The organism is Bacteroidota bacterium (assembly GCA_036522515.1).
GTDB lineage: Bacteria > Bacteroidota > Ignavibacteria > UBA10030 > SZUA-254 > VBOC01.
Genome location: DATDFQ010000041.1, coordinates 57,672 through 115,342, shown reverse-complemented (window position 1 = coordinate 115,342; position 57,671 = coordinate 57,672). Strand labels below are relative to the sequence as shown.

The following is a 57,671-nucleotide window of genomic DNA, read 5'->3' as shown; positions in this document are numbered from 1 at the left end:
ATTGTCGACAAGCGGAACAACAAGGAACTCCTCGCAGGTTTCGGGGGCGAGGTTCAGTTGCTGGAGGACAAACCGCGCGCATGGGACGCCTGGAACATCGGGCTCACCGGCGTGAAATATCCGACAAAACTTCGATCGATCGAGGTTGCCGAGTCGGGCCCGGTCCGCGCGTCCATCAGGATCGTAAGGGATTATCTCAAGCCGGGGGTCCGAAAGGACCCGCCGACGCCCGAGTATCCCTCTTCGTTTTTCTCGCAGGAAATCATGCTCTACCGGGGCGTGGACCGCATCGATTTCAAGACCGACGCGGATTGGTGGGAAGAGAAGACGATGATCAAGGTGGCCTTCCCGGTGACGGTGAAAGACACGGCGGCCACGTACGAGATTCCGTACGGGACCATTCGCCGCTCGACGCAATTCCGCAACAGTTGGGACAGCGCGAAAGTCGAGGTTGCGGCGCAACGGTGGGCCGACTTGTCCGACGGGCAGTACGGCATCAGCCTGCTGAACAAGTCCAAGTATGGCTATGATATCAAGGGAAGCGTCATGCGGCTTTCGCTCCTCCGCTCGCCGGTCTGGCCGGATCCCACCGCAGACCGCGGCAAGCACACGATCGAGTACTCCCTCTATCCGCATAAGGGCGGCTGGAGAGAGGCGCAAACGGTGCAGCGGGGATACGAGTACAATAATCCGCTTATCGCGACGATCGGCGAAGCGCATAAGGGAACGCTCCCTGGGTCCAATTCCTTCGTGACTCTCAGCCCGTCCAACCTGGTTCTGACCGAGATCAAGAAGGCGGAAGACTCGGAGGCATGGATCGTTCAGTGGTACGATGCCGGCGGAGAGGGTGGACAGGCCCAACTGACCCTGCCCCGGAATCCGAAGAAGGTCGTCGTTTCGAATTTCCTTGAGGAAGACGGTACGGTGATCGCTCCCGTGAAAAACACCGTCTCGGTGCCGACGAAGAAGAATTCCATCGTGACATTGAAAATCTCGTTCTGACACTTTCATCAGGTGAGCATGAAGAAACCGATAATCCTCCTCTATCTGTTGTGCAGCATTGCTTCTCAGGCGCCCGCGCAGATTACGAGGCCGGTCCAGACCGATAACGGACTCCTGAAGATTCTCCTCGACCCGAATTCGAAGACATGGAGCCTGTTCGAGCGCCAGGGGGACGCATGGAGGGTCGCGATCGCCGGAGCGACGGTCAGCCTCGCGTTTCGCGACCGCGATTCATTGATCCTGAGCGGGGAACAGGCGCCGGTGACGACAAAGACGGACGAGTTTTCGGACGAGATCGGGAAAGGGAGGAGGATCGTCATGCGTGCCGAGGGTCCAGAGGCCGGTTGGGCGATAACGTTAGACCTCTACGACAACAAGAAGATTCTCGGCCTTTCCGCCACCGCCGCAAACAAGACTTCCTCAGAGTGGCGCCCGTCCAGGTTTCACATCCTCGATGTCGGGGGCGCAGGATACCTCGGGTTCGATACGAACAGGGTCCTGATGCACGTCAACGGCTACCAGTCGTGGAGTAACTGCGATGTCGTCAGACTCGACTCGGCGAATCGGAACACGAGCTACTGGTCGACTCTTTTCGACGAGCCGGAGGTGTATTCCTCCCTTTTGATCGGATTCGTCACCAACTCCCTGGCGACGAATTCCATCACGACTACACCGATGGCGATGGAAACAGGTCAGATTCAGATCTCCTCCACGTCCGAATTGAGCCCCCTGGCGATTCCCCCGGGGAGCGAGGCGCGTTCCGACCGGATGATTATCGCCTTCGACGCGTCGCCTCTCGACAACCTGCAGAGGTACGGCGAGTATCTCCAGATGTTCGCTCCGTCTGTGAACAAACCGTTCACTCCCGCGGGCAAATCTACGGGCAGCGGGGCCGCAACCCCGCGTGTTCCCGCGGGCTGGTGTTCCTGGTACTACTATTATCAGCATATCTCCGAGGACAGCATTCTTGAAAACCTGAATCTCGCGGCGAAGGATCTGAAGCAGGCCGGACTCCGGACGATTCAGATCGATGACGGGTACCAGATCGCGGCGGGGGATTGGAATACGAACGACCGGTTTCCCCACGGTCACGAATGGCTCGTCAACCAGATTCACCAGAAGGGTTTTCTGGCCGGCCTCTGGGTGGCTCCGTTTGCGGTCGCCGAGAGCAGCTCGGTCTTCAAGGAGCATCGCGACTGGCTGCTGCGGGACGCGGGAGACACCCTGAAGCAATTCTTCGCCAACGACTGGTGGGGCGGAAGGATTTACAGCCTCGATCCCACGAAAAAGGAGGTGCAGCTCTGGCTCGAGAATCTGTTTTACAGAATTACGAACGCGTGGGGATACGATTACGTGAAGATCGACTTCCTCTATTTTCCCGGGGAGGCGGGCCGGTACTCGCGGCAGGTGAGCGCGACGCAGGCGTACCAGATGGGCCTCCAGGCGATCCGCCGGGGGTGCGGCTCTGACAAATTCATTCTCGGGTGCGGAGCGCCGATCGGTCCGTCGATCGGAATCGTCGACGGTATGCGCATCGGAGGCGACGTCTATGCGGGCTGGGGAGGGATCACTCCCTGCGTCAAAGCCGCCGCTACCCGATGGTTCTATCATCGCGCGGTCTGGGACGATGACCCCGACTGTCTGGTTGTACGCGATCCGCTGACCGTCGATCAGGCGCGCGCCTGGGCGGCCGTCGTCTCGCTTTCAGGACAGATGAATCTTCTGAGCGATAGACTCGCATCCTTACCCGCCGACCGGGTGGACCTTCTCAGGATGACGCTTCCCGTCTATGACCGGGGGGCCAGGCCCGTCGATCTGCTCAGCGAACCGAAGGAGAGCGGATTGACGCTCCGTCCGGCGGAGGGGGACGGCTCGATTCCTCTTCCGGATCAATGGATGTTCTCGCCCGGCGATTCGATGGCCCGGAAAGACCCGGGCTTCGACGACGCGCAATGGAAGGAAATCAGTATACCCTCCCGTTGGGAAGATGCAGGATACACAGGCCTGGACGGGTTCGCCTGGTACCGCGTCAAGTTTTCGGTCCCGGCGGGTTGGAAACACGGGCCGATGAAGCTTTACCTCGGGAGGATCGACGACTGCGACGAGACCTACCTGAACGGGACGCTGGTCGGCAAGAGCGGCACACTCCCGCCCGGGTATGTCACGGACTGGACTTCGTTCCGCATCTACACGATTCCGGAGGCCCTCATGAACTGGGAGGGCGAGAACACAATCGCGGTTCGCGCCTATGACGGGGGCGGACCCGGAGGATTTTACAGCATCCGGCAACTCACGCTTCCTTCGATCTGGAACCTCGGAGTGGAGAAGGAGTTCGAGAAATGGAATGTCGTGGGGTTATTCAACTGGTCGAACGATGAATCGGATGTCGCGATCGAGACGGCTCAGCTCGGGCTTTCGCCCGCCAAGACCTATGTGGCGTACGAACTCTGGGGCGACCGGTATGCGGGAGAATTCCGCAACAAAAGCAGTTACAGGTTAAAACCGACCTCCTCGCAAATCTTTTCGATCCATGAGAAGCTGAAACGGCCGTTCATTCTTTCTACGTCGAGGCACATCACGCAGGGGGCGGTCGATCTCGCATACGAAGAGTGGAACCCCTCGACGCATATTCTTTCCGTCACGTCGGGAAATCTGGTCGCCGGCGCGTATTCCGCGATCGTGTTTGTTCCTCAGGGATTCGAGTTCAAGGGGGTCGTGTCGCCGGTCAGGTGCGACACGACGAGCGTCTCGGGCGAGGTGGTGAAATTGAACTTTACGATCGGGAAGAAGAATTCGATCTCGTGGAAGGTGAGGTTTGCACAGGCTGGAGGGGGGGAATAAGCGTTTTGCCGGGTCCCGGATGAGTCGCGGCGCAGAGCGCCGCAATATGCGTTCCCACGCGGAGCGTGGGAACGAGAGAAAAGACCGCAGGCTAAAGCCTGCGGCTACCAAGCCCGAAGAATCGGTAGGCGCGACCTTCAGGTCGCGTGACGAGTGAGGGGTCTCGGCGGTGATGCGGCGCAGAGCGCCGCAATATGCGTTCCCACGCAGAGCGTGGGAACGAGATCCTTCGGTCGCTTCGCTCCCTCAGGATGACAATAGGTTGTTACCGGATGAACTTCAGCCTGTTCATCAGGTGGTAGGTCGAGACGATCACGAGTTCGACAAGCTTTTCGGTCGTCTGGTCGGGGTGGAGGTAGAGGCTGTTGAGCCCGCAGATGGTCTGGATCTCGCGCAGGTACTTCCGGATATCCCTTCGATCCGCTTTCGCAATCCAGGTCACGAGTTCCTCTTCAAGGTAATCGCTGTAGTTCTGGATGAAGAGGTCCGCCCGTATGAGGCGGCGCGAGCGGGGCTTCGCGCGCGAAAAGATTTCCTTGAGGTCGATTGTGTATTCGCGCACTCTCGGATCGACCTTCTTCTCGATTTGAAAATACTCGGCGACCGTCTCGGGGATGGTCTTGTGGCTTTTTGTATCGTCGTAGCGGACTTTCAACGGCCGGCGCCGCGCCAGTTGTTCCCTCCGGAACATCCGGTCGACAAAACGAAGCTTTTCCAGGGCCCCCGGCCACGACCGGTAATTCCATTTCCACTTCGAAGAAGGGTCGAGCCAGACCGCGAACGTCTCCGCGAAGTCCTCATCGGGATGCCGCTGCGCATAATGCGGGTTCCCGATGTGGTGGAGATAGCGGACGAAGTCCTTGCTGTTCGAGTTGAAGTTATAGAAGCGCGGGTACGGCTTCTTGAATTTCCCGAACAACCGCTTCCACGTGCTTCCGATCCAGAGCTTGTAGGCGTAATTGATCGCATGCCCGGTCTCGTGCCGCAGGATCATCATGATCTCCCTTTTCGAGTAGGAGACATGATGGCGTTCCGCGACCCGCCGAAGCTCGTTATTCGCGAGGTAGAAGGGGATCTCGACGGATCCAGTCCGGTCGATGCAGCCCCACGGCTCCTGCCCGAAGTAGAACCGGGGATAGAACGCGATGCGGTTTTTCATCAGTTCGCGCCGGAGCACGATCAGGCAGTCGCGGAGCGTGTCGTCGGGACGGAGTTCGAGCTCGCCGACCCTCGTGTTGAGCAGCTGCTGGAATGAGATCTCCCGGGCACGGGAGTATCTGGTGGAAAGTACCATGAGATGTTCCGAGAAGAATTACACCCGCCTCGTTCTGGGCTCGAACGAGGGGGAACAGCCAACCGCGGTGTCGCTCAAGAAACGCTGGCGCTCTGCTGGGCCTCCGGCTTCACGTTACCTTTCTTGAGCTTCTTGCCTCCCTCTTTGAAACGCAACGACTCGGTTTTCTTGTTGAATTTGACGCTCACGATGCTGCCCTGGCCGAATTTGGAGCGTAAAATTTCCTCGGCGATGGGATCCTCGATATACTTCTGGAGCGCCCGCTTCAACGGCCGCGCGCCGAACGCGGGATCGAATCCCTTGTCGACCAAAAATTCCTTCGCCTGCTTCGTCAGATGGATCTTGATTTCAAGCGAAGCCATCCGCTTGACCAGTTCCTCCATCTGAATGTCGATGATCTTGTCGATGTGCGCCCGCTCAAGGTTGTGGAACACGATCGTATCGTCGATCCGGTTGAGAAACTCGGGATTGAAGACCCGGCGGACCGCATCCTCGATGGTGGTCTTCATCGACTTGTAATTGTCTTTCACGGTATCGAGACCGAACCCGAACCCGCCGGACGTCTTGATGTCGCGGGCGCCGATGTTCGACGTCATGATGAGAATCGTATTCTTAAAATCGACGCGCCGGCCGAGGCTGTCGGTCAAAATGCCGTCGTCGAGAACCTGAAGCAGGATATTGAACACATCGGGGTGCGCCTTTTCGATTTCGTCGAGCAGGACGACGGAGTAGGGCTTCCGCCGGACTTTCTCGGTCAACTGGCCGCCTTCCTCATAGCCGACATATCCCGGAGGGGCGCCGACGAGCCTCGAAACTGTAAACTTCTCCATGTACTCACTCATGTCGATCCGGATCAGCGCTTCTTCCGAATCGAAGAGGTAGCGGGCGAGGGCCTTCGCCATTTCGGTTTTTCCGACGCCGGTCGGGCCGAGGAAAATAAACGATCCGATCGGCCGCCTGGGATCCTTGAGCCCCGCACGGGTGCGTCGGATCGCCTTGGAGAGTTTGAGGATGGCTTCTTCCTGTCCGACGATCATCTTCGTCAGCGCGTCCTCCATCTTCAGGAGCTTGTCGGATTCCGACTGCGCAATCTTGTTGACCGGGATGCCGGTCATCATCGAAACGACGTCCGCCATCGTCTCCTGGTTCACCTCGTAGACGGTCTCCTGCGCCTTTAATTCCCATTCCCGCTTCGCGATTTCAAGATCGCTCAGGTGCTTTTTCTCGAGGTCGCGCAGACGCGCGGCTTCTTCGAAGTTCTGGTTCTTGACGACCTGGTTCTTCGACTGCCGGATCTTCTCTACTTCGCCCTCGAGGTCGAGGATCTCCTTGGGGACGTGGATGTTCGAAAGGTGCACGCGCGATCCCGCCTCGTCCATCACGTCGATCGCCTTGTCGGGCAGGTACCTGTCGGTGATGTAGCGGTCGCTCAGCCGCACCGCGGTCTCGAGCGCGGTGTCGGAATAACGGATATTGTGGTGCTCTTCGTACTTGTGCTTGATGTTCTTCAGAATCTGTATCGTCTCGTCGACGCTGGTCGGGTCGACCATGATCTTCTGGAACCGGCGGTCGAGCGCGCCGTCCTTTTCGATATACTGGCGGTATTCGTCAAGCGTCGTGGCGCCGATGCACTGGAGGTCGCCTCTCGCGAGGGCCGGCTTGAACATGTTCGAGGCGTCCAGGGACCCGGATGCGCCGCCCGCTCCGACGATGGTGTGGAGCTCGTCGATAAACAGGATGACATCCTTCGCCTTTTCGAGCTCGTTCATCACGGCTTTCATCCGTTCCTCGAACTGGCCGCGGTATTTGGTGCCCGCAACGAGCGCGGCAAGGTCGAGCGTGACGACGCGCTTGTCGTGGAGCACCCTTGAGACCTTTTTCTGCACGATCCGGAGCGCCAATCCTTCCGCGATGGCCGTCTTGCCGACTCCGGGCTCGCCGATCAGGACCGGATTGTTTTTCTTTCGCCTGCTCAGGACCTGTGCGACCCGCTCTATTTCCTTTTCCCGGCCGACGATGGGGTCCAGCTTGTCTTCCATCGCGAGCTTTGTAAGATCGCGGCCGAAATTGTCGAGGACGGGAGTCTTTGATTTGTCCGCGCGGCGTTCGGCGCCCTGCGCTGCCGGAGGATTCGAGGGCTTGCCGCTGATGATGTTGTCGAGTTCGTTGCGAACGACGTCGTAATGGACGTTGAACTGGTGAAGAATCTGGGCTGCGATGTTGTCGTCGTCCCGCAGGAGCGAGAGAAGGAGATGTTCCGTTCCGATGACGTCGGATTTATAAAGCTTGGCTTCGAGATAGGTGATCTTGAGGACCTTCTCGGCCTGCTTGGTGAGAGGGATGTTGCCGATCGTCAGCGTTCCGCCGGAGGTGCGCACCGTGTCCTCGATCGCTTTCTTCAATTTATAGAGATCGACTCCGAGGTTCCGGAGGATCTTTACGGCGATTCCCTCCCCCTCGCGGATGACGCCGAGCAGCAGATGTTCAGTGCCGATGTAATCATGCCCGAGCCGCAACGCCTCTTCCCGGCTCAGCCGGATCACATCCTGGACCCTGTTAGAAAAATTTCCTTCCATCTCGATTTACCTCGGATAAACTGTCGTCAAGGGTTCGATGCCCGTCTCCTGGTTCGTTAACTGTGTTTACTTCAACCGTTACTCTGAATCAATATAGGTAAAAGGGTAAGCTTAGTCAAGAAACGCCTGATTGACTTTCGGCGCCGATTTTTTTATATTTGAACGCTGACCCTGGGAAAAAGTCTTAACTCTAGCAAAAACTCCGTATTACACTCCTCCTTCAGGCACAGCACATTCCACAGTAGCTCAATGGTAGAGCATCCGGCTGTTAACCGGAGGGTTGCAGGTTCGAGTCCTGCCTGTGGAGCCATCCCCACGCTTCATTCCCAACGACAAAGTTCCGCAGGTTCGTTCCCGGTTCCACGGCCGGAGAAAAGAATTCATTCTGCGGCGATGCAGTACCGCATGTTGAGTCAGGGAGGGTGGGGCTTCAGCCATCAAAGTGCACATTCTTGTTTGGACGGTACCGATGGTCTTCGGTACGAGTATGACTGGCGTGTGAGAGGTCGCCTGATCGTGGTTCATTACAGGATACATCATCATAATTACAAGAACCGTGATGGGTATCACAGGTAAACCAGAATGCAAGGAGGCGGTACTAATAGAAAAGCAGCGTCACACCAACAAAGGGAGAATCATTTTGAAAAAGAGATTTTACACATTGAACGGCCGCATCGGAGCCGGAAGCCGCCTGATACCGGCGGCGTGTGCGCTCGCCGCTCTCCTTGCGGGATGTTCGTCGGGCGAATTGTCAAAGATGTGGCGCGACCCTCTTTTCAAAGGTACCGTGAAAAATGCGCTCGTCATCGCGGTCCGGAAGGATCCGGTGAGAAGGCGCATGTGGGAAGACGGGTTCGTCGCCGAGTTGAGCAAGCACCGGGTGACCGCGACGCCTTCCTACCGGCTGTTTCCCGACGCGCTCCCCGACACGGCGAGCGTCATAGCCGCCATCCGTTCGAACGGGTACGACGGTGTCATCGTCACGCGAAGGATCGCAGTCGATACCGTCAGCACCTACGTCCCGGGCAACACCAGGCAGGAGTTCGTGACAAGGTATGATCCTCTGAGGAACGCCTATTTTACCTACTACCATGATGTGACGGATTCCGGATACACGGAAACGGAACGGATCGCGCGGCATGAGGTCAGTATCTGGTCGACCGGGACGGACGGGCGCATGATCTGGTCGGCGACGGGTGACGCTGAAGAGCAGGGGTCGGGAGAATCGGTCGATCGCGAGATTGTCAAATTGATCGTGCCCGAGCTTGTGAGTCAGGGAATCATCCCTGGACAATAGGTTGACTCTAGCCGATTAAGTTGGTAAATTCCAATGGCGAGTAGATGTCATCACACCGCTCCAGGTTATTCCCGCCAATACGAATAAGCTCTAAAGGAGTCGGCTCGCTATGAACGGAGTTACACCCAACTGGATCTCGGATTTACTTCTCGCCGCGTTGATGGTTGGGGCAATCGCAGGTCTTCTGCTCCGGCACCATAAAACCAAGAAACACAGGATGTCCTGATCGGGAGATCAGACCGGGGACGGATTTCTGACCGGCATGCAGCTTGGTCCGGTCGGAGCGGAGAGATGCATCGTTACGTATGGAAGGGTGGACGCTTGAAGCATTGGAAACGCAAATTCTCGGAGGCATTCGTGTTCTTCGGCCTTCTCGCCTGCGCGGTCACGATCGCGTTGGCGTGGGGATCCACGGGCCATCACATTATCAACCTGAAAGCGCCGATGCACCTGCCCGACAGCATGGGCGTGTTGAAAGCGGACAGCCTTTACTACTATCAGCACGCATCGGACGCAGACGGCAAAAAGGTGCCCGGCGATACGAATTTCTTCGCCGAGGCGCCCCGGCACTTCATCGATATCGACTGGTATCCGAACTACCATTCACTTCCTCATAGCAGGGATTCGGTCGTCGCGCTGTACGGGTGGAACACCGTCAAGTCGCAGGGAGTAAATCCGTGGGCGACCGTGATGGAGCTCGACTCCCTCACCGCACAACTGAGGCGCGGAGCCACCGCAAAGGCGGAATCGACGATGGCCGACATCGGTCACTATGTCGGCGACGCACACCAGCCGCTGCATTGCGCGAACAACTTCGACGGACAGTTCACGGGCAATAACGGCGTCCACAGCCGCTACGAAACCTCGATGATCAACACCTATCAATCCCAGATCGTCATCCACCACGATTCGATCCACTATATCGCCAAGCCGCTCGACTTCATTTTCGCCTATATCCTGCACGCCAATATGTATGTGGACTCGATCATGGCGGCAGACAATTATGCCAAGGGTCTCACCGGGGGAGTTTACAATACAACCTATTATTCGGCACTCTGGCAAAAAACCGGCCCCTTCACCATCGATCAATTCCAGCGCGCCACCGTGGACCTGGCCTCCCTCTGGTACACCGCGTGGGTCAACTCGCTCTCTCCGGTCGTGGTCTATGATACCGTGGTCACATCGGTAAACGGGCACGGTTCGATCTCACCTTCGGGAACCGTCCTGGTACCGGATAGCCAGACCATCCGGTTCGTCATCACCCCGCAGACGGGATACCATGTCGACAGCGTGCAGGTCGACGGGATCCGCGTCGATTCGCTTTCGGGCTACACGTTCGCGGCGATCCACCAGAGACATACCCTGAGCAGTTGGTTCAGCATCAACACCTATACGCTCACCGCATCCTCGGGCGCGAACGGATCGGTTGCACCGACCGGCTCGATGAGTGTCACCTACGGCAATTCACAATCGTATCTCTTTACTCCGGCGACCGGATACCAGGTGGATAGCGTGATCGTGGACGGGCTCAACCTGCCCGCGGCATCGAGTTATTCGTTCCTCAGCGTGAACGCAGACCATACACTCCGGGTGACATTCAGAGTCGCCACCTTTACCATCAACGCGGTCGCGGGACCGCACGGGTCGATCTCTCCGCCCGGGATGGTCACGGTCGCCTATGGCGACAGCGAACTCTATCACATCCAGCCCGATTCCGGCTATTTTGTCGACACCCTCATCGTGGATGGAGAGTACCTGGACAGGGACACGGCCTACACGTTTCATTCCGTCATGGAAAACCACGCGATCTCCGTGAAGTTCTCCGACGGGTCGATTGCGATGCACTGCGATGTCGCGAACAACTGGAACATCATCTCGGTGCCCCTCGGCGTGCCGGATTACCGGTTCTCGGAGCTTTATCCAACAGCGGCATCGCCGGCGTTCTCCTATGCGACGGCGTATACGCGCGAGGACACGCTCAGGAAGGGTGCCGGTTACTGGGTGAAGTTTGTCGGGGCCCAGACGGTCACGGTGACGGGGAAGGTTTTCGGGCCCGACACGATCGATGTCGCAGATGGATGGAACATGATCGGATGCACCAGCGCTCCCGTCCCGGTCTCGGGCATTGCTTCCATTCCCCCCGGCATTACGACGTCGAATTTCTTCGGATACACGGGGGCGTACAAAACAACCACGGTGTTGCAACCGGGTTTCGGCTATTGGGTGAAGGTCCAGCAGGCCGGGCAATTGGTTCTCGCCTCCGCGGGCACTCCCCCCGCCGTCAACCGGATCAGGATTTCTCCGCACGGCGAGGCGCCCCCATCGGCGCCGGGAGCAGATGCCGCGACGCCCGGTTCGCAGGTCGAAATCCCGGCCGAATACCGTCTTGCCGCCGCGTTCCCGAATCCCTTCAATCCCACCACCACCATCCATTTCGAGATACCGGAGAAGTCGCAGGTATCGATCAAGCTCTATTCTCTGCTCGGGCAGGAAGTCCGGACAATCCTCGAGGGCGAGCGGAGCCCTGGGAAGTACGACGTCCGGCTCGACGCTTCTCTCCTTCCCAGCGGCGTCTATCTCTGCAGGATCATCGCGAACGATTTTATCCGGTCGGAGAAGATCGTCCTGCTCAGATAGTTCCGATCCCCACCCTGGCGGTTCTTCCGGGCGAGCTCTCCCTCGGGTTGCGCGCGGAGAGCGCATCGAACGACAACCTCCCCGGCCCCGCCGCGATCAGGAACAGAACGGTCATAATCTGGGCATAGTCTGAACGCACCTCATGAAGCACGGCCCAGAATCCTATCTGGGGCGGCGCGGGAGGAAGGGGGAGGGGAGACGTGCCGAGGTAGAGCGAGATCTTTGTCGACAGGATCGCGACGATCATCTCGAACACGAACAGGATCCCAACCGGGCGTGTCAGAAACCCGGCGATCAGGAGCAAGCCCCCGATGATTTCAAGTCCGGCCACAAAGTGAGCCGTGGTCTCCGGAAAAGGGATGCCGAGTTTCGTAAAGCGTCCGACACCCTGATTGGTATAGACGAATTTGAGTATCCCCTCCCAGAAGAAGACTCCTCCGGCCATCAGGCGAAGCAGGATCGTTGATGCCGGCGCATCCGCGGGGGGATGAAGCAGCCAGCCGTACATCTGTTTGATTCTCATCGTATTATTCCTTTCTTTTGAACCGATATGGCCCGACCGAACTTCCTGTAACCGGGAAGATGTGCTTCATCTCCGGTTTGCGGGCCTCCAACGAGTAAGACGCCTGCCGGGGGGAAAATATTCCCGATAACACGCATGATCACGCTCCGGGAATAAAATCGCCGGTGGATAAGTCTTTACCACAAGGGGCATGACCCCGGAAAGAACAGTCTCTGCAAGAAGAGGGTAAACTCTCCAGGTTTGAGCAGACGGTGCTTCCGCATATGAATGCGGCGTATAATCTGGCGCGGTGGTTGACGCACAATCACCACGACGCTGAAGATCTTGTGCAGGAATCGTTCATGCGCGCCTTCAAGTATTTTTCCGGGTTCCGCGGCGGCGACAGCCGCGCCTGGGTGCTGACGATTGTGCGAAACACGACCTACACGTGGCTCCGTCAGAACAGGATGAAAGAGCCGGAGACGGCCTTCGACGAGGAAGTCCATGGACCGGCCGGAGACGAGACGAATCCGGAAACGATAGTATTGAAGAGTCTGGATGCGGAGCTCCTCCGGAGCGCGCTCGAGGAATTGCCCGTCGAGTTCCGCGAGGCGCTGGTCCTGCGCGAACTGGAAGGATTCTCCTATAAGGAGATAGCTCAGATCGCGGACATCCCGATGGGAACCGTCATGTCGCGCCTGGCCAGAGCCAGAAAACAACTCGAACAGAAACTAGCGGCACAGCCCGGGAAGGGGAAGTGAATTGACTTGCGCTGAAACTGAAAAACTGTTGAACGCCTACATCGACGGCGAGCTTGATCTGGCCCGTTCCCTTGAGGTCGAAGAGCATCTGCGGACATGCGCCTCGTGCGCACGGGCGAGGGAAAACCACCGTGTTCTGCGAACGGCTCTTTACGAGGGCTCGCTCTATTATGAAGCACCGCCGGGGCTCGAAACACGCGTCCGGGCGGCGCTCCACGCAGGGGAAAAATCCGGAGCCTCCCCCCGGATCGTTCCCTGGGGTTGGCGGCGGCTTGGAATCGGACTGGCAGTAGCCCTCGTCGCCGTCTGGAGCCTTGTTTCGATTCTGAAGAATTCCTCGGCCGAAAGCGCGCTGGAACAGGAGCTGGTCTCGGGCCATGTGCGGTCGCTCATGGCCGACCACCTGACAGACGTCGTCTCTTCCGATCAGCATACCGTCAAACCATGGTTCAACGGCAAACTCGATTTCTCCCCGCTGGTATCAGACCTGAGCCGGCAGGGGTTTGCGCTGGTCGGCGGCCGCCTGGAATACATGGGGAACCGGCCGGTCGCCGCGTTGGTTTATCAACGCAGAAAGCATGTCATCAATCTCTACGTCTGGCCGGTCCAGGCGGGAGCCGATGCGGGAGTGAAAGCGACCATGCGGCAGGGGTACAATCTCCTCCGGTGGACCGCTCACGGAATGACGTTCTGGGCCGTATCCGACATCGCGCCCGCGGATCTTCAGGAACTTGAGAGCATACTGACCAAGGAGCAATCATGAAGCGGCATACGGTCTTCATCCTGGTGTGGATTCTTCTCCTTCTCCCCGCGACTGCCTTCCCGAGGAGTTGCGGAGCCGCCAGCTGTCCTCTGAATACGTTCCGGACTCTCAACGGAGGATGGTTTTGCGTCGGCCTTTCGCATGAATACATCTTTCAGAACCAGATTTATGTCGGGTCTTCCAGATCGTTTGTCGGAGCGATCCCCGGCCACCACGATGAGGTGGAGACTCTCAACGAGAAGAACACGCTCCAGTTTCAACTGGGAGTCACCGACCGGCTGAGCATGGATTTGAACGTGCCGTTCGTTCACCGCGAACACAGCCACATCCAGCACGAAGGGATCAATGCCGCGTGGGAGTCGTGGGATTTCAGCGGGCTGGGAGATATGGTGCTCAACGGTCATTACCTGGTCATCGCCTCCGACTCGTCCGAGTTCTCTCCGAGCGTCAGCATCCTCGGAGGGATCAAATTTGCGACCGGGATCACGGGGATCCGGAACGCGGAGGGGGAGGAGGCGGAGGTGACCATCCAACCGGGGGACGGAGCGGTGGACGGCATAGCGGGAATTCAATTCGATCAGAACATCGCGACCGTTCCGACGCTCTCGGGAAAATATGCGACCCTCCCCCTGCAGTTGGGGCTCTCCTACCAATTTACGGGGAAGGGAACGGACGACTACAGATACGGGAATACGTTTCTCGCGAATGTCGGTACCGCCTACCAGATCCTTGACCGTGCAAACCTGTTGCTGCAGCTCAACGCGAGAGTACAGGATTACGCGGACCCGGGGCTGACCGACGAGCCTCGCGAGAATACCGGCGGCACCTGGATCTTTCTGAGCCCCGGCCTGGGATTGCAGTTCAGCGACGCGCTCCACGGCTATGCGTTCGTCCAGATTCCGGTTCACGAGGATGTGCACGGCATCCAGCAGACCGCGGGGTTCAATCTTCTCTTCAACGTCACCTACAGCCTGGATTTGGTCGGGGGAGAGTGATCGGAACAGTCAGGATCTGTTCGTTCGACAGGACCGGGGTCTCTTCTCCCGGTGAGCCCGGGGGGAGGATGAGCCGGCTTGATTGACCAAACGACGATCGCCCGCCGGGACTGGAAACGGTTCTTCGGCCTTCCGCTCCTTGGAGTTCCGGCGCTCCTCGGTGCTCTCTGGCTCCTTGCCACGACCTCCTCAGGGATCGGAATCTACCCGGATTCGGTCATGTACATCATGATGGCCCGGAGCTTGTTGCAGGGGCGCGGATGGACTCTCGAGGGGGTGCCGGTCGAGATATTTCCGCCTCTCTACCCTTCGCTCCTTGCGCTTGCCGGTTTTGGGGGCGATCCGGTGGAAGGAGCGCGGTGGCTTCAGGCCGCCATCTGGGGGGTCAACATCTTCTGGGTCGGTCTCATCACCTACAGGTTTTCCGGAAAGTCCGTTTCGGTCGCCCTCTTCGCATCTCTCCTCGCGCTCGGCGCGGTCGATTTATTCGCCTACCACACGGTCGCGCTCTCGGACGGAGCGTTCCTCATGTTTCTCCTCCCGTCGCTTCTTGCACTGGACCGGTATCTCGAGGGCCGGGGTGTGCGGTATCTCGTCGGGTCAGCGCTGCTCGCCGCTCTCGCAGCCGTGACGCGCTACGCCGGAATCGCGGTGATCGCAGCCGGGATCATTTCGATCCTGATTCTCGAGCGAAAGCCGTGGAGCCGGAGATTTCTTCCGGCGATGACATTCGGGTTGATGAGCTTTGCGCCGCAGGGGCTCTGGATGTTGCGGAACATGCAGTATCAACATCCGATGGGAAGGAGATTCGATCTGCACGGTTTCCTCGGCGAACCCGAGCTCAACGGTTTTTTCCATGCCGCTTCCGCATGGTTTTTCCAGTGGAAAATCGAAGACGCCTGGTGGATGTCGCTTTTGCCCTTCATTCTCCTGGGGCTCTTGCCCGTCTGGAACCGGAAGCGGAATCCGAACCGCCCGGTCGAGCAACCGCTCCGGGCGCGCTTGCTCGTGATCTACATGGCACTCTATGCCACCCTCCTGATTCTTTCCGCCGCGTTCTTTCAGGCCGACCTTTTCCGCGACAGCTCAAGGTTGTTGATGCCCCTCCATATTCTGTTCATCGTCCTCGTGGTAACGTCAGGATATGAATGGCTGACACGCACAGGGAGTGTGCCCGTCCGCATTATTGCGTTCGTGGTCTGCTGTGCCATCGCACTCCTTGTTCTCACCACCGGAGTTCAATACTCCGGAAAAATAAGCGGGGACGGACAGGGATACGCCTCCCGGGCCTACCGGACATCGGAGTTGATCGCCCGCACACGGTCCATTCCAGCCGATATTACGGTCTATACGAATCTCGAGCTCCCCATCGTCCTCTATACGGGAAGAATCCCTTACATGATTCCCCTCAAAATCAATAACAGCACGCAGCGCCCGAACGAACAGTACGGCGCCGAAATGAAAAGCATGGCGGCGGATATCAGGGACAGCTCCGCCCTGCTGGTCTATTTCAAGCGCACACCGGGGTGGTACGTGTTGCCGACGCTTGAAGAGATAGGACGGTCAGTACCCTTGCGGAGTGTCGCCGAGTTGAGCGACGGGGGGCTCTTCGAGGCGATCCCCGATACGACCGGAGACCAGTAGTGGGTGAATTTCAACACCCGAGTCGAAAACCCGCAGCCTAAAGGCTGCGGCTACCAAGCCCGAGGTATCGGTAGCCGCGACCTTCAGGTCGCGGGACGAGAAGGCAACGAAAATCAGCCAGTACCCGGGGATCCGCTTTATTGAATTTCACCCCCTAATTCCTATATTGAGGGGGAGCAACTCCACACTCACGAATTTGCCGCAGATGCAGTCCTTCATCCACGCCAGGAAGATCGTCACGGGGAATCCGAACGGAGAGATCCTGGAAGATGCGGCGATCCTCGTCGACGGCAACCGCATTGCGGGGATACTGCCGGCCCGGGAAATGGACCGGTTTCCACCCCGCGAGATTATCGACGCGAGCGAATGCGTCGCCATTCCAGGTTTTGTCCAGACCCACATCCACCTCTGTCAAACTCTCTTCCGCGGATTGGCGGACGACCTTGAGCTTCTCGACTGGCTTCGGAAGAAGATATTTCCCCTCGAGGCGGCGCACGACGAGCGTTCGATTCACTCGTCGGCGATGCTGGGGATTTCGGAGCTCGTCCGCGGCGGCACGACGACGATCCTCGACATGGGGAGCATGAATCACGAAGAGGAGGTGATCCGCGCCCTCGGCGAGTCGGGGCTCCGCGCGTTTGCGGGCAAAGCCATGATGGATGTGAACGAGGCGTTCCCGGGGCTGAGGGAGTCGACAACATCCTCGGTTGCCACCACCCGGGCGCTCGCGGAACAATGGCACAATTCGTACGACGGCAGGATCAAGTACGCGGTCGCCCCCCGATTCATTCTCTCCTGCACCGACGCGCTGATGAAGGAGGCGTTCGAGATTGCTGCCCACGTCGACGGGATCCTCTTCCATACGCACGCCTCCGAGAACAAGCATGAGGTTCAGGCCGTCCGCGACCGCTGCAAGATGGAGAATATCGAGTACCTCGACCACCTTGGACTCCTCTCCGGGAAGTCCTGTCTCGCCCACTGCATTCATCTCAACGAAAACGAGGTGGCGCTTCTCAAAACTACCGGGGCGAACGTGGCTCATTGCCCTTCATCCAACTTGAAACTTGCCTCCGGAATCGCTAACATCCAGCACTATCTGAATCAGGGCATCTCCGTCTCGTTCGGCGCCGACGGGGCGCCCTGCAATAATAATTTGAACATGTTTCACGAGATGCGCCTGGCCTCGCTTCTCCAAAAACCGCTTCACGGCGCGGCGGCGATGCCTGCAAAGACGGTATTCCAAATGGCGACCTCCGGCGGAGCCAGGGCCCTGGGTCTCGAAAGCGAAATCGGCAGCATCGAGATCGGCAAGAAGGCGGATATTGTGCTTCTCGATCTCGAGCAGGTGTGGGATCCGGTCGCCGCAGGGGGAGGAACGGGAGATTCTATTTATTCTTCAATCGTCTATTCGGCCGGACCGCAGAATGTCGATTCGGTGATGATCGACGGGAAGTGGATCTTTCGGTCGCGGGAATTTACCGGGATCGACGAGGGCACCATTGTGCGCAATGCTCAAAAAGAACTCGCCCTGCTACTCGACCGCCTCTGAGACTGACCATGCAATCGACCATTTCATTCGTGTTGGACGGTGAGCTTCGGACGATCGATTTTCAGAGCTCCGAGTATCTCAGTCCCACCACCACCGTCCTCAATTACCTCAGGGGTTTACCAGGTCACAGGGGGGTGAAGGAGGGGTGTGCGGAGGGGGACTGCGGCGCCTGCACGGTTGTGCTGGGAGAAGCGGGATCGGGGGACCGGATCGCCTACAAGTCGATCGATTCCTGCCTCGTGTTCCTTCCGATGCTGCACGGGAAGCAGCTCATCACGGTCGAAAACCTCCGCGATCCATCGGGTGCGCTCCATCCGGTGCAAAAGGCGATGGTGGAGACGGACGGAAGCCAGTGCGGGTACTGTACGCCCGGATTCATCATGTCGCTCTTTTCCCTCTACAAGAACTCCGATCACCCCTCGAGGGGAGCCATCGACGACGCCCTGACGGGAAACCTCTGCCGGTGCACGGGATACAGGCCGATCATAGAGGCGGCATCGGAATCCTGCGTGCACAATGGAACCGACCGGTTCACGTCCGATGAGCCCCGCATCGCGGGGTTGCTGAGATCGATACCGGCCGAGGCGGTCCACATCGAGACCGGGCGGCAGAGATACCTCCGCCCCGCGACTCTTGCGGAAGCGCTTTCCTTGAAGCATCAGCGCCCGGGAGCGACCGTCATCTGCGGAGCCACAGATATCGCTCTTCGCGTCACCAAGGGTCACGAATTGTTGAAAGAGATCATCGACCTTTCCGATGTCCCGGAACTCAAGGCCGTCACGGAGGCCGGTCCCAAGAGCGAGGGAGTAACCATCGGCGCCGCGGTTTCGCTGAGCGAGATTCTGGACCGCGTGGGACCACGCTACCCCGCCCTTGAGAGCATGCTGACGGTCTTCGGGTCGAGGCAGATCCGAAACCTCGCGACGCTCGGAGGCAACCTCGGCACCGCTTCGCCGATCGGAGATACGCTCCCGGTCCTTCTCGCCTACGATGCGCGTGTGGTGCTCGAAAGCCTGAACGGCCGGAGGGAAATTCCCGCCCGAGAGTTCATCACCGGATACCGGAAGACGGTGCGGAAACCGGACGAGCTTATCACCGCCGTCATTCTTCCGCCGGTTCCGCGGGGCGCCGTGATAAAATCCTATAAAGTCTCAAAGCGCAAAGACCTCGACATCTCCACCGTGAGCGGCGCATTCCGGCTCGAACTGGACGCCCGGGGGAGTGTCTCCGAGATTGTCGCCGCCTACGGGGGGATGGCGGACCATGTGAAGCGCGCGGCGGCAGCCGAAGAATTTCTCGCCGGGAAGAAATGGGAGAGAGATTCCGTCGAGCAGGCTCTCCCTCTTGTCGAAGGCGGTTTCTCCCCGATTTCGGACGCGCGCGCCGGCGCCGAGTTCCGCCGGGTCGCGGCAAGAAACCTGCTGATGAAATTCTGGTGGGATACGACGGAGAAAGGGCCGAACAACGGTCCGAATCACAGGCACTGAATGACGCATACTAAAACTCCCCACGAAAGCGCAGAGAAGCACGTCACCGGCGAAGCCGTTTATATCGACGACATGCTCGTGAACGACCAGCTTCTGACCGGCCGTGTCGTCTATAGCCCCCATGCCCATGCGAAGATCAAGTCGTTCGATCTGAGCGAAGCGGCGAGGGTGGCGGGGGTTCACGCGGTCCTTTCGTACAGGGACATTCCGGGGCACAACCAGATGGGACCGGTCGTGAAGGATGAACTTTGCCTCGCCGTGGACGAGGTGACCTTCGTCGGCCAGGCCATGTTTCTCATCGCCGCCGAGCGTGAAGAACAATGCATTGAAGCAGAAAAATTGATCCGTGTGGAATACGAACCGCTCGATGCGATCCTGACGATTGAGAGTGCGATGGAGGCCGGGACTCTGATGGGCCCGGCCGCGAAGATCGAGCGGGGGGATCCCGATGCCGCCCTGAAATTGGCCCCTCACCGCCTCCGCGGTGAACTGCGAACCGGCGCACAGGAACACTGGTACCTCGAATCCCAGGTCTGCCTCTCTCTTCCGGGAGAGGGGAGGGAGATCACCGCCTTCAGCTCCACGCAGCACCCTTCCGAGACGCAGGCCCTGATCGCGGGGCTGCTCGGCGTCGGGAAGCACGAAGTCGTCGTGGAAGTGAGGCGAATGGGCGGGGCGTTCGGCGGGAAGGAAACGCAGGGGAACCACACCGCGTGCTGGGCCGCCCTTCTCTGTCATGCGACGCGGAAGCCCGTGAAAGTCCGGCTCTTCCGCGACGACGACATGAAGATCACGGGAAAACGGCACAGGTTTCTCACCAGGTACGAAGCCGGCTACGACGACGATGGGCGTATGCTGGCGGTCAAATTTGATCTGAACAGCGACGGCGGAGGGGCGGTCGACCTCTCCTTCGCGATCATGGAGCGTGCGATGCTCCATTGCGACAACGCGTATTACGTCCCGAACATGTCGGTCACCGGTCGGGTCTGGAAGACAAACCTTCCTTCAAACACGGCATTCCGTGGGTTCGGGGGTCCCCAGGGGATGGCCGCGATCGAAACCGTCGTCGACCGGATTGCGCGGGCGCTGAAAAAAGATGCGGCGGAGATTCGCCTCAAGAATTATTACGGAACCGGACGGAATAACGTCACGCACTACGGCGAGACCGTGGAACATAACCGGTTGTTCATGATCGAGGAGCAATTGATGGTCTCCGCAGAATATGGAAAGCGGAGGGACGCCGTCAATCAGTTCAACGCATCCAATGAGTTCTTCAAGAAGGGTCTCGCGATCACGCCTGTGAAGTTCGGCATCTCGTTCACGACCTCGTTTCTAAATCAGGCAGGCGCGCTGGTCCTTGTCTACACGGACGGAACCATCCTGGTCAACCATGGCGGGACGGAAATGGGGCAGGGGCTCCACACCAAGATGCACCAGGTCGCGGCCGCGGAATTTGGCGTGAACCCGGCCCGCGTCAAGGTCAATGCGACGAACACCTCCAAGGTTCCGAACACGTCCGCCACGGCGGCGTCGGCGGGAGCGGACCTGAACGGCATGGCGGTCAAGAACGCGATCGACATTCTCAAAGGCAGGATCGGGGAGGCGGTCGCGGCCATCTTCACGGAAAAGAACCCCGGTGCGCCCTCCTCGCCGGAAGGAATCGTCTTTGAAAACGACCGGATCTCCGATTCGCTCCATCCCGGCCGATCGATCGGCTTTGCCGAGGCGATGCCCTTGATGCAGCTCCGCCAGGTGAGCCTGAGCGCGGCGGGCTATTACCGGACGCCGAATATCGGTTGGGACAAAAAGAAAGGACACGGAAAGCCGTTCCACTATTACGCCTTCGGGATGGCAATCACCGAGGTGCTCGTCGATCTCCTGACGGGTCATCACACGATCCTCCGCGCCGACATCCTTCACGACGTGGGCGATTCGCTCAACCCGGGAATCGACATCGGGCAGGTCGAGGGGGGCTATGTCCAGGGGGCGGGATGGTGCACCACCGAGGAGGTCAAGTGGGACGGAAAGGGCAACCTCATGACGCACTCGCCCGATACCTACAAAATCCCTTCGGTTCAGGATATCCCGAGGGATTTCAGAGTCGCCCTTCTACAGGATGTGCCCAATCCCGACACGATCAGGCGGAGCAAGGCCGTCGCCGAGCCCCCGTTGATGCTCGCGCTTTCGGTGTGGCTGGCGATCAAGGATGCGATCTCTGCGGTCGCCAACCATGAAATCGAGCCGGAATTCTCGCTCCCCGCGACCAACGAGGCAATCCTGCTATCTCTGGAGAACCTGAAGAAACAGGCCGAGCGTACACTCGTCTCTTTACCCGCAGCCTCGTAGGAATGCATACCAGGACGCTCCGCGTCCCGGTGCTTCTTTGGGTAGCCGCAGCCTTTAGGCTGCGGTCCGCGACCTGAAGGTCGCGGCTACCGGGTCCCAAACGTAATGATGCTGGTTCAACATGCCTGAAAATTCTTCAACGCTCATACTCCGCAGCCGCAGGGTCGTGACACCCGAAGGCGTGCGGGAAGCGTCTGTTCTCATTCGGGACGGCATCATCGCGGATATTCTTTTCCCGGGTTCTATCGGAACGGGCGGAATTCCTGAAGGTGCGTCGATCGAGGATGTGGGAGACTCCGTCGTCATGCCGGGGCTCGTCGACACCCATGTCCACATCAACGAACCGGGCCGCACGGAGTGGGAGGGGTTTGAAACCGCCACGAGGGCCGCGGCCGCAGGAGGTATCACAACGCTTGTCGATATGCCCCTGAACAGCACTCCTGTCACCACGAGTCGCGCCGCACTTGAGAAAAAAATCGAAGCTGCAAAGGGGAAGCTGTCCGTCGATTGTGGATTCTATGCGGGGATCGTTCCGGGCAGTAGAGGCGATCTCGACGCGCTCATCGGCGGGGGAGTCCTGGGAGTGAAAGCGTTCCTGATCCATTCCGGGATCGACGACTTCCCGAACGTCCGGGAGGCGAATCTGAGAGAAGCGATGCCGCTGATCGCGCGCGCCGGGCTTCCGCTCCTCGTCCATTGCGAACTCACTCCCGGTGAAGCACCTGTTTCCGCCGGAACAAACCCCAGATCGTATCCGGAGTATCTTGCCTCCCGCCCCCGCCGGTGGGAACACGACGCCATCGATTTGATGATCAGGCTTTGCAGGGAATACAGTTGCAAAGTCCACATTGTTCATGTATCTTCAGCAGATGCTCTCCAACGCCTGGAGGAATCCCGCAAATCCGGGTTGCCGCTGACCACAGAGACATGCCCGCACTATCTCTATTTTGTCTCGGAAGAAATCCCGGACGGGGATACAAGGTTCAAGTGCGCGCCTCCGATACGGGAGCGTGAAAACCGGGACCGTCTCTGGAACGGCTTGAAACGGGGGGTGCTCGATTTTATCGTATCCGATCATTCCCCATCGCTTCCCGAATTGAAGCATCTCGGGACCGGAGATTTTCAGAAGGCGTGGGGCGGCATCGCCTCGCTGCAACTGGGGCTTTCGATCGTCTGGACCGAAGCGGCCGCGCGGGGATTTTCGTTGTCCGATGTGGCGAACTGGATGTGCAGCCGCCCGGCGAAGTTTGTCGGACTGGAAACGAGCAAGGGAACCATTGCCCCCGGCAATGACGGCGACCTGGTCGTCTGGAACCCCGAAGAGGAGTTCACCGTCGAACCCTCGATGCTCTTTCATAAACACCGGATAACACCCTACGAGGGAAGAAAACTGCGCGGCAGGGTGGAAATGACGTTTCTCCGGGGACGAAAGATTTATGAGAGGGGCGAATTTAAAGGCCCTCCGGCGGGAACAGTCCTGCTCCGTCAACAAACCAAAGCTCTTTGAATGACTGCGACAGCAACCAATGACATAGGGACCCCCGCCGGGCTGGTCGATCTCGCCTCAGAACGCCTGGGCGGAAAGGTGTTGATGGCGAACGACGAATTCTTTGCCCCGAAGGAGAATCTGATAAAGGCGGGGCGGGGCGTCTTTATTCCCGACAAATACACGGATCGTGGAAAATGGATGGACGGGTGGGAGACGCGCCGCAGGAGGACTCCCGGATTCGACTGGTGCGTCGTTCAGCTCGGGCTCTCCGGGATCATACGAAAAGTCGACATCGACACAAATCATTTTCTCGGAAACCACCCGCCCCAGGCTTCTCTCGACGCGGTGCGCAGGGAAATAAACTCACCGTTTGATCCCGAGACGGCGCAGGAATCTCCCTGGGTCAATATCATCCCGCAGTCGCCCCTTAACCCGGGCTCACAGAACCTCTTCGATGTGACCGATACCAGGCCCTGGACCCACGCCCTGCTCAAGATTTTTCCGGACGGAGGCGTCGCGCGGTTGCGGCTCTACGGAAATGTCGTACCCGACTGGTCGCGCGTTCGCCCGGGTACGCTCGTCGATCTCGCGGCGATAGAAAATGGCGGTGCGGCCCTCTCGTGCAGCGACATGTTTTTCAGCTCGATGAACAACCTCATCATGCCCGGCCCTCCGGTCAACATGGGTGACGGATGGGAAACGAAGAGGAGGCGCGGACCCGGCCACGATTGGATCATTATCCGTCTCGGCGCTCCGGGCACGGTGGTGAAGGTGGAAGTCGACACGACTCACTTCAAGGGAAATTACCCCGACACATGTTCCATCGACGCCTGTCACTCGAAAGCCGCGTCGGCGTCATCGAATGCGGACGCCGCGGGGCTCCTGGCCGAGTGGAAGGAACTCCTCCCCGTCACCAAACTCGCGGCCGATACGAAACACGTCTTCGAAAAGGAACTTAGGGCGATGGACGCGGTCACGCATATCCGTCTCAACATCCATCCGGACGGCGGCGTCGGGCGGTTGAGAGTCTGGGGAAAGCTCAAGCAGGCCTGATCAAATCGATGACTCTCGACTCCCTCAACGCTCTTCCATCCGATGAGGCCCGCGGTGAATTTCTCCGCTGCTGTGGATCGCACAGGTGGGCGGAGCTGATGGCGGCGCGCCGCCCCTTTCCGTCGATGGAACTATTGCTCACACGCGCGGAGGAATGCTGGAACGGCCTCTCCCACGAAGATTGGAAGGAGGCTTTTTCACATCATCCCAGGATCGGAGATGTCGGGAAGCTGAGGGAAAAATTCGCGGCAACCGCAGAATGGGCCTCAAAAGAGCAATCCGGTGTCGCCCAGGCCACCGATGAGGTGTTGCAGTCACTCGCCGCTAAAAACCATACCTATGAAAAGAAATTTGGTTATATTTTCATTGTTTGCGCCACAGGAAAAAGCGCCGCGGAGATGCTGGACCTGATCGAGGAACGGATCGGCAACGATCCGGGAACCGAGATACGGATCGCGGCGGACGAACAGTCGAAGATCACAAGACTGAGGTTGGACAAACTCTGTGAGCTGAGCTAGAAAAATGGATAATACCATTCCGAGGGAAATCATTGAAAAACGAATCGTTTTGATTCGCGGTGCCAAGGTGATGTTGGATTTTCACCTGGCTGAGTTGTACGACGTGGAAACAAAGGCGATCAATCGCGCTGTGAGACGTAATGCAGAGAGATTTCCGACCGATTTCTGCTTTCAGATCTCAGTTGAGGAGTGGCAAAGTTTGAGGTACCATTTTGGTACCTCAAGCCGTTCCCAGTGGGGTGGCCGACGATACCGGCCCTTCGTTTTCACTGAACAAGGTGTCGCGATGCTCTCGAGTGTACTAAAGAGCAAACGAGCCATTCGGGTCAATGTTGAAATCATGCGTGCTTTCGTCGCCCTTCGCGAAATCCTCGCCAGCAATGCTGAGCTTGCCCGCAAGCTTGATGGATTGGAAAAAAGGCATGACGAACAGTTCAGGATCGTCTTCGAGGCGATTCGTCGGCTGATGGTGCCGGCAGAAAAGCCGAAACGGCAGATTGGTTTTCGAATTAAAGAACCACGAATAGTGTATACTGCCTGCGATGAACAATCAGCCGGGGTACGGTAAGTGAAAATGTCGTTGAGCCAGGAACTCGTTAAGCATATCGGGGCAACTCTCCTCGACGCGAATACCGCCTTCAACAAGCTCTACCCGGGCGAGTCGGACGCGCGCCAGCCGGTCCAGACGGTCTACGGGGGCGCACAGCTCTTCAAGGCCGATTCCGCCCGCAAGCTCGGTGCGGTCGCGCTCCGTTTGCTCCAGGAATATGCGCCGACCGCGGCAGCCTTTTCGAAGGCCCTCCGGTTGAAGGGAACCCCTGCGCAACAGAAGATTCTCTACAACCGGATCGTTGAGAAGCTCAAGCGCGAGCCGGTCGAGGATTTCCGTATCGATTTTGAGGACGGTTACGGGAATCGCCCCGATACCGAGGAAGACGGACACGCCGAATCGACGGCCGCCGAAGTGGCCCTGGGGATGCGGGAGAATGTGCTCCCGCCGTTCATCGGGATCCGTCTGAAGCCGTTCACCGAAGAGCTGAAGGAACGAAGCATCCGGACGCTCGATATCTTCGTCTCGACGCTCGCGACCCGGAGCGGCGGGCGCCTGCCGTCTAATTTTGTGGTGACGCTCCCCAAGGTCGTCCTCCCGGAACAGGTCTCCGCGCTCGTGGACCTCTTTGAAGCGCTGGAATCGAAACTTTCAATGGAACGAGGGAGCCTCAAACTCGAGATCATGGTCGAGACTCCCCAGTCGATCCTGAACTCGCGGGGAGAGTGCGCGTTGCCCGCGCTCATCGCGGCCGCGAAGGGGAGATGTGTCGCGGCGCATTTCGGCGTCTACGATTACACGGCGTCCTGCAATATCACGGCCGCGTATCAGACCATGGATCACCCCGCGTGCGATTTTGCGCGCCATGTGATGAAGGTTTCGCTGGCGGGGACGGGGATCTGGATTTCCGACGGCGCGACGAACGTGATGCCTGTCGGGCCGAACAGGCCGGCGGCCGGCAAGGCCCTCTCCGCGAAACAGGCGAAGGAGAACAGGGAAACCGTCCACCGCGCGTGGCGTCTGGGATATTCCCATATCATGCACTCCCTGAAGCACGGATATTATCAGGGATGGGATTTGCACCCCGCCCAGTTCCCGATCCGGTATGCCGCGGTCTATCGTTTCTTCTTCGAGGGGCTCGATGCGGCGTCGCTCCGTCTCAAGACATTCGTCGAGAAGGCGGCCCAGGCGAGCCTGATCGGGGAAGTATTCGACGACGCGGCGACAGGCCAGGGCTTGTTGAACTATTTTTTGCGCGGGATCAATTGCGGCGCGATCACGGAGGATGAAGCGCGGGCGACGGGCCTCAGCCTCGAGGAAATCCGGGGCCGGTCTTTTGTCAGGATTCTCGCAAACAGGAAGAAGAGCGCACAGATACCAGCGGGCCACCGGGACAGGGAGGGAAAGGCATGAAGAGTCAGATTACCACGCACGTTCTCGACGTCGCTCGCGGAAAGCCGGCGGTCGCGCTCAAGGCGGTTCTTGAAATGTTCACGGCGGCGAAGGAATGGAAGGAGCTCGGCAGGGGGGAGACGAACACCGACGGCCGGATTCCGGACCTTCTCTCCGAAGAAACCCGGATCGCCGCCGGCACCTACCGGCTCACGTTTCTCACGGAATCCTATTTCCGCTCGGTCGGATCGGAAGGGCTCTATCCGTTCGTCTATGTCGTATTCGAAGTGAAGGAGCCCTCGTCGCACTACCATATTCCGCTTTTGCTGAGCCCCTACGGATACTCAACGTACCGGGGAAGCTGAACAACTCATCTCACGCAGGCTGAAACGATGGAAGATCTCTACGGTACCATTCTGGAGTGGCTGAATCTGGCCGCGAGGTGGATCCATGTGTTCGCCGGCATCATGTGGGTCGGACAGACATACTTTTTCACCTGGCTCGACGGCCGCTTTACCGAAATGACGGGCGAAATGACGGGCGCGGCGCCGCCGAAAGACGGGGATGACAAAGTCTGGATGGTCCACAGCGGCGGGTTCTATCTCGTCGGAAAACAAAAAACTCCCCAGTTCCTTCCCCGCACGCTCCACTGGTTCCGCTGGGAGGCCGCGATCACGTGGATGAGCGGTGTGGTGCTCCTGTTTCTCGTTTATTACAACGGCGGCCTGATGCTGAACGAGAACATGGAATCGACGGTTCCGATCATCGCCGGGATCGCCGCGATCATCGTTCCGTGGCACATCTACGACGCGCTCTGGAAATCGAAGCTCTCGCGGAATGAGGCAGCCTGCGCCGCGATTTCGTATGCGCTGCTCGTAGGGGTGATCTTTACGCTGACACGCCTCATGGACGGCCGCGCGGCCTACATGCACGTGGGAGCGATGCTCGGCACGCTGATGACCGCCAATGTCTGGATCCGGATTCTCCCCGCGCAGCGCAAGATGGTCGCGGCTCTCAAGGAGGGAAATCCACCCGATATGACGCTTGCGGAGCGCGCCAAGATGCGCTCGAAGCATAACACGTTCATGGCGGTTCCGGTGGTCTTTATCATGATCAGCAACCACTACCCGGTGACATCCTACGGCGATTCCCTGAACTGGGTGATCCTGTCCGTCCTGATCCTTGTGGGCTGGGGCGCCGCGAAAATCATACGAAAGGCATGACCGGGATGGACGAGTTCATGCAGGCGGCGATCGACGAGGCAAGGAAGGGCTCCGCCGAAGGGGGAATCCCCATCGGTTCGGTCCTGGTCCGGGCCGGGAAGATCATCGGCCGCGGACATAACCGGCGGGTCCAGGAGGGAAACCCGATGAAACACGCGGAGATCGACTGCCTCATGAACGCCGGGAGAGTGGGGACCTACCACGACACGGTTCTTTATTCGACCCTGATGCCGTGCTATCTCTGCGCGGGCGCGGTCGTGCAGTTCAACATTCCCCGTCTCATCGCCGGCGAAGCAAGGACCTTTCCCGGCGCACCGGAATTCATGCGCGAACACGGTGTCGCCGTCACGAACCTCGATCTGGATGAATGTGTTGAGATGATGAAGGGGTTTATGAAGGAACACCCCCGGTTGTGGGATGAAGACATCGGAAAATAATCGCCTCGGCGCCTCTTCGCGCTGCACCTCGAATTTGAATTCTCATGGATCTCTTTGAAGAAATAATCTCCGCTCTCCGGGCGGAAGAGCGGGTCATGCTTGCCACGATCATCTCGACGACCGGTTCGACTCCGGCGGCCGCGCTCTCTAAGATGCTCGTGAAGCAGGGGGGAGTCGTTTCGCTCGGGACCGTGGGCGGCGGCTGCACCGAAGGGGATGTTCTGCTTCACGCCGGCCGGTTGCTCCCGAAGAACAGGGCGGAGATCCTGACGTTCAGTCTCGACGAAGACGACCTCGAGCACGGCTTGATTTGCGGAGGGAGCCTCGACGTCCTGATCGAACCGGTTTCAAGAGAGCGGATACCGCTCTTCGAGAAGCTGAAACAGATCCGGGATGAAGGCGAAGATTGCATCCTCGCGACCTGGCTGGGCGCAACCGGAGAGATCCGGGAGAAGGCCATCCTCACCGGCGGCCCGGGAAAACCGGTCGAGGAGAGCGAGGCCGCGATCAGGGTTTTGGGGTGGATCGACCGTTCCCGCGACGCCGATGGTTGGACCTCCCTCCTCGAAGCGATACCCAGGGTTCAAAAACGGAGTGAAACGGTCAAGGTCCCGACAGGGGAAGGCGCGATCATTCTGGAACCGGTCGCCGGGGCGCCGGGCCTCCTGATTTTCGGAGGGGGGCATGTGTCGAAATATATTTCCCGGACCGCAGCCATGGCCGGGTTCCGCGTCACGATCATCGACGACCGCGATAAATTCGCGAACAGGGAGAGATTTCCGGAGGCGAGCCGGGTCCTTGCATCCGATTTTCTTGAAGCGTTTCAGAAGATCGCGGTCAAGCCCTCCACCTACATCGTGATCGTCACCAGAGGCCACCGCCACGACGAGGCGGTCCTCGGCGCGGCAATCGGCACGCCTGCCCGCTACATCGGAATGATCGGCAGCAAGCGGAAGGTGCTCGCGACGTTCGAGCATCTGGTCGAGCGCGGAGTTTCGCCGCAGGAGCTCGAGCGGGTCCATGCCCCGATGGGCATCGATCTCGGGGCCGTCACGGCGGAAGAAATCGGGATCAGCGTGGTTGCGGAACTGATCGCAAAGCGCCGGGGAGCAAGCGCCCCGTTCCATGCCATGATGCAAACGGCGAACCTCACCGGCCGTTTCCAATCAACCTAGGCGTTTCCCATGAGGAACTTTCTCTGTATGATGTTGCTGATGAGCGCCGTCTCCGCACGTTCCCAAAGCCCCGCCGTCATCGACGGCGCGACGCTGATCGACGGCAAAGGGGGTCCGCCCCTCGGGAACTCCGTCATTGTGCTCCGGGGCCGCAAGATCGAGGCCGCAGGGCGCAAAGGAGAGGTTCCCGTGCCGGAAGGCGCACGGGTGATAGACGGGAGGGGAACATTCGTCATTCCCGGTCTCATCGATTGCCACATCCACTACGACTCCCCCCGGGATCTCGTGCAATTGATCGCCTGGGGGGTGACCTCGGCAAATTGCATGTTCGAATCGACGGACCAGGCGCTGGAAATGGAGCGGATGACTTCAGGGGATTCCGTTCATGCGCCCCGCATCTACGGCACGGCGCCGATCTTCACCGCCGTTCACGGATGGTGGTGGGGAGAAGGGTTTCCGATCGACTCGTCCATCAACCGGTTCCCCGGCGCTCCGGAGGAAGCGCGCGGGCTCGTCGGCAAAGCGAAGGCGAAAGGGATAAAGCGGATCAAGCTCATGTATGATGATATGGGCTGGTGCCGCGACCCGCTTCCGAAACTGACGCGGATGCGGGAGGACGTCATGCGGGCGCTGATCGCAGAGGGGCGCGCTTCGACGCTTGTCTCCGAAGTTCACGCGCCGAACCTAAACGATGCTCTCGCCGCCGTCGATGCGGGCGTGTCGGCCCTCGCGCATGGGATCCTCGATGCGCCCTTCGACTCAGCCGCGATCGGGAAGATCGTGCGGGGAGGCCTCTATTATATTCCCACCTTTTGCGTGTTCGAGTTTCTTGCCGATACGAAAGGATTCATGAGCGCGACTCTCTCGGAGGCCCGATTCCACGACGCGCTCCCCGAAGCCGCCCTCCGCCGCTATACGGGGGAGGAATACTACGACCATTATCGCACGACCTATCCGAATATTTCATTCGTACGATCGCACCTCCCCGTCCTGCGCGACAACATGAAGCGGCTCGCGGAACAAGACGCGAATGTCGTGATGGGGACCGACATGTGGGCGTTCCCCGGCATCGGCGCTCATCTGGAACTCGAATTCATGGTTCAGGCGGGGATGACGCCGATGGAAGCGATCGTCTCCGCGACCTCTCGCGGAGCGAAATTTCTGGGAGAAGGCGAAGTGAAAGGGACGATCGAACCGGGCAGGGAGGCGGACCTGCTCATCCTCGGCCAGAACCCTCTCGACGACATACGCAACACGCGTTCGATCCGGCAGATTGTCAAGCAGGGAAGGCTGTTCGACCACTCCGCTCTCGTCGGGGAATCGAAACGATGAGCGGGAGGCGGGACACTCTCCTCGAATGGAGGAAGGAGTTCCCCATTCTCGAGACCTCAACCTACCTGATTTCCAACTCACTCGGCGCGATGCCGCGCGGGGTCTACCGGAAACTCCGCGAGTATGCCGACGCATGGGCGAAACGGGGGGTTCGCGCCTGGTCGGATTCGTGGTGGGAGATGCCTCTGGCCGCCGGAGATGCGATCGCGCCCCTCATCGGAGCCGGGCCCGGCGAACTTTCCATGCACGCGAACATCTCACTGCTCCAGGCGATCCTGATCTCCTGTTTCGACTTTCGGGGAACCCGCAACAGGGTTGTCATGTCGGACATGGAATTCCCATCCAACCTCTATGTTTACCAGAAATTTGCTGGCCGGCTGGGAGCCCGTCTCCGGGTGGTCCGCTCCGATGACGGCATATCCGTGCCGACGGAAAAGCTGCTGGATGCGATCGACGAGAGGACCAAACTCGTCCCGATCTCCCACGTCCTCTTCAAGAGTGCCTATATTCAGGATATCCGCGCCGTGGTGCGGAAGGCCCACTCCTGCGGAGCGATCGTCATTCTCGACACTTACCATTCCGTGGGGATCATCCCGGTCGATGTCCGGCAGCTCGGCGTCGATGTGCTGGTCGGGGGCGTCTTAAAATGGTTGTGCGGCGGCCCCGGCGCCTCCTTCCTCTGGATGCGTCCGTCGCTTCGAAAAAAGCTCCAGCCGGCGGTCACCGGGTGGTTTGCGCACCGCCATCCGTTCGCGTTTGAGACCTCCATGCGCTACACCGGAGGCGCGGGAAAATTCCTGAACGGAACCCCCTCGATCTCCGCTCTCGCCGCCGCCCAGGTCGGACCGGGAATCATCGCCCGCGCGGGAATGGAAAACGTGCGCCGGAAATCGATGCGCCAGACCGCCCTGCTCATCGGCGAGGCCGAACGGCGCGGGTTCGCCGTCCGTTCGCCTCTCGATCCGGAGCGGCGCGGAGGAACCGTGACCGTGCATGTGCCGCACGCGCACGGCGTCTCTCGCGAGCTGATCCGGCGGAACATCATCGTGGACTACCGCAGGGGGGCGGGGATCCGGCTCGCCCCTCATTTCTACAATTCGGATGAGGAGCTTCTCGCCGTCATGGAATCGATCGAAAACATCCTTCGGACGAAGGCCTACCGGAGGCACGAGGGCAAATCGTACACGGTGACGTGACAGGTTGCACTTCAGGAAGGCCGGGAGTATATTACTGGCAAGTATCTCACCTTTCCCATGATTACTGCCCGCGAAGCACTGGACATCATCCTCGAAACGGTTCGCCCGCTGGGGACGGTTTCCCTCTCGATCGAGGGAAGCCTCGGCTCTGTTCTGGCGGAGGATATTGTTTCACCCGGCTTGATTCCCCCCTTCGACAATGCCGCGATGGACGGATTTGCCGTGCGGTCCGGGGACGCGGTCCGGGTTCCGGTCACGCTGACTCTCACCGGGGAGGTTCCGGCCGGCTCGATCGCCGCATCGCCGCTGCGGAAACTCGAGGCGATGAGCATCATGACCGGCGCCAGGATACCGGCCGGGTGCGATGCTGTCATCCAGCAGGAATGGACCGGGAAGCCGGATGAAGGGCATGTGACACTTCTCCGCGCGGTGCCGCAGGGTCACAACATCCGCCGGGCCGGCGCGGACGTTCAGGCGGGAGCGACAGTTCTCACGCGCGGCTCTCTCATCCGGCCGCAGGAAATCGGGGTCCTGGCATCTCTCGGCAGGAGGTTCATTGTCGTTCACCGGAAACCGTCGATTGCCATTCTCACGACAGGATCGGAGATTGTGGATATCGACAAGCCGCTCTCCGAAGGAAAGATCCGGAACAGCAACGCCTATGTCCTCGAAGCCCTGGCGAAGCAGCTTGGCTGCGAATCCAGGCGTCTGGGGATCGCTCCGGATGAACCCGGCGAACTCAAGAGGATGATGACGGAGGGGCTTGAGGCGGACATGCTCATCACATCGGGGGGCGTATCGGTCGGAAAGTATGACCTCGTGATTTCGGCGTTAAACGAGCTGGGCGGCAGCGTGAAATTCTGGAAGGTCAATATCAAGCCGGGAATGCCTCTGATGTTCGGCCTCTTCCGGGAGAAACCGGTCTTCGGACTGCCCGGCAATCCGGTCTCTTCGATGGTCACGTTTCTCCAGTTCGTGCGGCCGGCACTCGCGCGGATGATGGGCCGCGCGGCCGGGCCGCCGTTACGGTTGCATGCGAAACTGGAGGAGGAGATCAGGAAGCAGGACGGCAAGCGACACTTTGTGCGCGGGGTTCTCTCGAGCGACAACGGGACCGTCAGCGTGCGAACCACCGGCTCGCAGGTGTCCAATATTCTGACCTCCCTCTCGAAGGCCGATTGTCTGATCATCCTTCCGGAAGAGCGGGATCACTTCCCCAAAGGAGACGAGGTCGAGGTGGAACTGCTGTGATACGAGTGAACGTTAAATTTTTCGCGGTAGCCCGCGACGTCGCCGGGATGGAGGAAGTGACGCTGACGATGCCCGAGGGCTCGACTCCCGCAGACGTCCTCTCGTCTCTCGAAGTCACATACCCGCGGTTCGGGGAATGGAAGGGGCATTTGCGCGTGGCCGTGAATCAGGAATACGCCCCCGGAAAGGTCACCCTGAAGGACCGGGACGAACTCGCCATTATTCCCCCCGTGAGCGGGGGGTGAGGGGGAGATAAAGATCGAATGATCGAAATTACGGACAAAGAGATTGACGTTGCGAACGTGATCCGAAGCGTGCACGACCCGGCCGCGGGAGGGGTCGACATCTTCATCGGTACGACGCGGAACCATTCCAAAGGAGAGCCCGTTCTGGGGATGGAATATGAAGCCTACGTTCCCATGGCGCTGAACATGATGAACGAGCTCGCCGAGACCGTCAGGTCGAAATGGGAGATCATGAAAATTTCGATTGTACACAGGATCGGCCGGCTGGGAATCGGGGACCCGAGCGTCGTGATCGCAGTTTCGGCAGCGCATCGAAAGGAGGCATTCGAGGCATGCCGGTTCACGATCGACAAGCTGAAGGAATCCGTCCCGATCTGGAAGAAGGAGATTTTTGCCGGCAGGGAGGAGTGGGTGGGGGAGCCGAACCCCCGCAGGACCCCCGATTAACGCACCGGATTCGAGCGGCGCCCGGGATGTCGATTCTTAAGAAAAAATAATGTTCAATTAGTTGACTTTGGCAGCCCCGTTTCCTAAATTTCCGCCGAAAACAATTAACCATTCCGCAGTATCATTGCCACATTTGGAGGGTTGTATGAAGAAGATTCTCGTAATCATGGCTGTCCTCGTTGCGTTCGTCGCGATGCAGAGCCGTCTCCGTGCACAGGATTCGACCGGCGCGGCGAAAGAGGAAAAGAAGGGTGAGATGATGGAGAAGGCGGGAGAGAAGATGCAGGAGAAGGGCGAGATGACGAAAGAAAAGGGAGAGATGATGAAGGGAAAAGGGGAGAAGATGAAGGCAAAGGGAGAGATGATGGAGAAGAAGGGTGAGATGAAAGCCGGCGAGGAGATGGAGAAGGCCGGCACGAAGATGGACATGAAGGGTAAGAAAGCGATGCACGCCGGAAAGAAGACGGAGATGAAGGGTAAGATGATGAAGAAAAAGGGAGAGATGATGGAGAAGAAGGGTGAGAAGATGAAGGAAGAGGTGAAGGAAGAGGCGAAGAAGGTCCCACCGGGCAACCAATAGACCGGTCAATATTCTTGTCAAACGGAAAGCGATGGCTCACACATCGCTTTCCGCATTTATAGGGGATACCCGGGCGAACTACGATGCCGGACGAGCGAATCGCTGATCACACATCAGGCGGGACCAAGCACTCTCAATTGAGAAGAAGGCTTCTCAAGCTCTCCCCCTTTCTCCTCCTCGCGGGGTGCGATTACAGCGCGGGGGGAGGGGTCGGATCGTTCCTCACGAAGTTCCAGCAGTTCAACGACTGGGTCCAGTCGAAGATGTTCAACCCCGCCAGCCTCTCCCCCGAAGTAGCCGACGCCGATCTGACCCCTCAGGACGGGTTCCGGCTGAACAGTTACGACACCGACGAACCGGAAATCGACCTCAACGACTGGAAACTTTCGGTCTCGGGCCTCGTCGCAAAACCGGGAAACTATACGCTGGACCAGATCGCCGCGCTTCCCCGGAAAGTGATGAATACGAAACATTGCTGCGTCGAGGGGTGGAGCATGAACGTCAAATGGGGCGGCACCGCCTTGAAAGATTTTCTTGAAATGGTGGGAGCCGATCCCGCCGCGAAGTACGTGTACGTGGAGTGTGCGGACGATTACTATACCACCTACGACATGCCGAGCGCGATCCACCCCCAGACTCTCCTCTGTTTCATGGCATACGGAAAACCTCTTTCAATCGGTCACGGAGCTCCGGTCCGGATCACGATGCCCACAAAACTCGGATACAAGAGCGCAAAGTGGGTCAACCGGCTCGTCGTCGCGAACGGAAAGACCGGAGGTTATTGGGAAGACCAGGGATATGATTGGTTTGCAGGGCTTTAAATCCGGAACCCGTGCGAGGGTCAACCTTTTGCTTCTCGCGGCGTGGCTCGTGATCTCCGCAGCCGGATGCGCCGGCGCCGGAAGCGACAAGGTCCTCGTGATCGAGAAGACCAGGAGCTATCACCGTGAGGAGTGTCCCCGCGTAAAGATGGCCGAGGCCAGGGTGATGACTCGCGATGAAGCCCTCGCATTGAACTACCAGCCCTGCCCGGATTGCCGGCCCGATGCGCGGAGGTGAAGGCATGAACCGACCGGACCGGGAGTATCAGCATCCCTTCATTATCCGGCTCACCCACTGGCTGAACTTCATCGCACTCGGGATCATGGTCCTGAGCGGATTGCGTATTTACAACGCATCGCCGATCTGGGAATTCCTGAAGATCCCCCCTTCTCTGACGCTCGGAGGATGGCTTGCCGGCGCCCGGCAGTGGCACTTTTTTGCGATGTGGCTCTTTGCGGCAAACGGGATCGTGTGGGTCGCCTACAATATCGCCACCCGACACGGCCGGCAGACGACCCTCTTCTCGAAGAGCGACCTCCCGGGCATCCTCCCGATGATTCAATACTATCTTCGGATCAGAACCGGCCATCCTCCCGCGAAAAAGTACAACGCTCTCCAAAAGGCCGCCTACACGTCTGTCTCCCTCCTCGGTCTCGGCGCGCTCCTGACGGGGATTGCGATCTATTGGCCGGTTCAGTGGAGCGGGTTGACCGCGTTCTTCGGGGGGTACGACACGGCCAGAGTGTGGCATTTCATTTTCATGGCAGCTCTCGTGCTCTTCTTCGGGGGGCACCTGCTGATGGTGGTGATCGCGGGGTGGAGTAATTTCGTCTCCATGATCACCGGGTGGAAGAAGAGCGAAGTTCCGCCCTCACCGCCCGAAGAACCGACTTCCCCCTAAACCTCCCAGTCTGTCATTCTGGCAATCATCTGTAATTGTCCTCCTGAGCACATTCGCTTCGCTCAGTGTAAACTCCGCGAAGGATCTCATGCGTTCGTGGAGGGGGATCCTTCGGTCGCGTTGCTCCCTCAGGATGACAATTTACGCCCTGATCAAATACTGCAGCTTCACGAAATATTGCGTTGCCGTTTCTTGAACTCCAAACGGCTCGCCGAAGTCGAACATTGTGTACGTGGAACCCAGATAGAAGATTGTGTACGGGCTGAGTTTGTAGCTCACGAGCGGATAAATGTCGATTCCCCGGCTGAATTCATTATACTGCCCGATCACGCGCAAGAACAGCTCCTTCGAGAATTGAAAGATGCCCGTTGATCTTGCAATGTAGCCGTCGTAGAACAGGGCGTCCGTGGCAACACTCGAAAGCCTGGCGCGGGAATAGGAGAGATCGACTTCGAGTTGCGAGGTCGGTTTTACCTGCGCCGACAAATAGATGTTGTGCCCCGTCCCCATTTCGGGCGTATCGGATCGCCTGATAAATTTTCCAAACGAGCCGTCGAACGAAAGAGTCAGGAAACTCGAAGGGCGCGAGAAGATTGAAATCTCCCCCCTGTGGATTCCGTCGAACTGCACTCCTCTGAACAATTCGTCGTTGACCAGGAAATACGTCAGATTTACGGAGGTCTGGGCTTTCAGCTGAACGTACAGGTTGGGAAGCGCCCACGTTTCCTTTCGTATGTCGTCGTAGTTGAAATGGAGGCCGTTGTTCATCGAGATCGACCACTGGTCGACCACCGCTCCCGTGGGATGAAATGAGAGCGATTGGTTCAGGAACAACATACGGGTATCGTTACTGGGCACGAACCCGTCCTGAGCCTGAAAGGCGGGCGATCGATCGAGATACTGGATTCCAAAGCTATAGACATTCGCGTTGCGCTGAAAGTTCAGGTTGGTGGCGATTCCGCTGAACTGCTCGCCGTTAAATGTCGCATTATGTCCGGTGCTGCCGAAGGTCCTCGCGTCGGAGAAGACCGCAGAGTCGTTCACTTCTTTTGTGTCCGAGAAGAAGAGCTCTCCACTCAAGTAATAGTTGTCCCAGAATTTGTAATTTCCGTCAATCCCTCCGACGATATTGTGCGAAGTCGAGGTGCTGCGGGTTGTCAGCATTCCTCCGGCAAACGCCTCTTTCCCGAAATCATACCGCGCGCGCGCCACATTCGAGAACGATTCGATATTCGTCGCGACGTAATCGCTCGTTTCCTCGCCCGGGATGATGTAGGGGGTGTTTCTGTCGGATGCCGCCAGGTAGGCGTAAGAGAGCGATCCCGCCTTGCCGATCACACGCGCCGCGCCGATTGGATTGTTAATCGTTCGGGAGTAATAGGTCTGTGTACGGTTTTGGAACATGTCGGCGCCGAGGAGAAAAAAAGGACGCTTCTCGGAATAGAACAGGGCGAAGTTGGAATTCACGCTGATCTGGGCCGCATCCGATTCGACCTGGCTGAAATCCGGGTTGATGGTCCCCTCGATCGCAAAGTCAGGGGCGGGTGCGTACCGCATTCCGCCACCGACCCGGCCCATCAACTTCCCGTTTTGAAACGTCGAATTCGGAACGGAGTTGTCCTCAACGGATCCTTCCTGATGACCGACGACATACGGAAGAAAATCGAGGGCGGCCGACGGTTGCACATCTCTGACCCCTTCGATCACGCCTCCCTGGCAGGGGAGGCAGGGATTATCCCGGTCGAGACGGGCCCAGGACATTTGCACCCTGCTCGCCCGCGGGTAGTTCCTGATGAATTCCACCACCCATCGTTGCTCGGGTGTCGAGGGAAAACGAATACTCTTGATGGGAATCGCCATCTCCGCGGTCCATCCCGACGAGTCGATCGCGCCGGCCGACGCCCAGAGCGCGTCGAAACTTGCGTCCTCGTTGTTTGCCGCCAGAAGGAGGTCGCCCTGGATCCCGTACGGGTTGACCACGATCTCGTATGATCTCTGATAGTCTCCGTAGGTGTCGAGCATCACCATCACCCAGTCGTCGTCGAAGCATTTATCCCGGTCCGTGATGTGAGCGCGGATCTCGGAGGGCCGCGAGTCCCGGCAGTCAAAACCGAAATAAACGAAACGTGAATTATAGATCATCTTCACGAAGGTTTGCTGGGGAGCGGGTGTATTGTCCCCCGGAGTCACCTCATATTTGATCTCGACAGGTTGGGCGAGGCTCCAGCCCGGGTCGTCCAGTCTGCCCGAGAGCCGGATATCAGAGTCTATTCTCCTCGCCTCGATGTTCAGCCTGACGGAATCGGGAGGGCTGCCCGAAAGGGCGAATCCATGGACAAGGAGGAGGAGAAGGCATGACACGGGTAACTTCGGTGAGAGCATGAATCGCCGGAGCGTGGTGGTAAAAAGAGACGGATTACCATTCTCCTACGTCACGGATCCCCCTAAAGTTTCATTTGCCGGCCGCCCGGTTTACGGCCTGATACCGGGCGATGAGTTGATCGAGCTGGATCCCCGCCTGTTCCCGTACGGAAGCGGCAAGTTTGGTTGCACCCACCACTCCCATCACTGACGTCGACCCGGTGGTGCCGAGGGTTGCGCGCGAAGGCTCGCGGGAAAGCTGGACTTTTTGGATGACACTCAGCTCTATAGTATAGGTATATTGGGAGGTTCCGAATTTCAGTGTGTTGACTTCCAGATAGAGCTCTGCGCCCCCGGCCGAATCGACCCAGCCCGCCTCGGGAATCACCCTGATTCCCGCCGTCTTCAGCTTCAACTCGGCGTCAGCCCGCAGCCGGCCCGCGTTCAAACCGCCGCTCTCCGTCCCCGGACTCAGCTCTCCTATCGACACCGCCAGGCCCGTCACACCGAGCAGGGAATTGGTGCTGATCGCCTCCGTAATCTGCGCGGAAGCGGAGATGCGGCTGAAATGAATGAGCGCAACAAGCGCAAGAGTGTTCAACAATGTGCGTCGCATGAGTCCTCCTGGAAATTCACCAAGAGTACGAAATTCGGCCCATGGAAACAAATGCGGGCAGCGCCCTATTTTGTCATCCTGAGCGAAGCGAAGGATCTCGTAGATCGGAAAGACGAGATCCTTCGGTCGCTACGCTCCCTCAGGATGACATGTTTTCTCGTTCCCATGCTCCGCGTGGGAACGAGTAAAGAGTTGAAAGATGCTGACCAGGAGCATGTCAGCATGACGAGGTGGAGAGACGTTCAGCCAAATTGAGACACCGCCGGAATTTGCAAATCGTCTGATTAACTTTTATCATTCGGCAACAGGTCCGCCTGTCCTTTCCCCAAACCGCCGATGGTGAACGGCTATGAACGATCGACCTCCCGTCACGAACGCCGAAATCGTACAAGCCCTCCGGAAAAACTGGCGGGCAGAGAAAGAAAGCGCGCAACTCTACCGGGAGCTTGCCGGTTCCGAGAAAGACACAAAGAGGAAAGCAGTTCTCCTGCGTCTGGCGGAAGCGGAGGAACGGCATGCAGCCCGCTGGGAAAAGAGGCTCTCGGACGTGGGAGAACGCCCGCCGACGATAAGCGGCAACCTGAAGAGCCGGTTGAGCCGCTGGATCAACAGGCATGTCGGAAGCGACGTGGCGATCAGACGCCTGGAGGCGGCGGAGGAGAGAGACAAAGCCCGGTATGAGACTCAGCAGGAACGGGCGCTCTCCGGCGACGCCGAAGCTCCGTCGATCTTGCAGGAACTCGCTCTTGAGGAGAAGGCGCACTCAAGGGTGCTGCAAAACCTGCTGCCGGACCTGGGGCCCAAGACTGCGCTCGACCTGATGCTGAGGCGGGAACGCTGGCATGTGCGCGGCGGATCGTGGATCGCCGATGCCATCTACGGAGTCAACGACGGGCTCGGCGCCGTGTTCGGGATTGTCTCCGGCGTCGCTGGGGCGACGAATAACCAGCAGCATATCGTGCTGATCTCGGGGTTGGCGGGCATGATCGCGTCCGCCCTTTCGATGGGGGCAGGGGCCTACCTTGCAGTCAAGAGCGAACGCGAGGTCCACGAGGCGGAGATTTCCCGGGAGCGGCGCGAAGTGGAGGATGATCCCGAGGAGGAGACGGAGGAGATGGCGCTCTTCTACCAGCTTCAGGGCTTTGAGCCGGAAGAGGCGAGGCGCATGGCCGAGAGGCTCGCGCAGGATCCGGAGCAGATGGTGAAGGCCATGGCACAAAGCGAGCTCGGGCTATCAGAAATGACGTTCCGTAATCCGTGGAAATCGAGCGCGTCCGCCGCCATCTCGACCGCGGTGGGTGCGTTCATACCGATTATCCCGTTTTTTTTCCTCGGCGGGTTTCCGGCAGTCGTGGCGGCATTCGCGATCAGCATCGTCGCCCATTTCGCCGTAGGCGCGGCCAAGTCGATTCTGACGACGCGAAACTGGCTCGCATCGGGGATGGAAATGACGTTCGTCGGGATCCTCGAAGCGGGTGTGACGTACGGGCTTGGCTCGATCTTCGGGGCTTTGGCCTGATAGCGAAAGGTAATGTCTCCGTATCCCCGTTCCGCCGCGCTGCGGCGAAACGAGCGCGACCTGAAGGTCGCGCCTACCGATGCATCGGGCCTGGTAGCCGCAGCCTTTAGGCTGCGTTTGTTCGGCTCGGCACTTGAAATTCATGCGCTAATGCGGGGTAGATCCCATTGACAAATACCCCTCCTTGTTCGTACATTATTATGTCCACACCCCGTGGATGCGCATGACCCAATCAGCCTCTCACATACTACAGGACACCTTCGGCCGCACGGTGAACAACCTGCGCATTTCGGTCACCGACCGGTGCAATTTCCGCTGCAAGTACTGCATGCCGGAGGAGGGGATGGTCTGGCTTGACCGGCGGGAGCTCCTGACATTTGAGGAAATCTCCCGGCTCGTCCGTATTTTTTCCGGACTGGGGGTCAAAAAAATCCGGTTGACGGGCGGGGAGCCGCTCATGCGGCGCGAACTGCACCTGCTTGTCGAAAAAATTGCCAGGATCCCCGGGATCGAAGACCTGGCGCTTACCACGAACGGCTTTTTCCTTGCGGAACAGGCGCTCGCGCTCTGCAAGGCGGGTCTCGGCCGGATCACCGTCAGCCTCGACTCCCTTCAGCCCGGAAGGTTCTCCGCCATGGTGCGCCGCGACTATTTTCAGAAAGTCTGGGATTCGCTCGAGGTGGTCGAGAAGCTTCCGCTGCGCCCGATCAAGATCAACGTCGTGATTATCCGCGGAATGAACGACGACGAAATCGAAAATTTTGCGCTACTTTCCAGAACGCGCCCGTTCCATGTCCGCTTCATCGAGTTCATGCCGATCGGGGCGGACGACGGCTGGTCGATCGAAAAAGTCGTCCCCTCGAAGGAGATCGTCGAGCGGATCAATTCCGGGAAGCATAAGCTTGTCCCCGTCGAATACCACGGTGCGCAGCCTGCCGACCGCTACCGGTTCGAGGACGGGGCGGGGGAGATCGGTTTTATCAGCTCCGTCTCGGAACCGTTCTGCGCTTCCTGCAACCGTGTCCGTCTCACCTCGGACGGAAAACTCCGCACATGCCTCTTCTCGCTCCACGAGACCGATCTGAAAACCATGATGCGGAACGGCTCAGGTGATGACGAGCTGCGCGACACCATTATCGGCGCGGTCCGGTTGAAGGAGGAGGGGCATCTCATCAACCGCCCCGGCTTCGTCAGACCCGAAAGGACGATGAGCCAGATCGGCGGCTGACCGATTTTCTGCCACTCCCGCAACGTCCCCCCCGTTTGATTTTGGCTCCGCCCGGTTGTACTTTAGAGCAGTGGTCGCGGCAGGCGCCCCGATCGCACCCGGGATCCAACTTCCACTTACATCGAGCCAATCCCCCTCCATGCGAGACGTCTCTTCCAAATCGAGCACATTGCGAAGCGCCAAAGCTTCCGCGGTGTTGAATGTGGACAAATCGACCATCGAAGCGATCCGTTCAGGCAATGTCCCGAAGGCGGATCCCCTCGGGGTCGCGCGGGTGGCGGGCATCCAGGCCGCAAAAGGTACGAGCGTGCTGATCCCTTATTGCCACCAGGTGCCGCTCGATCATGTGGAGGTGACAGTGGATCTCGAAAACTCCCGGATCGTCGTCAACACGGAGGTGAAGGCGATCTGGAAAACCGGCGTGGAAATGGAGGCCCTCGTCGCCGCATCGGTCACGGCGCTGACCCTCTACGACATGCTGAAGGCGATCGACGAAGGAATGGAAATCCAATCGATCCGGCTCCTCGAAAAGAAGGGGGGCAAGTCCGCCCTGAAAGGCACAGGGGAGGGGTTGACCGCCGCCGTGCTGGTGATGAGCGATTCGGTGAGCAAGGGGGAAAAGGAAGACGCTTCCGGAAAGCTGCTTGCCGAGAAATTGCGGGGCTTCAAGTTTCAGGTTCCGGTCTATAAAGTACTCCCGGACGACCGGGCGGGAATCGAAATGGAATTGAAAGAACTCGCAGACAAAAAGCAGATCGATCTGGTGCTGATGACCGGCGGAACCGGGGCCGGGCCGCGAGACGTCACGCCGGAGGCGACGCTTGCTGTGATTGAACGCCGCCTCGACGGCGTCGAAGAATCGTTGCGGAGCTACGGGTCGGACCGGTTGCCGACCGCGATGCTCACACGCGGTGTCGCCGGTATCCGGGGGAAGACATTGATCATCAACCTCCCCGGATCGAAGCGAGGGGCGGAAGACGGGATCAATGCGCTCTTCCCGGGCATCCTCCACACCTTCAAGATGATGAGGGGGGAGGGACACTAGGGCGGTATGGCGCTCTTCGATCCGAAAAAGCGCTTCGTCCCGGGCATCAACTCGTTCGGGAAGCCGAAGACGCCGCCCGGCCAGGTGGCGACCGCGAAGTTTCCGGTCCTCACCTACGGCGATACGCCCGAGATCGATACGAACTCGTGGCGGTTCAGGGTCTGGGGCGAAGTCGAGAAGCCTCTCCTCTGGACATGGCAGGATTTCATGAACTTCCCGCAGACGACCATACGTGCGGATTTTCATTGCGTGACCCGCTGGAGCAGGTTCGACGACGATTGGACGGGGGTGCTGTTCAGGGACCTTGTGAAGCATGTGGGGATGAAACCCGCGGCGAAATTCGTGATGCAGCACGCCTACGGCGATTACACCACCAACAACTCGCTCGACATTATGTTGAACGAAGACGTCATCTTCGCACACACGTTCAACGGCCAGCCCCTTCCCGCGGCTCACGGCGGGCCCATGCGGGTCTTTACGCCGCGCCGGTATGCGTGGAAAGGCGCCAAGTGGGTCAACGGCCTGGAATTTCTCGTCGAAGACCGGCCGGGATTCTGGGAGTTGAACGGTTATAACACTCCTGCCGATCCCTGGAAGGAAGAACGATTCGGATAGCTTTGACGATCGCGATCCTCTTCCTTCTTGCCCGGGAGCATTCACCGGCGTCGGAAACGTTGCGGGGATACGTCCGCGCCACGCCCTTTCCCACCTGCACCAACCGGTGCGACCTGCTCCAGCTCGAGCCCGACTCCGGATACTCGGAGGTGTTTCTCACCCGCGACCTCAACTCGACGGTCAATCTCACGAACTACCTCGACATGCACGTGCAGGTGACCGGGTTTCGGGCGGGCTGCGGCGGATGCCAGGACCTGTTCGTCTCGGTCATCGTCGTCCTGGGAACGAATGGAGTCGATGACGAACTGTTCCTCCCGGGCTCGTCCCTCCTCCGCCAGAATTATCCAAACCCGTTCAATCCCGAAACCATCATCGAGTACTCTCTCGCGGCAAGCGCGCATGTCAGGCTTGCCGTCTTCGACCTTCTCGGGCGGGAGATCTCGACTCTCGTCGCGGCCGAACAGGGGGCGGGAGTCCACCGAATCGTATGGCACGGTTCCGGACAGCCCACGGGAATCTACCTCTACCGGCTGAGCACATCCGGGCCCGGGCAGAGTGCTCTGATTCAATCAAAATCGATGATCCTCCTGCGCTGAGCGCGCCCACCCCCCTTGTGCTTTTGGTATTTTTTTGTTAGGTTACCCTCGATGATCAGGCGGATCCAAGGGCAGTCGATAACGAATCCTGCTATTTCCGGTTAGTTTGAGGATCAGCCATGGAACCAACAATTGTCGCGCTCTCCCTCCTTGCCGGCCTTCTCCTCGTCCTTCTTCTCAGACGCCAACGATCCCCCGTCAATCCGGACGAATCTTCTCTGATGCTCGGGTTACAACAGCACGTCGAATCGCTCCGAGCTGACGTGCGCACCAGCCTGCAGCATATCACCGAGAACGTGAACAGGCAGCTTGCCGCCGTGACCGAGCAGATGCAGTCGCAGACGAGCAGCGTGGGATCGAGGCTCGACAACGCGGCCAGGCTCATGGGCGACGTCGAGCGAAATCTGGGCGAGCTGGGCAAGGCGACCCTAGAAATAAAAGAGCTCGGACAGAGCGTGTCGAAACTTGACGAGCTGTTGCGCGCGCCGAAACTTCGCGGCGGGCTGGGCGAGTATCTCCTCGAAGACCTTCTGAAGCAGGTCCTTCCCGCCGGGCACTTCGAAATGCAGCACCGGTTCCGGGACGGGCAGATCGTCGATGCGGTGATCAGGACGTCCGACCGGCTGGTGCCTGTCGACTCGAAGTTCCCGCTGGAGAATTTCCGCAAGGCCGCCTCCGCTTCCGACGAAGCGGAGAAGAGAAGCTCTCAAAAGGCGTTCACCGGAGACCTGAAAAGACATATCGATGCGATCGCGGCGAAGTATATTCTTCCCGACGAGGGGACCTTCCCGTTCGCCCTCATGTACATCCCGTCCGAGAATATCTACTATGAGCTCATCATTAAGGACGACGGGTCGAACGGCGCGGGAATTTACGACTATGCCCTTGAGAAGCGGGTCATACCCGTTTCCCCGAACAGTTTCTACGCCTACCTCCAGGTGATCGCGCTCGGCCTCCGGGGTCTCTCCATCGAACAAAGCGCCCGGGAAATTCTCTCCGCCCTCGGACGATTGCAGGGAGACGTCGGCCGCGTTCGCGAGGTGTTCGACACGCTCGGGTCCCACCTGGAAAATGCCCGCCGGAAATACGCGGAGGCTGATAAGCGCCTCGCCGCCTTCGAAGGAAGACTCGAAACCATCACCGACGACACTGTGCCCGCGCGAGGAGCTCAAGGCCTGCCGGGAACGGTACAGGGGGAAGTGCCGGTCCTGGAAGTTGAAGAACCCATCATTCGCTGAAAGGGGAAAGCGATGTATCTAAAAGTTCATCCGGAGAATCCGCAAGGGAGACACATCGACCGCGCCGTGAGCGTTCTGCGGGACGGGGGAGTGATCATTTATCCGACCGACACCGTCTACGGGATCGGGTGCAGCATTTATAATACGCGCGCGATCGAAAGGATTTACGAGATCAAACGGCAGGACCGCGCCAAACCGTTCAGCTTTATTTGCAGCGACTTGAGTCACATCAGCGAATATGCCAGGGTTTCCAACCCGGCTTTCCGGCTGATGAAACAACTGGTTCCGGGGCCTTACACATTCATTCTCCCCGCGACCAGTCTGAAGCAATTGCCCAAGAGCCTGATTTCGAAACGGAAAACGGTCGGCATCCGTGTGCCGAAAAACAACATTTCCGTCAGCCTGGTTCGCGGCCTGGACCATCCGCTTCTGAGCGCGAGCATTGCCAACGACCTGGGCGAGATCGTGAGCGACCCCGAGCTCATCAAGCGCCAGTATGAATCGGCCGTCGACCTGATCATCGACGGAGGGAACAGCATGGCGGAGCTCTCCACGATACTCGATCTGACAGAAGAACGGCCCGTCGTCGTGAGGGAAGGTGCCGGGGATGTGAGCATGCTGATTGCGGCATAACGGAGAAACCTTCGACAAGGAGCCATGTATCTAAAGAACAAGGGCATGTACCTGAATACAAATAGCTTATCGCTGACGGAACGACGCTCGATCATCCACGGGGAGAAACTCGAGGTGGTGGTGGTGTACGCCGACCTGCGCGGGTTCGCGCAATGGTCGCTGACTTCGACGGCCGCGGACATTACGCGGATTATCGAGGTGGTCTACGACCGCGTCATCCAGCTCGCCTTCTTTTACAAGCACACGTTTCACAAGTTTCTTGGCGACGGATTCGTGCTGATCTGGGAGGTGAAAGACCACGGGTCCAGGGCCGAGGCGTTGCACTGGGCGATGGCCGCCGCGTTTGAAATCCACAAGCGGTACTGGTATATCGCGCAGCAGCTCCGGTTCCCCGCTCCCTCGGGTTTTGGCATCGGGATTTCCTGCGGGGAAGTGGTCCGGATCGATCCCGAAACGTTCATTCCCGAATTGAACGAACCGGACTTCGTCGGATACCCGATGAACAGCGGAGCGCGGCTGCAGAAGCTTGCCGGACCCTACGGGACGGTGATCGACAGCGCCGCGGCGGAGATCGCCCTCAATCACCCCGAGCGTGTGTTGCGCGCGAACAACTCCATTCTCTCTCTCCAGATGCTCAGGCCGCACAACAAGGCGGTCGCGGTGGCGAGCAAGTTTTCCGGTTTGAACGAAAGCGACGTCTTCGGCTTCCGGTATGTCGTCTGGCCCTACGTAAAGAACGCGCTCTGGCGCGTGGACGGAAGAGCATGACCGGAGCGGCGCCGGTCACCTCGGGTTTCATGCGGGGCGGAATGGGCGTTCTGTCGCGCCATCTCGGTCTCGGCATCGCCGGGGCGGCCGCAACGTTCACCATCGGGATGTTCGGAGGGAGATTCTGGTGGGGCCAGCTCCCCGGGTTTCTTCCGGTGGCGATCGCCCTGGCGTTATCCGGCTGGGCGTGTCACCGGGTCTGGACCGCGAGCCTCCTCCCGCTCCTTCACGACGCGGCCGGGTGGAAGGCCGGATTGTCGCGCATTCCTTTCTGGTTCATGGCCGGCGGCATGGGGACGGTGGCAGGGCTCCTGATCGCGAAAGAGTACGGCATGCTCGACTTCCCGGACGTACCGGTCAAGCCGTTTTTTACCTCCGGCGCCGGCGCATATACCGCGGTTCAACTCGTCGCGACACTCGTCGCAGGGGCTTTCATGAAAAGAAAATTCCGATGATCGCCTCCGGGCCGGACAACGGATCAATTCCGCGCAAAGGCGCATAAGTACGACAAAGGTCGAGCAACATAAGATGATCGAGATGCTCAACGACTACGTGCACAAGATGAGCCGGTTCGATCTCGACGAGTTCGAGATGATGCGCAAACGGGACCGTGACGACGAGGACCTCGACGGGATCACCCGCCATCGTCTCACGGAACTCTATTCCCTGTACGTTCCGGAGCGTCTCCGCCGGTAATTCGTGTACTCACGGCTTCCTGTGAGCCGTGATTTCAGACCGCAACTCCCGACGCCATGCCTGTCATTCTCAAGAAGAATCATCCCGGAGCCGTAAGCGATATCCAGGCTGAGATCCGGAAACGCCTCGCGCGCGGTGCGGGCGCATCGTTTATCCATGTCGTTCCGACAAAACGCAAGCTCCGGGACGCCCAGCGCGAGTTGCTGAGAGAGGTCCCCGGCGGCGCCGCGCTCTCATTTCACCTCTTTACGCTGGAAACACTGGCGGCGCAGCTTTTCTCGCTCATCTGTTCGCCGCGCCGGATCATCTCGGGCCCCGCCCAATCGGTTCTTGTCAACGAGGCCGTCCATTCCCTCAGAAATTCGCTCCGGTACTTCCGCATCCCCGCCTCGAACCGGCTCCCGAAGGGCACGCTCCAGAAGCTGGTCGAGGTGATCAACACCTTCAAGGAGAAGGGAATCTACCTCCCGGTCCTCCATGCGGAGGTCGCCGCCTCGGAGCCGGGCGAAGCGCTGAAGCTGCGGGACATTCTCTCGATTTATGAGGCGTACGAGACGAGCCTGGGGGGGAAGTTTGTCGACCCCGCAGGGATGCTCAAGAGCGTGAACGCCGAATGGGACCCCGCGGTCAGCCCGGCAAAAGTCCGGACTCATTTCACGGGCGTCGATACGATCATCGTTTCGGGCTTCGACGAATTTTCCGATCCGGAACTGACGATGCTCTACAACCTCTCCGAGCCGGCAGGGACCGGGATGCTGGTCTCGTTCGACTACCATCTCTCCAACGAGGAGATCTTCGGGCATCTCAGGGAAAACTACCAAAAGTTCCTTCAGATGGGGTTTGAGAAAGTCGCGCTCCCCCGCGCCAGGCGTTCCACCTTCGAAGATCACATCAGGCACCATCTCTTCCGGCGCGCCCCCGAACGTTCTCGTGAAAGCCCCCCGGCCCCGAAGGGGAGCGCCGCGGGCGCTCCGCCCCGGTTCGACTGCCGCGGGAAGGTCTCGTTGATGTACGCGCGCGACCGGGAGCAGGAGGTCGAGACGATCGCGAAACTGATCAAGTGCCTCGCCCGGGAAAAGCCCGGGCGCGACCTCAGCAGGATCTGCGTGGCGACCTACCAACCCCAGCTTTATGCGAAGCTGTTCCGCGAAGCCTTCGAGCGGTTCGGAATCCCGGCGAACGTCACGGACCGATACGCGCTCGATCAATCCCCCTTTGTCGTCGCTCTCCTTTCCCTGTTGGATGTCCATGAACGCAATTTCCGGTTGAGGGACATCATGCGGGCGTTGTCGAGCCCGTATCTTGTCGTCGCTTCGGGCGACGCGCAGATCGACGCGGGGAATCTCTACGAGGTCGGCACGCGCCTGAAGATCCCGGCAGGGCGCACCTCCTGGGACCGCCGGATTCAACAACGGCTGGTGGAGATCCGGGAGGAGCTCTCCGCCTCGGGGGACGACGGTGAGGAGGCGAAGCTGCGGCATGAAGAGAGCCTCCTCCGGAGGGCGCTCAAGGATATCGAAAGCCTCTCGGCGCTCCTGAAGCGCTTCGGCACGCGCATGAACGCCGGGCAATTCAGGGACCGCCTCCTGTCGCTCTTGAAGGAACTGCGGGTCGTCGAATGCATCCTGAAGCTTTCGCCCGAAATCGCCGGGACCGACCAGATCGAAAAGGACGCGAGGGCGTATGAAAAGTTCGTCTCGTTTCTGGATGAGTTTCTGGAAATCCTTTCCCTCGAGCGGGGCGTTTCCGCGGTCGAGCCGCTCTCGTACTTTATCGACCGGCTGAGAAGCGCGGTTTCGGACGTCCGGTACAATGTCCGGCAACGCTACGGCAAGGGGGTCGTCGTGACCTCGTTTGACGAGACCCGAGGACTGAAGTTCGAAGTCATGATCATGGCCGGACTCGCCGACGGCGAATTTCCGCCGGCCTACCAGCCGGAGATCTTCTTCAGCACCGCAAGGCGGTTGAGGGATGAACGGTACCACCTGACGGAGCACCGGTATCTGTTTTACCAGGCTCTCACGAATTACGAGGAGCGTCTCTATCTCACGGTCCCGAGGTATGACGGCGAAACGCAGATCGTCCCCTCTTCGTTCGTCGACGCCCTGCTGAACGTGGCCGAGCTCGACGATCTCCGGAAGGAACTTCCGCGCGAATTCTCGGAGAGAATCTACAGCGAATTCGACCTGCTCTCCCATCTCGGGGGGGTGTACGGGAGGGACGCCGCGACGGGGATCGGGCCGGCGGAACTTGTGCCGGAGAGATGGGCGGGGTTGAGAACGGGGCTGGTCGAATGCCTCGGGCATATGCGCCATGCGATGAGCGTCGAGCGGAGCCGCACGCTCCTTGCGGCGTTGCCCGAGTACAACGGACGGATCCTCGCGCACGTCGGGCCGGAACACCGGGCCGCGCTCGAACAATTGCGGGCCGGCCTTTACTCCGTCACGCAATTGGAGTCGTTCGGAAAATGCCCCTTCCAGTATTTCGCCGACAGGGTACTGCGGCTCAACGTCATCCCCGATATCGAAGAGGGTGTTTCCCCTCTGGAGCGGGGCGGTATCCTGCATGAGATTCTGTTCGAGTTTTATCTGGACCGGCGGAACAGGTCCCTTCCGCCGCTCTTTTCATGCACCGAGCCGGAATTTCAGCAGTCGACGGCGGATCTGCTCGCGATCGCGGGCCGCCGTTTGACGGAGCTCGACGCGGTCGCGGACCCCTTCTGGGAACTCGACAAGGAGGCGATCCTCGGTTCCGGGAACCGCAAGGGGATGTTGAAAGAGTTGCTCGAGATGGAGCGCGATTCGACGGTCGAAGTCAAGCCCGCGTACTTCGAAGCGGTGTTCGGGTCGCGCACGGCCGCGGGAGATGCCGTCGATCCGTCGTTTCAACTTGAAGAGCCCGTCACAGCAGGCCTCGTGCGGCTGCGCGGAAGAATAGACCGCATCGATATCGGCGAAAAGAGTTTCAGAATCATCGATTATAAGACCGGCGCGAGGCTGCCCGACCGCCGCGATATCGATCTCGGCATCAGTCTCCAGCTTCCCGTCTATCTCCGGGTCGTGGAACAACTCCTCGCGGCGAAGGAGACAGGAGAGAGGACCGGGGCCGCGGGCCTCTACTACTGGCTCCGGGATCCGGTGAAGCAAAAACTCGCCATCGGAAGCGCGGAGCATCTCGAGGAAGTGTTTATCGCGACAAAGCAGAAACAGTTAGTCGGGACGGATGAAGACCTGAGGAACATCATCGACCAAGCGATCCGCTTCGTGAACGACTACGTCGATCGCATCTCGAAGGGCGAGTTCCCCGTCGAACCGAAAACGCCGGAGCGAGTTTGCCCCTCCTGCTCCTTCGGCAGCGTCTGCCGGATCAGGGCGATCAGACTGCGGGAGACGGCGCCGTCGGGGTGAGATCCGCTCTTAACGATGGCATGTTACTTTTGATACGGAGGAAATATGGAAGATGAGGTTCTGGACGAGGAACTGTCGATGATGTACGAGGAACCCGGGAAGGCTAAAGTCCTGGATTCAAGCACATTCCTGAGGCCGCTGAAGCAGCTGAAGTTAAGAAAACCGGTCTTGATCGACGTGTCGCAGACGGTTAAGGAAGCGCTGACGCTCATGCAGGTGAAGCAGGTCGGGTGCGTGCTCGTGACGCGGGGTGTGAGCCTTGCGGGAATCATTACCGAGAGGGATCTCGTCTCAAAAGGGCTCGCGCGGGGGGTCGGTCTCGGCGCCGTCAAGGTTCAGGAGTTCATGACCCCGGACCCGGTGACGCTCCAGCCGGAAGACAGCGTGGCGTTTGTCCTGAACGCGATGCATGTCGGCGGTTACCGGCATGTCCCCATCGTGGACGAGCGCAACCGGCCTCTGGCGGTCGTCTCCGTGAAGGACATTATCGGATTTATCGTCGAAAACTTTCCCGAGGAGATCCTGAACCTTCCTCCAAAACCGATCCGCAAGACCGAACAGCTGGACGGGGGATGAGCGTTGACCAGGGCGACTCATACCCGCGGCCGGGCGATCATCGAACCGGAGTTTCTGCTTGCCGGGTACAGCGCAGGTTACTTTCCGATGGCGGAATCCCGCAACGGCGAGGTGCGCTGGTATTCGCCCGCCTTGCGTGGAATCATTCCGCTCGACGAGTTTAAGGTCTCCCGCAGTCTCAGCCAGACTCTCCGCAAGGAGACCTTCGGGGTGAAATTTAACACCTCGTTCGAAGCGGTGATGCGCGCCTGCGCCGGGAGGGAGGATACCTGGATTTCCGAAGAGATCGTGCAGAGCTACCTGCGGCTTCACCTGCTCGGCTACGCGCATTCGGTCGAAGCGTGGAAGGAGGGCGTTCTCGCCGGGGGATTATACGGAGTCGCGCTCGGAGCGGCATTCTTCGGGGAGTCGATGTTCAGCCGCGAGCGGGATGCCTCGAAGGTCGCCCTTGTCCATCTCGTCGAGCGGTTGCGGAAGCGGAAATTCGAACTTCTCGACACGCAGTTCGTCACTCCACATCTCGCCCGCTTCGGGACGATCGAAATTCCGCGGAGCGACTACCTTGTCCGTCTCCGGAATGCGATCGGGAAAAAGCGCTCCTTCGCGGGTTGACAAGAGACGCGGGAGTGCCTATATTAGCGGCTGGAATTTGTTTGTCACCCTGAGTATTTGTTCGTCATCCTGAGTCCCGCCTGCGCGGGATAAACTCCGCGAAGGATCCCGTCGTTTCGGCGCAGAGCGCCGAGGTATGCGTTCCCACGCAGACCGTGGGAACGAGAAGAACAGACAGATTCTTCGTCGCTTCGCGACTCAGAATGACAACGAAGGTGTATCATCCACCGTATGAGAGGTTCCCATGAAGATCACATGTGCCGCCGTTATCGGCTTCTTATTCCTGAGCGCAGCCGGTTTGCGCGCTCAGACACCCGCCCCGGCCTTCGTCGCCGTAAAATGCGGGCGGCTGATCGACGGGAAGAGTGACAAGGTGCGGGAGGGCGTCACGATTCTCATCGAGGGGAACACCATCAGGAACATCGGCGGCGAGATACCCCCGGGGACAGAGGTGATCGACCTCAGCTCGGCGACGGTCCTCCCGGGAATGATCGATTGTCATACGCATGTCCTCCTTCAGGGCGATATCACGAGCGCGGATTACGACAACCAGCTCCTGAAGGAGTCGATTCCCTACCGGACGATCCGCGGAGCCGTCGCGGCGCAGGCCGCCCTGCGTCATGGATTCACCACGATCCGTGACGTTGAAACCGAAGGGGCGATGTACGCCGACGTGGATATCAAAAAGGCGATCAACAACGGCATCATCGACGGCCCGAGGATGTTCGTCTCCACCCGTGCGCTCGACGTCACCGGAGCCTATCCTCTCCTCGGCTATTCCTGGGAGCTCCGCATGCCGAAGGGGGTCCAGGTGGTGGACGGGCCCGACGAATGCCGGAAAGCGGTCCGCGAGGAGGTTGAATATGGCGCGGATTGGATCAAGGTCTATGCCGATAGGAGCTATTACTTCACCCCCGAAGGGGATCTACACAGCATCCTCACCTTCACGTACGACGAGCTGAAGACGATCTGCGATGAGGCGCATAAACTCCATCGAAAAGTCGCCGCGCATGCGGTCGGTATCGACGGGATCGAAAACGCCCTGAGGGCGGGCGTCACGTCGATCGAACATGGCGACGGGTTCAACGACGAGTTGATCGCGCTCGCGAAGCAAAAAGGGGCCTGGTGGTGTCCGACGCTCTTCGTGACGGAGTACGTCGCGGAAGGGAGAGCCGCGGAGGGGCGTCCCATCTATAAGCAGATGATCCAGCATCAGCGGGAAGCGTTCGGAAAAGGGGTGAAAGCGGGCGTGAAGATCGCCATGGGCACCGATGCGGGAGGGTTCGCGTGGGACATCAACCAGGCGGTCGAGTTTAAACGGATGGTCGATGCGGGCATGACTCCCATGCAGGCGATCAAAGCCGCGACATCGGCCGCGGCCGATCTCCTGGAAATGAACGGGAAGCTCGGGGAGATTTCCCCCGGCGCGCTCGCGGACCTTGTCGCCGTTCAGGGAGATCCTCTCCAGGACATCACACTTCTCGAGCAGGTGAGGTTCGTCATGAAAGATGGCAAGGTGTTCCTCAACGATCTGAAGGTGGGGAAGTGAGACATTCCGGGATCCTCCTTTTGTGTTACGTGAGTTTTTTTCTCGCTTCGAATGTCCGCGCGCAGGACACATCCGCCGCGGGCGCGGCGGGCGCCATCCGCGCCCTGCTGGACCTCCAGTCGAGGGCGTGGAACAGCGGCGACATCGACGGGTATATGAAAGGCTACTGGGAGTCGGACAGCCTCCTTTTCACGAGCGGCGGAAATATCGAACGGGGCTGGCGCGCGGCGAGGAACAAGTACAAGCGCAGTTACAGCACGCGGGCGCTGATGGGAACCCTGACGTTCTCGGAGATCGAAGTCCACCTGTTGTCCGGCGAATCCGCGTGGGTCTTCGGCCACTGGATGCTTGAGCGGGAAGCCGGCCGCCCCCACGGGGTGTTCACGCTGGTCCTTCGGAAGTTTCCGGAGGGGTGGCGGATCGTGCATGACCATACCTCCGCCGAACTTCCGAAGCCCACATCGAAAGGAAAGAAATAGGAATGAACCGCGCGGTCTACGAAACGAATTTTCCGGCTCTCAAACTCCTGAGGCGCGGCAAAGTGAGGGACATCTACGACCTCGGTGAACACCTCCTCATTGTCGCGAGCGACCGTCTCTCCGCCTTCGATGTGATCCTCCCCCAGCCGATCCCCTCGAAGGGGAAAGTGCTGACACAGATATCCAATTACTGGTTCGCGGCCATGCACGATATGATGCCGAACCATCTCGTGCTCACAGACGTCGCGCAATTTCCCCCCGAGTGCGGTGAATACGCGGAAGAGCTCTCCGGCAGATCGGTCGTGGTCAAGAAGGCGAAGCCCCTTGCGGTCGAGTGCATCGTTCGCGGGTACCTCTCGGGATCGGGTTGGAACGAGTACCGCAAATCGGGCACCGTCTGCGGAATCCGGCTTCCGGCGGGGCTCGTGGAATCGTCCAGGTTGCCGGAAGCGATCTTCACCCCCTCGACGAAGGCCGAGGTGGGGCACGACGAGAATATCACGTTCGAAGAGGCCGCATCGATTGTCGGGCGGGAGATCGCGGAAAAGGTCCGCGATGCCTCGCTCAGGTTGTACAGGCGCGCCTGCGAGATCGCCGAGCCGAAGGGGATCATCATCGCGGACACGAAGATGGAGTTCGGATTGATCGACGGCACCCTGATTCTGATCGACGAGCTCCTCACCCCCGACTCCTCCAGGTTCTGGCCGAAAAGCTCCTACCGTCCAGGCATGGCCCAGCAGAGTTTCGACAAGCAGTTCGTCCGCGACTATCTTCTCTCGGTCCACTTCGACAAGCGTCCCCCCGCGCCGATGATCCCGGAAGAGGTCATCCGGAAGACGTCGGAATTGTACAACGAGGCTCTTTTCCTTCTGACGGGGAAAAAGCTGCAATAGGGAACCGAAGGGCCTTCCTTCCCGCGTGGCATCTGACCGCATATTTTCGTATCTTCGGCAATCACAGCGTCGACCTCAGGCAGCACAACAGGTCAGAACCGCTCGCTTTCACCCAAAATCCACTATTCACGCTTCATCGAAAGTCCATGGAGGACATTATGTTCACCCGTACGTTGTGGTTCCTCGTGCTTTTCCTCGTCCCGGCTCTGGCGGCCATTGCGCGGGACTCGAAGGATACCAAAATCTTTCCGTACCAGATCAATCAGGTGACGCTCGACAACGGCCTGAAGATCGTCTCGATTCCGTTCGACAGTCCGGGCATCGTCGCCTACTATACGGTGGTTCGCACCGGATCCCGGAACGAAACCGAGCCGGGGAAATCCGGCTTCGCCCATTTCTTCGAACACATGATGTTCCGCGGAACCGAGAAGTATTCGAAGGACAAGTTTACCGCCGTCCTGAAGGAGATCGGCGCGGATAACAACGCCAACACTTCCGACGACCGGACGCTCTATCACACCGTCGCGAGCTCGGCCTCTCTGGAAACGATCATGGACCTGGAGTCCGACCGCTTCATGAACCTCAAGTACACCGAGGAAGATTTCAAGACCGAGGCGGGCGCAATCCTCGGAGAATACAACAAGAACTCATCGAGCCCCTTCCAGGCGATCGACGAAAAAATCAGGGAAGCCGCCTTTGAGGCGCATACGTACAAGCACACCACGATGGGATTCCTGAAGGACATCCAGGACATGCCGAACCAGTACCAGTACAGCCTCACGTTCTTCGACCGGTGGTACCGGCCCGAGAATTGCGTGGTGGTCGTGGTCGGCGACTTCCAGCAGGACAAGCTGATCGAGCTGGCGAAGAAATACTACTCAGCCTGGAAGCATGGGACGTACAAGCTCGAGGTTCCGGTCGAACCTCCGCAGACGGCCGAGAAAGTCATCAACATGCCCTGGAAGTCGAAGACCCTGCCGATCGTGGCGCTGGCCTATCACGGGCCCGCGTTCAGCGACGAAGTCATCGACGCGCCGGCAATGGACGTTCTCTCGCAGGTGGTCTTCTCTGAAACGTCCGAGTTGTACCGCAAGCTCGTCGTGGAAGAACAGCTTGCCGAATTTGTCAGCGGAGGCATGGACGCGAACCGGGACCCCGGCCTCTTTTCTGTTTTCACCCGGATCAAGGATCCAAAGAACATCCCGACCGTCAAGGCCGCGATCCTGAAGGCAATCGAGGATGCCAAGACGAAACCCGTCTCCGCCGATCGGCTCGCTTCGATCAAGTCGCACATCAAGTATGAATTTGCGATGGGCCTGGACAACGCCGACCATGTCGCAAACGAGATCAGCCAGTACATCTGGCTCACCAACAACCCGGAGTCGGTCAACAAGGTCTACGCCCTCTATGATACGGTGACCCCGGAAGATATCATGACGGTGGCGAAGAAGTATTTCACCGATCCCAATCGCACGGTGCTGGTGATGACCCAGCAGGCGCAGGAGGTAAAACAATGAAACCGGCACGAATCTTTCTCACGCTGATGCTCGCTACGATGGCAATCACGACTATCCTCACGTCCACTCTCTTTGGCCGGGATGAAGCAGGTTTGAAATTCACGCAGCTTCAGAGCCCGAACTCTCCGATCATCACGTTCCGTATCATTCTGCGCGCCGGTTCGGCGAACGATCCGAAAGGGAAGGAAGGGCTCAACGCTCTCACCTCCTCTCTGATCAGCGACGGCGGCACGACGGAACTGACGTACGCGCAGGTGGTGGACAAACTTTACCCGTGGGCCGCCGGCATCCGTGTGCAGCGGGACCGCGAGATCACCACCTTCATCGGCAATGTCCACCGGGACCACCTCGACGGGTTCTACAAGCTGTTTTCGGGTCTCCTCCTTCACCCGCGGTTCGACCCCGCCGATTTCCAGCGGGTCAAGGACCTTGCGCTGAACTATCTGCAGAACTCTCTGCGCGCGACCAACGACGAGGGCCTCGGCAAAGAGGCGCTCAATGCAATGATGTTCGAGAATCACCCATACGGCAACCCCGAGGCGGGAACCGTTCAGGGGGTCACGTCGATAACGCTCGATGACATCAAGAACTATTACGCGAAGAGCTACACGCAGGCGAACCTCTGGGTCGGCCTCGCGGGGGGATATCCGAACTCGCTCGTCGAACAGATTCGGAAAGATTTCTCCAGCCTCCCGGCGGGAACACCGGCCGAGGTAGCCCTGACGAAGCCGGAGGAGATCAAGGGGATGGAGGTGCTCGTCGTCGAGAAGCCGACCCGCGCCTACGCCGTCTCGATGGGATATCCCATAAACGTCACGCGGAAGGACAGGGACTTTTACGCCCTCCTCGTCGCCAATTCCTATTTCGGAGAACACCGCACGTTTAACGGCGTCCTGATGAACCGGTTGCGCGGCGACCGCGGGCTGAATTACGGCGACTATTCCTATGTCGAGCGCTTCGTGGGCGGTCTCGGAAGCCCGTTTCCCGATTTGAACACCCCGCTGCGGCAGCAATATTT

Annotated in this window: 52 protein-coding genes and 1 tRNA gene (2 of these 53 cut by a window edge); 48 read left to right on the top strand and 5 right to left on the bottom strand. The window is 59.2% G+C overall.

From position 1 onward, the window contains the following. Together VI215_06215 and VI215_06210 are read left to right on the top strand one after the other, a co-directional pair. On the top strand, positions 1-1,002 hold the 3' portion of the coding sequence (locus VI215_06215; protein HEY6191908.1) for a glycoside hydrolase family 38 C-terminal domain-containing protein. Its footprint begins 2,262 nt before the window's first position; 1,002 of the gene's 3,264 nt are visible here — the last part of the coding sequence; the start codon falls outside the window, past its left edge; the stop codon is at positions 1,000-1,002. An 18-nt stretch (positions 1,003-1,020) separates the two neighbouring features. Then, a complete protein-coding gene (locus VI215_06210) occupies positions 1,021-3,843 on the top strand; it encodes an alpha-galactosidase (protein ID HEY6191907.1) in 2,823 nt (940 codons plus the stop codon). A gap of 265 nt (positions 3,844-4,108) precedes the next feature. Here the strand turns inward: VI215_06210 and VI215_06205 are convergent, their stop codons facing one another. Both VI215_06205 and VI215_06200 read right to left on the bottom strand, forming a co-directional pair. After that, positions 4,109-5,137, bottom strand: a complete 1,029-nt coding sequence (locus VI215_06205) for a putative zinc-binding metallopeptidase (protein HEY6191906.1) — start codon at positions 5,135-5,137, stop codon at positions 4,109-4,111. Positions 5,138-5,211: 74 nt separating this feature from the next. Then, the gene (locus VI215_06200; GenBank protein ID HEY6191905.1) at positions 5,212-7,713 is read right to left on the bottom strand and encodes an ATP-dependent Clp protease ATP-binding subunit; all 2,502 of its coding nucleotides are present in this window, start codon (positions 7,711-7,713) and stop codon (positions 5,212-5,214) included. Positions 7,714-7,948: 235 nt separating this feature from the next. Here VI215_06200 and VI215_06195 point away from each other — a divergent pair. From VI215_06195 to VI215_06185, 3 genes are all read left to right on the top strand, one after another. Continuing rightward, a tRNA-Asn gene (locus VI215_06195) sits at positions 7,949-8,023 on the top strand. A gap of 330 nt (positions 8,024-8,353) precedes the next feature. Then, positions 8,354-9,010 (top strand): hypothetical protein, encoded by a 657-nt coding sequence (locus VI215_06190; protein HEY6191904.1) that lies wholly within the window; start codon positions 8,354-8,356, stop codon positions 9,008-9,010. 321 nt (positions 9,011-9,331) lie between these two features. Next, complete coding sequence (locus VI215_06185; protein HEY6191903.1) at positions 9,332-11,647, top strand: T9SS type A sorting domain-containing protein; 2,316 nt, start codon at positions 9,332-9,334, stop codon at positions 11,645-11,647. On the opposite strand, the gene VI215_06180 is transcribed toward VI215_06185, so the two are convergent. Then, positions 11,640-12,170 (bottom strand): DoxX family protein, encoded by a 531-nt coding sequence (locus VI215_06180; protein HEY6191902.1) that lies wholly within the window; start codon positions 12,168-12,170, stop codon positions 11,640-11,642. The two genes, VI215_06185 and VI215_06180, sit on opposite strands and share 8 nt — an antisense overlap. Before the next feature lie 251 nt (positions 12,171-12,421). On the opposite strand from VI215_06180, the gene VI215_06175 reads away from it, so the two are divergent. The 25 genes from VI215_06175 (at position 12,422) to VI215_06055 (ending at position 36,305) form a co-directional block, all read left to right on the top strand. Further along, on the top strand, positions 12,422-12,910 hold the full coding sequence (locus VI215_06175; protein ID HEY6191901.1) for a sigma-70 family RNA polymerase sigma factor: 489 nt from the start codon (positions 12,422-12,424) through the stop codon (positions 12,908-12,910). Between the two features lies 1 nt (position 12,911). Continuing rightward, positions 12,912-13,673 (top strand): anti-sigma factor, encoded by a 762-nt coding sequence (locus tag VI215_06170; protein HEY6191900.1) that lies wholly within the window; start codon positions 12,912-12,914, stop codon positions 13,671-13,673. Further along, the gene (locus VI215_06165; protein HEY6191899.1) at positions 13,670-14,668 is read left to right on the top strand and encodes a hypothetical protein; all 999 of its coding nucleotides are present in this window, start codon (positions 13,670-13,672) and stop codon (positions 14,666-14,668) included. Before VI215_06170 ends, VI215_06165 begins: the two co-directional genes overlap by 4 nt. Before the next feature lie 78 nt (positions 14,669-14,746). Then, positions 14,747-16,312 (top strand): glycosyltransferase family 39 protein, encoded by a 1,566-nt coding sequence (locus tag VI215_06160; protein HEY6191898.1) that lies wholly within the window; start codon positions 14,747-14,749, stop codon positions 16,310-16,312. Positions 16,313-16,517: 205 nt separating this feature from the next. Further along, positions 16,518-17,861, top strand: a complete 1,344-nt coding sequence (locus tag VI215_06155) for a 5'-deoxyadenosine deaminase (protein ID HEY6191897.1) — start codon at positions 16,518-16,520, stop codon at positions 17,859-17,861. Positions 17,862-17,869: 8 nt separating this feature from the next. Then, entirely contained in the window at positions 17,870-19,348 is a 1,479-nt protein-coding gene (xdhA, locus tag VI215_06150; protein HEY6191896.1) for a xanthine dehydrogenase small subunit, read from the top strand. Further along, on the top strand, positions 19,349-21,694 hold the full coding sequence (gene xdhB / locus VI215_06145) for a xanthine dehydrogenase molybdopterin binding subunit (protein HEY6191895.1): 2,346 nt from the start codon (positions 19,349-19,351) through the stop codon (positions 21,692-21,694). A gap of 121 nt (positions 21,695-21,815) precedes the next feature. Beyond that, complete coding sequence (gene allB, locus VI215_06140; GenBank protein ID HEY6191894.1) at positions 21,816-23,201, top strand: allantoinase AllB; 1,386 nt, start codon at positions 21,816-21,818, stop codon at positions 23,199-23,201. Then, positions 23,202-24,236: an allantoicase gene (gene alc / locus VI215_06135; GenBank protein HEY6191893.1), complete on the top strand. Its 1,035-nt coding sequence runs from the start codon at positions 23,202-23,204 to the stop codon at positions 24,234-24,236. Positions 24,237-24,244: 8 nt separating this feature from the next. Continuing rightward, complete coding sequence (gene uraD, locus VI215_06130) at positions 24,245-24,754, top strand: 2-oxo-4-hydroxy-4-carboxy-5-ureidoimidazoline decarboxylase (protein HEY6191892.1); 510 nt, start codon at positions 24,245-24,247, stop codon at positions 24,752-24,754. Between the two features lie 4 nt (positions 24,755-24,758). After that, positions 24,759-25,322: an ORF6N domain-containing protein gene (locus VI215_06125; GenBank protein HEY6191891.1), complete on the top strand. Its 564-nt coding sequence runs from the start codon at positions 24,759-24,761 to the stop codon at positions 25,320-25,322. A 6-nt stretch (positions 25,323-25,328) separates the two neighbouring features. Beyond that, entirely contained in the window at positions 25,329-26,717 is a 1,389-nt protein-coding gene (locus VI215_06120; GenBank protein ID HEY6191890.1) for a phosphoenolpyruvate kinase, read from the top strand. Next, positions 26,714-27,061 carry a hydroxyisourate hydrolase gene (gene uraH, locus VI215_06115; protein ID HEY6191889.1) on the top strand — a complete coding sequence of 116 codons (348 nt, stop codon included), beginning with the start codon at positions 26,714-26,716 and terminating at the stop codon, positions 27,059-27,061. The genes VI215_06120 and uraH overlap by 4 nt, the downstream gene beginning before the upstream one ends. 27 nt (positions 27,062-27,088) lie before the next feature. Then, positions 27,089-27,919, top strand: coding sequence for a urate hydroxylase PuuD (locus tag VI215_06110; GenBank protein ID HEY6191888.1), 831 nt, complete (start codon positions 27,089-27,091; stop codon positions 27,917-27,919). A 5-nt stretch (positions 27,920-27,924) separates the two neighbouring features. After that, positions 27,925-28,356, top strand: a complete 432-nt coding sequence (locus VI215_06105) for a nucleoside deaminase (protein HEY6191887.1) — start codon at positions 27,925-27,927, stop codon at positions 28,354-28,356. Between the two features lie 44 nt (positions 28,357-28,400). Continuing rightward, positions 28,401-29,531, top strand: coding sequence for an XdhC family protein (locus tag VI215_06100; GenBank protein HEY6191886.1), 1,131 nt, complete (start codon positions 28,401-28,403; stop codon positions 29,529-29,531). Positions 29,532-29,558: 27 nt separating this feature from the next. Further along, the gene (locus VI215_06095) at positions 29,559-30,863 is read left to right on the top strand and encodes an amidohydrolase family protein (GenBank protein HEY6191885.1); all 1,305 of its coding nucleotides are present in this window, start codon (positions 29,559-29,561) and stop codon (positions 30,861-30,863) included. Beyond that, positions 30,860-32,059 (top strand): aminotransferase class V-fold PLP-dependent enzyme, encoded by a 1,200-nt coding sequence (locus VI215_06090; GenBank protein ID HEY6191884.1) that lies wholly within the window; start codon positions 30,860-30,862, stop codon positions 32,057-32,059. The genes VI215_06095 and VI215_06090 overlap by 4 nt, the downstream gene beginning before the upstream one ends. A gap of 57 nt (positions 32,060-32,116) precedes the next feature. Beyond that, positions 32,117-33,310 carry a gephyrin-like molybdotransferase Glp gene (glp, locus tag VI215_06085; GenBank protein HEY6191883.1) on the top strand — a complete coding sequence of 398 codons (1,194 nt, stop codon included), beginning with the start codon at positions 32,117-32,119 and terminating at the stop codon, positions 33,308-33,310. A 5-nt stretch (positions 33,311-33,315) separates the two neighbouring features. Further along, positions 33,316-33,555, top strand: coding sequence for a molybdopterin converting factor subunit 1 (gene moaD / locus VI215_06080; protein HEY6191882.1), 240 nt, complete (start codon positions 33,316-33,318; stop codon positions 33,553-33,555). An 18-nt stretch (positions 33,556-33,573) separates the two neighbouring features. Further along, positions 33,574-34,002 carry a molybdenum cofactor biosynthesis protein MoaE gene (locus VI215_06075; GenBank protein ID HEY6191881.1) on the top strand — a complete coding sequence of 143 codons (429 nt, stop codon included), beginning with the start codon at positions 33,574-33,576 and terminating at the stop codon, positions 34,000-34,002. Between the two features lie 145 nt (positions 34,003-34,147). Then, positions 34,148-34,582, top strand: coding sequence for a hypothetical protein (locus VI215_06070; protein ID HEY6191880.1), 435 nt, complete (start codon positions 34,148-34,150; stop codon positions 34,580-34,582). A 137-nt stretch (positions 34,583-34,719) separates the two neighbouring features. Then, positions 34,720-35,403, top strand: coding sequence for a molybdopterin-dependent oxidoreductase (locus VI215_06065; GenBank protein ID HEY6191879.1), 684 nt, complete (start codon positions 34,720-34,722; stop codon positions 35,401-35,403). Further along, entirely contained in the window at positions 35,381-35,641 is a 261-nt protein-coding gene (locus tag VI215_06060) for a hypothetical protein (protein ID HEY6191878.1), read from the top strand. The genes VI215_06065 and VI215_06060 overlap by 23 nt, the downstream gene beginning before the upstream one ends. 4 nt (positions 35,642-35,645) lie before the next feature. Next, on the top strand, positions 35,646-36,305 hold the full coding sequence (locus VI215_06055) for a cytochrome b/b6 domain-containing protein (protein ID HEY6191877.1): 660 nt from the start codon (positions 35,646-35,648) through the stop codon (positions 36,303-36,305). A gap of 141 nt (positions 36,306-36,446) precedes the next feature. Here VI215_06055 and VI215_06050 read toward each other — a convergent pair whose 3' ends face one another. Further along, a complete protein-coding gene (locus tag VI215_06050) occupies positions 36,447-38,666 on the bottom strand; it encodes a DUF5916 domain-containing protein (protein HEY6191876.1) in 2,220 nt (739 codons plus the stop codon). A 91-nt stretch (positions 38,667-38,757) separates the two neighbouring features. Continuing rightward, positions 38,758-39,282 (bottom strand): hypothetical protein, encoded by a 525-nt coding sequence (locus VI215_06045; GenBank protein ID HEY6191875.1) that lies wholly within the window; start codon positions 39,280-39,282, stop codon positions 38,758-38,760. A gap of 349 nt (positions 39,283-39,631) precedes the next feature. Here VI215_06045 and VI215_06040 point away from each other — a divergent pair, with 349 nt between their 5' ends. The 18 genes from VI215_06040 to VI215_05955 form a co-directional block, all read left to right on the top strand. Beyond that, complete coding sequence (locus VI215_06040) at positions 39,632-40,801, top strand: VIT1/CCC1 transporter family protein (GenBank protein HEY6191874.1); 1,170 nt, start codon at positions 39,632-39,634, stop codon at positions 40,799-40,801. 223 nt (positions 40,802-41,024) lie between these two features. After that, complete coding sequence (gene moaA / locus VI215_06035; protein ID HEY6191873.1) at positions 41,025-42,029, top strand: GTP 3',8-cyclase MoaA; 1,005 nt, start codon at positions 41,025-41,027, stop codon at positions 42,027-42,029. 70 nt (positions 42,030-42,099) lie between these two features. Beyond that, positions 42,100-43,074, top strand: a complete 975-nt coding sequence (gene moaCB, locus VI215_06030; GenBank protein HEY6191872.1) for a bifunctional molybdenum cofactor biosynthesis protein MoaC/MoaB — start codon at positions 42,100-42,102, stop codon at positions 43,072-43,074. Positions 43,075-43,080: 6 nt separating this feature from the next. Continuing rightward, a complete protein-coding gene (locus tag VI215_06025; GenBank protein HEY6191871.1) occupies positions 43,081-43,689 on the top strand; it encodes a sulfite oxidase-like oxidoreductase in 609 nt (202 codons plus the stop codon). A 2-nt stretch (positions 43,690-43,691) separates the two neighbouring features. Then, positions 43,692-44,285 (top strand): T9SS type A sorting domain-containing protein, encoded by a 594-nt coding sequence (locus tag VI215_06020; protein HEY6191870.1) that lies wholly within the window; start codon positions 43,692-43,694, stop codon positions 44,283-44,285. Positions 44,286-44,404: 119 nt separating this feature from the next. Then, positions 44,405-45,523, top strand: a complete 1,119-nt coding sequence (locus tag VI215_06015) for a DNA recombination protein RmuC (GenBank protein HEY6191869.1) — start codon at positions 44,405-44,407, stop codon at positions 45,521-45,523. 12 nt (positions 45,524-45,535) lie between these two features. After that, a complete protein-coding gene (locus tag VI215_06010; GenBank protein ID HEY6191868.1) occupies positions 45,536-46,156 on the top strand; it encodes an L-threonylcarbamoyladenylate synthase in 621 nt (206 codons plus the stop codon). A 24-nt stretch (positions 46,157-46,180) separates the two neighbouring features. Then, positions 46,181-46,924, top strand: coding sequence for an adenylate/guanylate cyclase domain-containing protein (locus VI215_06005; protein HEY6191867.1), 744 nt, complete (start codon positions 46,181-46,183; stop codon positions 46,922-46,924). Then, positions 46,921-47,379, top strand: a complete 459-nt coding sequence (locus VI215_06000) for a hypothetical protein (GenBank protein HEY6191866.1) — start codon at positions 46,921-46,923, stop codon at positions 47,377-47,379. Before VI215_06005 ends, VI215_06000 begins: the two co-directional genes overlap by 4 nt. A 73-nt stretch (positions 47,380-47,452) precedes the next feature. Then, positions 47,453-47,620 carry a hypothetical protein gene (locus VI215_05995; protein HEY6191865.1) on the top strand — a complete coding sequence of 56 codons (168 nt, stop codon included), beginning with the start codon at positions 47,453-47,455 and terminating at the stop codon, positions 47,618-47,620. A 56-nt stretch (positions 47,621-47,676) separates the two neighbouring features. Further along, positions 47,677-51,027 carry a PD-(D/E)XK nuclease family protein gene (locus tag VI215_05990; protein ID HEY6191864.1) on the top strand — a complete coding sequence of 1,117 codons (3,351 nt, stop codon included), beginning with the start codon at positions 47,677-47,679 and terminating at the stop codon, positions 51,025-51,027. Positions 51,028-51,072: 45 nt separating this feature from the next. Continuing rightward, the gene (locus tag VI215_05985; GenBank protein HEY6191863.1) at positions 51,073-51,603 is read left to right on the top strand and encodes a CBS domain-containing protein; all 531 of its coding nucleotides are present in this window, start codon (positions 51,073-51,075) and stop codon (positions 51,601-51,603) included. A gap of 3 nt (positions 51,604-51,606) precedes the next feature. Continuing rightward, on the top strand, positions 51,607-52,215 hold the full coding sequence (aat, locus tag VI215_05980) for a leucyl/phenylalanyl-tRNA--protein transferase (GenBank protein HEY6191862.1): 609 nt from the start codon (positions 51,607-51,609) through the stop codon (positions 52,213-52,215). Positions 52,216-52,459: 244 nt separating this feature from the next. After that, positions 52,460-53,764, top strand: coding sequence for an amidohydrolase family protein (locus VI215_05975; protein ID HEY6191861.1), 1,305 nt, complete (start codon positions 52,460-52,462; stop codon positions 53,762-53,764). Beyond that, positions 53,761-54,243 (top strand): nuclear transport factor 2 family protein, encoded by a 483-nt coding sequence (locus VI215_05970; protein ID HEY6191860.1) that lies wholly within the window; start codon positions 53,761-53,763, stop codon positions 54,241-54,243. Before VI215_05975 ends, VI215_05970 begins: the two co-directional genes overlap by 4 nt. Before the next feature lie 2 nt (positions 54,244-54,245). Continuing rightward, positions 54,246-55,136, top strand: a complete 891-nt coding sequence (locus VI215_05965) for a phosphoribosylaminoimidazolesuccinocarboxamide synthase (GenBank protein ID HEY6191859.1) — start codon at positions 54,246-54,248, stop codon at positions 55,134-55,136. A gap of 158 nt (positions 55,137-55,294) precedes the next feature. Next, on the top strand, positions 55,295-56,653 hold the full coding sequence (locus tag VI215_05960) for a pitrilysin family protein (protein ID HEY6191858.1): 1,359 nt from the start codon (positions 55,295-55,297) through the stop codon (positions 56,651-56,653). Further along, positions 56,650-57,671 carry the 5' portion of a pitrilysin family protein gene (locus VI215_05955; protein HEY6191857.1) on the top strand. 505 nt of this gene lie beyond the right edge of the window, so the window shows 1,022 of its 1,527 coding nt (coding positions 1-1,022); it begins with the start codon at positions 56,650-56,652; its stop codon lies beyond the right edge, outside the window. Before VI215_05960 ends, VI215_05955 begins: the two co-directional genes overlap by 4 nt.

Bases quoted from the DNA above. Each gene is read 5' to 3' on its own strand.
- VI215_06120 (HEY6191890.1), top strand. From the start codon at position 25,329: ATGTCGTTGAGCCAGGAACTCGTTAAGCATATCGGGGCAACTCTCCTC.
- VI215_06005 (HEY6191867.1), top strand. From the start codon at position 46,181: ATGTATCTAAAGAACAAGGGCATGTACCTGAATACAAATAGCTTATCG.
- xdhA (HEY6191896.1), top strand. From the start codon at position 17,870: ATGCAATCGACCATTTCATTCGTGTTGGACGGTGAGCTTCGGACGATC.
- VI215_06010 (HEY6191868.1), top strand. From the start codon at position 45,536: ATGTATCTAAAAGTTCATCCGGAGAATCCGCAAGGGAGACACATCGAC.
- VI215_05985 (HEY6191863.1), top strand. From the start codon at position 51,073: ATGGAAGATGAGGTTCTGGACGAGGAACTGTCGATGATGTACGAGGAA.
- VI215_05975 (HEY6191861.1), top strand. From the start codon at position 52,460: ATGAAGATCACATGTGCCGCCGTTATCGGCTTCTTATTCCTGAGCGCA.
- VI215_06210 (HEY6191907.1), top strand. From the start codon at position 1,021: ATGAAGAAACCGATAATCCTCCTCTATCTGTTGTGCAGCATTGCTTCT.
- VI215_06060 (HEY6191878.1), top strand. From the start codon at position 35,381: ATGATTGGTTTGCAGGGCTTTAAATCCGGAACCCGTGCGAGGGTCAAC.
- VI215_06155 (HEY6191897.1), top strand. From the start codon at position 16,518: ATGCAGTCCTTCATCCACGCCAGGAAGATCGTCACGGGGAATCCGAAC.
- VI215_05990 (HEY6191864.1), top strand. From the start codon at position 47,677: ATGCCTGTCATTCTCAAGAAGAATCATCCCGGAGCCGTAAGCGATATC.
- VI215_06165 (HEY6191899.1), top strand. From the start codon at position 13,670: ATGAAGCGGCATACGGTCTTCATCCTGGTGTGGATTCTTCTCCTTCTC.
- allB (HEY6191894.1), top strand. From the start codon at position 21,816: ATGCCTGAAAATTCTTCAACGCTCATACTCCGCAGCCGCAGGGTCGTG.
- VI215_06000 (HEY6191866.1), top strand. From the start codon at position 46,921: ATGACCGGAGCGGCGCCGGTCACCTCGGGTTTCATGCGGGGCGGAATG.
- VI215_06125 (HEY6191891.1), top strand. From the start codon at position 24,759: ATGGATAATACCATTCCGAGGGAAATCATTGAAAAACGAATCGTTTTG.
- VI215_06105 (HEY6191887.1), top strand. From the start codon at position 27,925: ATGGACGAGTTCATGCAGGCGGCGATCGACGAGGCAAGGAAGGGCTCC.
- xdhB (HEY6191895.1), top strand. From the start codon at position 19,349: ATGACGCATACTAAAACTCCCCACGAAAGCGCAGAGAAGCACGTCACC.
- VI215_06070 (HEY6191880.1), top strand. From the start codon at position 34,148: ATGAAGAAGATTCTCGTAATCATGGCTGTCCTCGTTGCGTTCGTCGCG.
- VI215_06025 (HEY6191871.1), top strand. From the start codon at position 43,081: ATGGCGCTCTTCGATCCGAAAAAGCGCTTCGTCCCGGGCATCAACTCG.
- VI215_06015 (HEY6191869.1), top strand. From the start codon at position 44,405: ATGGAACCAACAATTGTCGCGCTCTCCCTCCTTGCCGGCCTTCTCCTC.
- VI215_06095 (HEY6191885.1), top strand. From the start codon at position 29,559: ATGATGTTGCTGATGAGCGCCGTCTCCGCACGTTCCCAAAGCCCCGCC.
- uraD (HEY6191892.1), top strand. From the start codon at position 24,245: ATGACTCTCGACTCCCTCAACGCTCTTCCATCCGATGAGGCCCGCGGT.
- VI215_06090 (HEY6191884.1), top strand. From the start codon at position 30,860: ATGAGCGGGAGGCGGGACACTCTCCTCGAATGGAGGAAGGAGTTCCCC.
- alc (HEY6191893.1), top strand. From the start codon at position 23,202: ATGACTGCGACAGCAACCAATGACATAGGGACCCCCGCCGGGCTGGTC.
- VI215_06200 (HEY6191905.1), bottom strand. From the start codon at position 7,713: ATGGAAGGAAATTTTTCTAACAGGGTCCAGGATGTGATCCGGCTGAGC.
- moaA (HEY6191873.1), top strand. From the start codon at position 41,025: ATGACCCAATCAGCCTCTCACATACTACAGGACACCTTCGGCCGCACG.
- VI215_06045 (HEY6191875.1), bottom strand. From the start codon at position 39,282: ATGCGACGCACATTGTTGAACACTCTTGCGCTTGTTGCGCTCATTCAT.
- VI215_06040 (HEY6191874.1), top strand. From the start codon at position 39,632: ATGAACGATCGACCTCCCGTCACGAACGCCGAAATCGTACAAGCCCTC.
- VI215_06110 (HEY6191888.1), top strand. From the start codon at position 27,089: ATGGAAGATCTCTACGGTACCATTCTGGAGTGGCTGAATCTGGCCGCG.
- VI215_05960 (HEY6191858.1), top strand. From the start codon at position 55,295: ATGTTCACCCGTACGTTGTGGTTCCTCGTGCTTTTCCTCGTCCCGGCT.
- VI215_05995 (HEY6191865.1), top strand. From the start codon at position 47,453: ATGATCGAGATGCTCAACGACTACGTGCACAAGATGAGCCGGTTCGAT.
- VI215_06075 (HEY6191881.1), top strand. From the start codon at position 33,574: ATGATCGAAATTACGGACAAAGAGATTGACGTTGCGAACGTGATCCGA.
- VI215_06055 (HEY6191877.1), top strand. From the start codon at position 35,646: ATGAACCGACCGGACCGGGAGTATCAGCATCCCTTCATTATCCGGCTC.
- glp (HEY6191883.1), top strand. From the start codon at position 32,117: ATGATTACTGCCCGCGAAGCACTGGACATCATCCTCGAAACGGTTCGC.
- VI215_06180 (HEY6191902.1), bottom strand. From the start codon at position 12,170: ATGAGAATCAAACAGATGTACGGCTGGCTGCTTCATCCCCCCGCGGAT.
- uraH (HEY6191889.1), top strand. From the start codon at position 26,714: ATGAAGAGTCAGATTACCACGCACGTTCTCGACGTCGCTCGCGGAAAG.
- VI215_06205 (HEY6191906.1), bottom strand. From the start codon at position 5,137: ATGGTACTTTCCACCAGATACTCCCGTGCCCGGGAGATCTCATTCCAG.
- VI215_06100 (HEY6191886.1), top strand. From the start codon at position 28,401: ATGGATCTCTTTGAAGAAATAATCTCCGCTCTCCGGGCGGAAGAGCGG.
- VI215_05965 (HEY6191859.1), top strand. From the start codon at position 54,246: ATGAACCGCGCGGTCTACGAAACGAATTTTCCGGCTCTCAAACTCCTG.